At 69.1% G+C, this 57,671-nt stretch carries 49 protein-coding genes (2 of these 49 running past the window's edge); 25 read left to right on the forward strand and 24 right to left on the reverse strand.

The window, feature by feature from the left end:
• The 6 genes in view from EZM51_RS00850 to EZM51_RS00875 are tightly spaced (at most 20 nt apart) and all read right to left on the reverse strand, a layout consistent with a single transcriptional unit that may run on beyond the window.
• Positions 1-379 carry the start of a 2-hydroxyacyl-CoA dehydratase family protein gene (locus EZM51_RS00850; RefSeq protein ID WP_169053731.1) on the reverse strand. Its footprint begins 719 nt before the window's first position, so the window shows 379 of its 1,098 coding nt (coding positions 1-379); it begins with the start codon at positions 377-379; its stop codon lies beyond the left edge, outside the window.
• The gene (locus tag EZM51_RS00855; RefSeq protein WP_136706192.1) at positions 376-1,611 is read right to left on the reverse strand and encodes a CoA transferase; all 1,236 of its coding nucleotides are present in this window, start codon (positions 1,609-1,611) and stop codon (positions 376-378) included. The genes EZM51_RS00850 and EZM51_RS00855 overlap by 4 nt, the downstream gene beginning before the upstream one ends.
• The gene (locus EZM51_RS00860; RefSeq protein WP_136706193.1) at positions 1,608-2,741 is read right to left on the reverse strand and encodes a CapA family protein; all 1,134 of its coding nucleotides are present in this window, start codon (positions 2,739-2,741) and stop codon (positions 1,608-1,610) included. The genes EZM51_RS00855 and EZM51_RS00860 overlap by 4 nt, the downstream gene beginning before the upstream one ends.
• On the reverse strand, positions 2,738-3,565 hold the full coding sequence (locus tag EZM51_RS00865; RefSeq protein ID WP_248305389.1) for an amino acid ABC transporter ATP-binding protein: 828 nt from the start codon (positions 3,563-3,565) through the stop codon (positions 2,738-2,740). The genes EZM51_RS00860 and EZM51_RS00865 overlap by 4 nt, the downstream gene beginning before the upstream one ends.
• The gene (locus EZM51_RS00870; RefSeq protein WP_248305390.1) at positions 3,565-4,470 is read right to left on the reverse strand and encodes an amino acid ABC transporter permease; all 906 of its coding nucleotides are present in this window, start codon (positions 4,468-4,470) and stop codon (positions 3,565-3,567) included. The genes EZM51_RS00865 and EZM51_RS00870 overlap by 1 nt, the downstream gene beginning before the upstream one ends.
• A 20-nt stretch (positions 4,471-4,490) precedes the next feature.
• Complete coding sequence (locus EZM51_RS00875; protein ID WP_211195772.1) at positions 4,491-5,411, reverse strand: transporter substrate-binding domain-containing protein; 921 nt, start codon at positions 5,409-5,411, stop codon at positions 4,491-4,493.
• 213 nt (positions 5,412-5,624) lie between these two features.
• On the opposite strand from EZM51_RS00875, the gene EZM51_RS00880 reads away from it, so the two are divergent.
• The 3 genes from EZM51_RS00880 to EZM51_RS00890 all read left to right on the forward strand — a co-directional run bounded on the left by EZM51_RS00880 (position 5,625) and on the right by EZM51_RS00890 (position 9,100).
• Positions 5,625-6,959 carry an alpha/beta hydrolase gene (locus EZM51_RS00880; RefSeq protein WP_248305391.1) on the forward strand — a complete coding sequence of 445 codons (1,335 nt, stop codon included), beginning with the start codon at positions 5,625-5,627 and terminating at the stop codon, positions 6,957-6,959.
• 238 nt (positions 6,960-7,197) lie between these two features.
• Positions 7,198-8,187 carry an acyltransferase gene (locus EZM51_RS00885; protein WP_169053732.1) on the forward strand — a complete coding sequence of 330 codons (990 nt, stop codon included), beginning with the start codon at positions 7,198-7,200 and terminating at the stop codon, positions 8,185-8,187.
• A gap of 181 nt (positions 8,188-8,368) precedes the next feature.
• Entirely contained in the window at positions 8,369-9,100 is a 732-nt protein-coding gene (locus EZM51_RS00890) for an SGNH/GDSL hydrolase family protein (protein WP_169053733.1), read from the forward strand.
• A gap of 256 nt (positions 9,101-9,356) precedes the next feature.
• Here the strand turns inward: EZM51_RS00890 and EZM51_RS21185 are convergent, their stop codons facing one another.
• From EZM51_RS21185 to EZM51_RS00930, 7 genes are all read right to left on the reverse strand, one after another.
• On the reverse strand, positions 9,357-10,631 hold the full coding sequence (locus tag EZM51_RS21185; RefSeq protein ID WP_136706197.1) for an OmpA family protein: 1,275 nt from the start codon (positions 10,629-10,631) through the stop codon (positions 9,357-9,359).
• 330 nt (positions 10,632-10,961) lie between these two features.
• Positions 10,962-12,203: a HipA domain-containing protein gene (locus tag EZM51_RS00900; protein ID WP_136706198.1), complete on the reverse strand. Its 1,242-nt coding sequence runs from the start codon at positions 12,201-12,203 to the stop codon at positions 10,962-10,964.
• A complete protein-coding gene (locus tag EZM51_RS00905) occupies positions 12,196-12,489 on the reverse strand; it encodes a helix-turn-helix domain-containing protein (RefSeq protein WP_136706199.1) in 294 nt (97 codons plus the stop codon). The genes EZM51_RS00900 and EZM51_RS00905 overlap by 8 nt, the downstream gene beginning before the upstream one ends.
• 890 nt (positions 12,490-13,379) lie before the next feature.
• Positions 13,380-14,516: a hypothetical protein gene (locus EZM51_RS00915; protein WP_136706200.1), complete on the reverse strand. Its 1,137-nt coding sequence runs from the start codon at positions 14,514-14,516 to the stop codon at positions 13,380-13,382.
• Between the two features lie 278 nt (positions 14,517-14,794).
• A complete protein-coding gene (locus EZM51_RS00920; RefSeq protein ID WP_136706201.1) occupies positions 14,795-16,366 on the reverse strand; it encodes an HD domain-containing protein in 1,572 nt (523 codons plus the stop codon).
• Between the two features lie 855 nt (positions 16,367-17,221).
• Positions 17,222-18,307: a DUF262 domain-containing protein gene (locus EZM51_RS00925; protein ID WP_136706202.1), complete on the reverse strand. Its 1,086-nt coding sequence runs from the start codon at positions 18,305-18,307 to the stop codon at positions 17,222-17,224.
• Positions 18,308-18,321: 14 nt separating this feature from the next.
• Positions 18,322-19,605, reverse strand: coding sequence for a class I SAM-dependent methyltransferase (locus tag EZM51_RS00930; protein WP_136706203.1), 1,284 nt, complete (start codon positions 19,603-19,605; stop codon positions 18,322-18,324).
• 120 nt (positions 19,606-19,725) lie between these two features.
• Between EZM51_RS00930 and EZM51_RS00935 the strand changes: the two genes are divergently transcribed.
• From EZM51_RS00935 to EZM51_RS00955, 5 genes are all read left to right on the forward strand, one after another.
• Positions 19,726-22,368, forward strand: coding sequence for an ATP-dependent Clp protease ATP-binding subunit (locus EZM51_RS00935; RefSeq protein WP_136706204.1), 2,643 nt, complete (start codon positions 19,726-19,728; stop codon positions 22,366-22,368).
• Between the two features lie 202 nt (positions 22,369-22,570).
• On the forward strand, positions 22,571-23,221 hold the full coding sequence (locus EZM51_RS00940; RefSeq protein ID WP_136706205.1) for a carboxymuconolactone decarboxylase family protein: 651 nt from the start codon (positions 22,571-22,573) through the stop codon (positions 23,219-23,221).
• Complete coding sequence (locus tag EZM51_RS00945; protein ID WP_136706206.1) at positions 23,218-24,093, forward strand: RNA polymerase sigma-70 factor; 876 nt, start codon at positions 23,218-23,220, stop codon at positions 24,091-24,093. The genes EZM51_RS00940 and EZM51_RS00945 overlap by 4 nt, the downstream gene beginning before the upstream one ends.
• A gap of 85 nt (positions 24,094-24,178) precedes the next feature.
• Entirely contained in the window at positions 24,179-24,757 is a 579-nt protein-coding gene (locus EZM51_RS00950) for a helix-turn-helix domain-containing protein (protein WP_136706207.1), read from the forward strand.
• Between the two features lie 84 nt (positions 24,758-24,841).
• A complete protein-coding gene (locus EZM51_RS00955) occupies positions 24,842-25,720 on the forward strand; it encodes a hypothetical protein (RefSeq protein ID WP_136706208.1) in 879 nt (292 codons plus the stop codon).
• 59 nt (positions 25,721-25,779) lie between these two features.
• Here EZM51_RS00955 and EZM51_RS00960 read toward each other — a convergent pair whose 3' ends face one another.
• The 3 genes from EZM51_RS00960 to EZM51_RS00970 form a co-directional block, all read right to left on the reverse strand.
• A complete protein-coding gene (locus EZM51_RS00960; protein ID WP_248305392.1) occupies positions 25,780-26,067 on the reverse strand; it encodes a HigA family addiction module antitoxin in 288 nt (95 codons plus the stop codon).
• Between the two features lie 109 nt (positions 26,068-26,176).
• The gene (locus EZM51_RS20970; RefSeq protein WP_248305393.1) at positions 26,177-26,983 is read right to left on the reverse strand and encodes a hypothetical protein; all 807 of its coding nucleotides are present in this window, start codon (positions 26,981-26,983) and stop codon (positions 26,177-26,179) included.
• A 130-nt stretch (positions 26,984-27,113) separates the two neighbouring features.
• On the reverse strand, positions 27,114-28,115 hold the full coding sequence (locus EZM51_RS00970) for a LacI family DNA-binding transcriptional regulator (protein WP_136706209.1): 1,002 nt from the start codon (positions 28,113-28,115) through the stop codon (positions 27,114-27,116).
• A 229-nt stretch (positions 28,116-28,344) separates the two neighbouring features.
• Between EZM51_RS00970 and EZM51_RS00975 the strand changes: the two genes are divergently transcribed.
• The 5 genes from EZM51_RS00975 (at position 28,345) to EZM51_RS00995 (ending at position 33,418) form a co-directional block, all read left to right on the forward strand.
• A complete protein-coding gene (locus EZM51_RS00975; RefSeq protein WP_211195773.1) occupies positions 28,345-29,619 on the forward strand; it encodes an extracellular solute-binding protein in 1,275 nt (424 codons plus the stop codon).
• Positions 29,620-29,686: 67 nt separating this feature from the next.
• A complete protein-coding gene (locus tag EZM51_RS00980; RefSeq protein ID WP_248305394.1) occupies positions 29,687-30,649 on the forward strand; it encodes a sugar ABC transporter permease in 963 nt (320 codons plus the stop codon).
• The gene (locus EZM51_RS00985; protein ID WP_136706210.1) at positions 30,649-31,566 is read left to right on the forward strand and encodes a carbohydrate ABC transporter permease; all 918 of its coding nucleotides are present in this window, start codon (positions 30,649-30,651) and stop codon (positions 31,564-31,566) included. The genes EZM51_RS00980 and EZM51_RS00985 overlap by 1 nt, the downstream gene beginning before the upstream one ends.
• The gene (locus EZM51_RS00990; RefSeq protein ID WP_136706211.1) at positions 31,566-32,360 is read left to right on the forward strand and encodes a ThuA domain-containing protein; all 795 of its coding nucleotides are present in this window, start codon (positions 31,566-31,568) and stop codon (positions 32,358-32,360) included. The genes EZM51_RS00985 and EZM51_RS00990 overlap by 1 nt, the downstream gene beginning before the upstream one ends.
• Positions 32,357-33,418: a Gfo/Idh/MocA family oxidoreductase gene (locus tag EZM51_RS00995; protein WP_136706212.1), complete on the forward strand. Its 1,062-nt coding sequence runs from the start codon at positions 32,357-32,359 to the stop codon at positions 33,416-33,418. The genes EZM51_RS00990 and EZM51_RS00995 overlap by 4 nt, the downstream gene beginning before the upstream one ends.
• 1 nt (position 33,419) lies before the next feature.
• Here the strand turns inward: EZM51_RS00995 and EZM51_RS01000 are convergent, their stop codons facing one another.
• Complete coding sequence (locus tag EZM51_RS01000; RefSeq protein WP_136706213.1) at positions 33,420-35,651, reverse strand: alpha-galactosidase; 2,232 nt, start codon at positions 35,649-35,651, stop codon at positions 33,420-33,422.
• A 73-nt stretch (positions 35,652-35,724) separates the two neighbouring features.
• On the opposite strand from EZM51_RS01000, the gene EZM51_RS01005 reads away from it, so the two are divergent.
• The gene (locus EZM51_RS01005; protein WP_169053735.1) at positions 35,725-37,560 is read left to right on the forward strand and encodes a beta-L-arabinofuranosidase domain-containing protein; all 1,836 of its coding nucleotides are present in this window, start codon (positions 35,725-35,727) and stop codon (positions 37,558-37,560) included.
• On the opposite strand, the gene EZM51_RS01010 is transcribed toward EZM51_RS01005, so the two are convergent.
• On the reverse strand, positions 37,538-38,584 hold the full coding sequence (locus tag EZM51_RS01010; protein ID WP_136706215.1) for a LacI family DNA-binding transcriptional regulator: 1,047 nt from the start codon (positions 38,582-38,584) through the stop codon (positions 37,538-37,540). The genes EZM51_RS01005 and EZM51_RS01010 overlap by 23 nt on opposite strands.
• Positions 38,585-38,687: 103 nt before the next feature.
• On the opposite strand from EZM51_RS01010, the gene EZM51_RS01015 reads away from it, so the two are divergent.
• From EZM51_RS01015 to EZM51_RS01035, 5 genes are all read left to right on the forward strand, one after another.
• The gene (locus tag EZM51_RS01015) at positions 38,688-39,872 is read left to right on the forward strand and encodes a Gfo/Idh/MocA family oxidoreductase (RefSeq protein ID WP_136706216.1); all 1,185 of its coding nucleotides are present in this window, start codon (positions 38,688-38,690) and stop codon (positions 39,870-39,872) included.
• A complete protein-coding gene (locus EZM51_RS01020) occupies positions 39,869-40,576 on the forward strand; it encodes a ThuA domain-containing protein (protein ID WP_136706217.1) in 708 nt (235 codons plus the stop codon). Before EZM51_RS01015 ends, EZM51_RS01020 begins: the two co-directional genes overlap by 4 nt.
• Positions 40,549-41,637, forward strand: coding sequence for a Gfo/Idh/MocA family oxidoreductase (locus tag EZM51_RS01025; protein WP_136706218.1), 1,089 nt, complete (start codon positions 40,549-40,551; stop codon positions 41,635-41,637). The genes EZM51_RS01020 and EZM51_RS01025 overlap by 28 nt, the downstream gene beginning before the upstream one ends.
• The gene (locus tag EZM51_RS01030) at positions 41,634-43,151 is read left to right on the forward strand and encodes an alpha-L-arabinofuranosidase C-terminal domain-containing protein (protein WP_136706219.1); all 1,518 of its coding nucleotides are present in this window, start codon (positions 41,634-41,636) and stop codon (positions 43,149-43,151) included. The genes EZM51_RS01025 and EZM51_RS01030 overlap by 4 nt, the downstream gene beginning before the upstream one ends.
• 109 nt (positions 43,152-43,260) lie before the next feature.
• Positions 43,261-44,892: a beta-xylosidase gene (locus EZM51_RS01035; RefSeq protein ID WP_136706220.1), complete on the forward strand. Its 1,632-nt coding sequence runs from the start codon at positions 43,261-43,263 to the stop codon at positions 44,890-44,892.
• Positions 44,893-44,910: 18 nt separating this feature from the next.
• Here the strand turns inward: EZM51_RS01035 and EZM51_RS01040 are convergent, their stop codons facing one another.
• From EZM51_RS01040 to EZM51_RS01050, 3 genes are all read right to left on the reverse strand, one after another.
• Positions 44,911-47,277, reverse strand: a complete 2,367-nt coding sequence (locus EZM51_RS01040) for a glycoside hydrolase N-terminal domain-containing protein (RefSeq protein ID WP_169053736.1) — start codon at positions 47,275-47,277, stop codon at positions 44,911-44,913.
• A gap of 60 nt (positions 47,278-47,337) precedes the next feature.
• Positions 47,338-47,994 (reverse strand): class I SAM-dependent methyltransferase, encoded by a 657-nt coding sequence (locus EZM51_RS01045; RefSeq protein WP_136706222.1) that lies wholly within the window; start codon positions 47,992-47,994, stop codon positions 47,338-47,340.
• Between the two features lie 130 nt (positions 47,995-48,124).
• On the reverse strand, positions 48,125-50,875 hold the full coding sequence (locus tag EZM51_RS01050; RefSeq protein ID WP_248305395.1) for a LuxR family transcriptional regulator: 2,751 nt from the start codon (positions 50,873-50,875) through the stop codon (positions 48,125-48,127).
• 120 nt (positions 50,876-50,995) lie between these two features.
• On the opposite strand from EZM51_RS01050, the gene EZM51_RS01055 reads away from it, so the two are divergent.
• The 3 genes from EZM51_RS01055 to EZM51_RS01065 are packed head-to-tail and all read left to right on the forward strand — an operon-like array spanning position 50,996 to position 53,600.
• Positions 50,996-51,988: an alpha/beta hydrolase gene (locus EZM51_RS01055; RefSeq protein ID WP_136706223.1), complete on the forward strand. Its 993-nt coding sequence runs from the start codon at positions 50,996-50,998 to the stop codon at positions 51,986-51,988.
• 20 nt (positions 51,989-52,008) lie between these two features.
• Positions 52,009-52,743 (forward strand): alpha/beta hydrolase, encoded by a 735-nt coding sequence (locus EZM51_RS01060; RefSeq protein WP_136706790.1) that lies wholly within the window; start codon positions 52,009-52,011, stop codon positions 52,741-52,743.
• Positions 52,740-53,600 carry an NAD(P)H-binding protein gene (locus tag EZM51_RS01065; protein WP_136706224.1) on the forward strand — a complete coding sequence of 287 codons (861 nt, stop codon included), beginning with the start codon at positions 52,740-52,742 and terminating at the stop codon, positions 53,598-53,600. Before EZM51_RS01060 ends, EZM51_RS01065 begins: the two co-directional genes overlap by 4 nt.
• Positions 53,601-53,649: 49 nt before the next feature.
• Here the strand turns inward: EZM51_RS01065 and EZM51_RS01070 are convergent, their stop codons facing one another.
• Complete coding sequence (locus EZM51_RS01070; protein ID WP_136706226.1) at positions 53,650-54,042, reverse strand: nuclear transport factor 2 family protein; 393 nt, start codon at positions 54,040-54,042, stop codon at positions 53,650-53,652.
• A gap of 89 nt (positions 54,043-54,131) precedes the next feature.
• On the opposite strand from EZM51_RS01070, the gene EZM51_RS01075 reads away from it, so the two are divergent.
• Positions 54,132-54,509: a PIN domain-containing protein gene (locus tag EZM51_RS01075; protein ID WP_282568125.1), complete on the forward strand. Its 378-nt coding sequence runs from the start codon at positions 54,132-54,134 to the stop codon at positions 54,507-54,509.
• Between the two features lie 22 nt (positions 54,510-54,531).
• Positions 54,532-55,311, forward strand: a complete 780-nt coding sequence (locus EZM51_RS01080) for an MBL fold metallo-hydrolase (RefSeq protein WP_136706230.1) — start codon at positions 54,532-54,534, stop codon at positions 55,309-55,311.
• 61 nt (positions 55,312-55,372) lie between these two features.
• On the opposite strand, the gene EZM51_RS01085 is transcribed toward EZM51_RS01080, so the two are convergent.
• Positions 55,373-56,638, reverse strand: coding sequence for a glycosyltransferase (locus EZM51_RS01085; RefSeq protein WP_136706232.1), 1,266 nt, complete (start codon positions 56,636-56,638; stop codon positions 55,373-55,375).
• Positions 56,635-57,246 carry a TetR family transcriptional regulator gene (locus EZM51_RS01090; protein WP_136706234.1) on the reverse strand — a complete coding sequence of 204 codons (612 nt, stop codon included), beginning with the start codon at positions 57,244-57,246 and terminating at the stop codon, positions 56,635-56,637. Before EZM51_RS01090 ends, EZM51_RS01085 begins: the two co-directional genes overlap by 4 nt.
• A gap of 93 nt (positions 57,247-57,339) precedes the next feature.
• Between EZM51_RS01090 and EZM51_RS01095 the strand changes: the two genes are divergently transcribed.
• Positions 57,340-57,671 carry the 5' portion of a glyoxalase gene (locus EZM51_RS01095; RefSeq protein WP_136706236.1) on the forward strand. It continues 292 nt past the right edge of the window, so the window shows 332 of its 624 coding nt (coding positions 1-332); it begins with the start codon at positions 57,340-57,342; its stop codon lies off the right edge, out of view.

Below are 57,671 nucleotides of genomic sequence, written 5' to 3' on the forward strand. Positions count from 1 at the left end.
CGAACCGGTCGCGCGGGGCACCGCCGTCGCGCGGCGCGTCGAGCAGGTGCACGGGGAACGGCACCCGGCCTCGCTCCGACAGGATCCGGAGCACGTAGAAGATCCGGAGGTCTGCGGCCGAGTCGTTGCACACGACGAGCCCCGCGAGGTCGTCATGCGCCCCCGAGAGCACCTCGTCGAGGATCCGGGCCGCGACGGCATCGACCGCACCGAGGAGCTCTGCCGCCTCCGACGAGTACGGCTGCGACCAGCTCCCGAAGATGCGCACGGGTGTCGCGCCCGCGGCGAGCACCAGCTGACGAGGGACATCCGCACCGATCACCCCGACGCGCGGCGTCGCCGTGCGCGGTGCAGCCGGCCCAGGCACAGAGGCGCTCACAGCACCCCTTCCGCGCGCAGCTCCTCGATCCGCGCGTCGTCGAATCCCGCGGCGCGCAGCACGGCATCGGTGTGCTCACCGAGTCCGGGCGCGGGCTTGGCGAGCGTGACGTCGCTCCTCGAGAACACCATCGGCAGCCCCGAGCCGTACAGCCCGTCGAAGTGCCCGAACTTCGGATGCACCAGGGGCACGACCTCACCGCGCTGGGTGACCTGCGGATCCCGCACGGCCTCGGCCGTCGAGCGCACCGGCGCGGCCGGGGCGCCCTCGGCCTCGAGTGCCGCAAGCGCCTCCTCGCCTGAGCGCTCCGCCGCCCAGCCGGCGATGAGCCCGTGCAGGCGGTCGGCATTGAAGACGCGTGCGTCACGGGTGCCGAAGTCGTCGGTGGCGAGGAGGTCCTCACGGCCGATCGCACGCAGCACCCCGCTCGCGAACTGGTCGGTCGGAGCGCAGATCGCGATCCAGCCGTCGCTCGTGCGGAAGGTCCCGAACGGCGCGAGTCGCGGCACGTAGGCGCCGGTGCGCAGGGGGAAGCCGATGGATTCGAGCGCGTCGAACGGCTCGCATGCCACCAGGGAGGTGAGGGCGCCGAGCATCGACACGTCCACGTGCTGGCCTTCGCCGGTGCGATCCGCGTGCAGCACCGCGGCGAGCGTGCCGATGACGGCGAACAGCGGTGCGACGAGGTCGCCCACCGGCAGCCCGAACCGCACCGGGGGGTCACCGGGCTCGCCCGCGGTCATCATCACGCCGCTGAGCGCCTGGATGATGGTGTCCATCACCTTGCGATCGCTGTGACCGTCGGTCGCGCCGAAGCCGCTGATCGAGGTGTACACGAGCTTCTCGTTGAGGCCGCGCACGGAGTCGTAGTCGATTCCGAGTCGCTTGGTGACCCCCGAGCTGTAGTTCTCGACCACGATGTCGGCGTCGCGGATCAGGTCGAACAGCACCTCGCGGCTTTCGGGGTGCTTGAGGTTGAGGGTGATCGACTCCTTGCCTCGCCCACGGAGCATCATCGACACCGACATGTCGTCGGGGGAGGTGCGGCGAACGCTCAGGCCGTCCTCCGTGACGTACGGCGAGTTGTTCCGAGAGGAGTCGCCGCCGCGCGACGGGTTCTCGACCTTGATGACGCGCGCGCCCAGTCCGGCCAGCAGCAGCGTGGCGTAGGGCCCGGCGAGCGCCGTCGTCAGGTCGATGACGGTCTTGCCGGCCAATGGTGCGGTGCTCATATCTGGTTCTCCTCGTCGCGGATGATCAGGCGGTCGCCTTCCCACTCGAATTCGGTCGTCAACTCGGCGTCGCGGGTGATACCGCGGAGGTACTCCCCGACGCGCTCGCCGCCCTGCGCTCGAGGGAGCGGAACCGGGCGAGCATCGTCGTCGATCCAGCAGGGGATCACGGATGCCGCGACCGATCCGCGCTCATCGATCTCCAGCACGGCGATCGCGGTATTGCGGCTCTCGGGGTGGAACGGGTAGTCCGGCATCGCCGGATCGGGCTCGAACCCGAAGAGGGTTCGCCGCTCCCTGGCCCACGAGCGGCGCTCGGGGCTGTCGTCGTCGGAGCCCGACAGCGCGCGCGTCACCGTGGCGAAGTTGCCCAGGCCATGGAAGATCGGTCGGCCCCGGTACACCTCGACGCCCTTGCAGATGTGCGCGTGGTGGCCGATGACCGCCGTCGCGCCGGCGTCGATCGCCGCATGCGAGACCTCCCGCTCGTAGTCGGCGAGGTCGATCGGCCGGTGCACGAGTCCCTTGTGCAGCGCGACGATGACGGAGGTGTCGGATGCCGCGTGCCGGCCGATCTCCTCGGTGAGCCGGCGCAGGCTGCGTGGTTCGGTGAACGTGTAGATGCGCGGCGGGCCGCCGGGGTTCGCTCCCCGCGGTTCGTAATGGGTCACGACCTCGACGTAGGCGCATCCCGGCTTGTCGCTGCCGGCCCAGGATTCGCGCGGCCCGACGCAGTTGACGCTCAGCACGACGATCCTGCGGCCGTCGTGCTCGACCACGGCCGGCTCCCACGCCTCCTCGAGGTTCGCGCCAGCGCCGGTCACGGCCAACCCGCGAGCGAGGCAGTGCGCGCGGGTGTCGGCGATGCCCTCGCCCCCGAAGTCGAACACGTGGTTTCCCGCGAGCGTGAGCACGTCGAATCCCGCGGCCGCGACGCCGTCGAGCGCACTCGGCGGCGCCGGCAGCGCCGGGACATCCGTCGACATCGTGATGGTGGCATCGGTGTGCGGCACCTCGAGGTGACCGATCGCGACATCCGCCTGGGAGAGCACAGCCGAAACGGAGGTGAACAACTGCGTGCTGTCGGTGCGCTCGAGCACCAGGTCTCCCGTCGCGTAGACGACGGTCATCCGCTCACCTCGCGAGGGGATCGGCTGGACCTCGCGAGGAACGTCCGAAGCCGTTCGGATCGCGGATCCTCGAAGAAGTCCTCGGCAGGTCGGTCTTCGATGACGCGACCGGCCGCCATGAACACGCATCGGTCGGCGACGTTCCGCGCGAACTCCAGCTCGTGCGTCACGACGACCATGGTGCGCCCCGTCGAGGCGAGCTTCTTGATCGTCTGCAGCACCTCATCGACGAGCTCGGGGTCGAGTGAGCTGGTCGGCTCGTCGAAGAGCAGGATGCGCGGATCCACGGCCGCACTCCGCGCGATCGCGACGCGCTGTTGCTGGCCGCCCGAGAGGTGCCGGGGGTAGGCGTTCGCTTTGTCCTCCAGGCCCACCCGGCGGAGCAGCTCCATGGCGCGCTCACGCGCCTCGGCCGGGGTGGCCCCGTGCACGACCATGGGCGCCTCGGTGATGTTGCGCAGCACCGTCCAGTGGGGGAAGAGGTTGAACTGCTGGAACACCATGCTCATGCGGCGCTGCTGGCGCTTTCGCGCCGCGTCGGCGAGCGGGCGGAGGTGGCCGTGGCTCTGCTCGTAGCCGAGCAGCTCGCCGTCGAGGAACATCGCGCCGCCGTCGATGGATTCGAGCTGGTCGATGCATCGCACGAGCGTGGACTTGCCCGAACCCGACGGCCCGAGCACGGCGACGACCTCGCCCTCGTAGACCTTCAGGTCGACGCCGTCGAGCGCGACCTGGTCACCGAAGTGCTTGCGCAGGCCGGTGACCTCGAGCACGGGCGGCTTCTCGGTGTCGGGCAACGCGATCATTCCGGATGCCTCGTGCATCAGTTCGCCTCCTTCGCTCGGCGGGCGGGTCGTCGCATGCCGTCGCGGGCGGCCCCGCGGCCGAAGTGCTGCTCCACGCGTCGCTGGATGAGCGTGAGCACCGTGACGACGACGAGGTACCAGATGACGGCGACGATGAGCATCGGCACGACCTCGTAGGTGCGGTTGTATATCACCTGCACGGCGTGCAGGAGGTCGCCCATCGCGATCACGCTCACGAGCGACGTGCCCTTGAGCAGGGCGATCACCTGCGATCCCGTGGGCGGGATGATCACGCGCATGGCCTGGGGCAGCACGATGCGGCTGAAGGTGTGCCAGCGGCTGAAGCCCATGGCGGATGCCGCATCGTGCTGCCCCTGGTCGACCGACAGCATGCCGGCTCGGACGATCTCGGCCATGTACGCGGCCTCGTGGAGCGACAGGCCGATGATCGCGGCCGTGAGCGGCGTGATCAGGTCGTTCGTGCTCCAGCTGAAGAACTCGGGACCGAACGGCACGCCGACCGTGATCCGAGGCAGCAGGTAGGCGAGATTGAACCAGAAGATGAGCTGGACGAGCGGAGGGATGCCCCTGAAGACCCCGACGAAGGCGATGGATGCCGCCTTCACCGGCCAGAAGTCGGAGAGTTGACCGGCTGCGAGCATCGTGCCGAGGATCGAGCCGAGCACCATGCATACGACCGTGAGCACGAGGCTCATGCCCAGCCCGAGCAGCACGCTCGGGTTGAACAGGTACTCGGCCACGACGTCCCACTCGAAGCGCTCGTTGCTCACGAGGAACCAGATCACGCTCAGCACGACGATCAGGATCAGCGTGCCGCCGATGATGCGGGCGGGGCGGATCCGACGGCGTGCGGTTGCGACGTCGATGGCAGCGGTCGCCGGAACGACTGGTGCGTTGGTCATCAGGGGCGCCTCCGTCATGTTCAGCCTTCGGTCATCGGGTTCAGCAACGGCTCATCGACCGTGACATCCGTCAGATTCCATTCGGTCATGACCCGCTCGTACTCGCCGTTCTCGAAGATGCCCTCGAAGGCCGCGAGCATCGCCGGCGCGAGCTCGTTGCCCTTGGGCATGAACATCGCCAGCAGGTCGATTCCCGCACCCTGCTCCTCGGACTGCACGAGGTACTCGTACGTGTCGGGCTCCGCCGACTGGAGGTCGATCGCGGCGGTCTGCGTCGTGCCCGCGTAGTCGGCGCGGTCGGAGTTCAGCGCCAGGAAGGTCGCGTTCGTGTCCTCGAGTCCGATGAACTCGGGAGCGGGCAGGCCCTCTGCGGTGCACCACTCGGTGTATCGCGCGAGCTGGCTCTCGGTGACCGATCCGGTGACGCCGGCGACCCGAGCGCCGCAGAGTGCTTCGGGGTCGCCGAGCTCGTCTTCGCGATCGCTGAGGTAGAGGTACGACGTGCGCGTGGTCATCCACACCACCGCGTCGAAGTCGGCCTCGCGCTCCGCGGTCGTTCGAACGGGGCCGTTGAACGCGTCGTAGCGACCCGACAGCATGCCGGTGAGCATGGCGTCGAGGCCCGATGCCGTGCTGATCTCGAACGGGACGCCGAGCTGCTCCGCCAGTGCGGCCTGGATGTCGGGGTCGATGCCGGTGATGTCACCGTTCTCCTCGATCGTGCGGTACGGCGGGTGGGTGTCTCCGGCGATGGTGATCTTGCCGGCGTCCTTGATGGCCTCAGGGAGCAGGTCGTATGCCGGAGCGTCGGTGTTGACGCCGCTCTCGTCGACCGGGTCGGCGTCGCCCGTGGCGGCGTCGCCGGACGGCGACGAGCAGGCGGCGAGCAGCAGCGCGGCCACGCCGGCGACGGTCGCCATTCCGAACTTGCTGAGCTTCATATCGTTCTCCACATCATTGTGAGCGCAAGGGCACGGGGATCGTGCAACCAGAAAATATCATGCTGGATGATATTTTTCCCGGCAAGTCCGCGCAGCCGAATTTGCAGAAATGTTATCAACCGGGTTGATACTTTCGCTGAGCGGTGCCACAGTCGAATTGGCTCGCAACGGCCGCACGTAACGGATACGCACGTTCGAACAAGGGAGTTCTCCATGCCCGCACGTCACCGTCTCAGGGATGCGGCGATCGCCTCGGTCGCCGTCGCCGCATGCGTCGTCACGGCAACGCCCGCTGTTGCCGACGATGGTGTGGATCGCGTCATCGACGGCATCCTCGCCGATACCACCCCGTACCGCTTCGTCGTTCCCGATGATTGGGACGGCACCGTCTTCGTCGACCTCGATTTCGCCGCGGGCCCCGTGAACGCGGCGAAGCAGGCGCTCATCGACGACGGCGCCGCGTACGGCGGCACCACCCGGTCGGTCACCGGCTGGAACATCGGCGGCGCCATCGCCAACCAGATCGAGGCGCTCGACGCGTTCGCCGAGGTCGTCGGCGAACCTCGTCAGGCGATCGCGATGGGCAACTCGATGGGCGGCTTCATCGCCGCGGCCACGGGTGAACTGCATCCCGACCGCATTGACGGCGTCGTCGCCGCGTGCGGCGGGCTGTCGGGCACCGTGTCGCAATGGAACCAGAAGCTCGACACCGTGTTCGTGCTCTCCGAGCTGCTGGACCCCGCGGGCACGCTGCCCGTCGTCGACATTCCGGCCGACGTGCCGGGGGCCCAGAACGCTTGGATCTCCTTCCTCACCGAGGCGCAGCAGACCCCCGAGGGGCGTGCCCGTATCGCCCTGGCCTCCGCGATCGGGCAGCTTCCGGCGTGGTCGCGTGCGATTGCCGACCCCGATCCGGCTGACGCCGTGACGTACGAGCAGGCCTGGTTCGGAGCGCTCGCCGGCGATCCGCTCCCGTACATCGGGCAGGCGATGAGCAGCCGCCGCACGATCGGCCAGGTCTTCGGCGGCCTGACGTCGTGGAACACGGGGATCGACTACGCCGAGCAGCTCCAGAAGGCGTCACCGCAGGCGCGTCAGGTCGTCGCGGAACTGTACGAGGAGGCGGGGCTCTCGCTCGAGGCGGATCTCGCCACCGTCAACGCGGCCGAGCGAATCGACGCCGACCCCGAGGCGGTCGAGCGATTCGCTGCCGCGTACGAGTTCACCGGCGAGATCTCGGTTCCGACGGTCACGCTCAACGCCGTCGGCGACCAGATCTCGACCGTCGCGCAGCAGAGCGCATACGAAGAGCGAGTCACGAAGGCCGGGAACGCCTCGCTGCTGCGTCAGACGTACGTCGCCTCGGCGGGACACTGCAACTTCACCGCAGCCGAAACCGTCGCCGCAGCGAACCTGCTGCTCGAACGCCTCGAGACCGGACGGTGGGGCGACGGCTGGAACGCGACCCACCTGAATCGCACGGCCGAAGCGCTCGACCTTGGTGCCGCCCGGTTCATCACGTTCCACCCCGACCGGTTCAACCGGTGACGTTGATCCGACCGCGCGCCGGTCGACGTCGACGGCATAGCAGGTCGAGGTGGATAACAAGGGCGTGTGCCCCCGAGATACGACGCAACTCGACCCGTCGGCGAATGGCGGGCTTGCGTCGGCAGCGTGATTCCGAGATGACTTGGCACGTACGGTCGGCGCACAGCGTCTCGCCGTGGCGGCCGACTGGTATCTGATCCGACTCGCGACTCCGCCGCCACACGGTAGTGTTCGACCCGTGACCCAGCGCGTGGACCCGGGGTGGCCGGTTCAGTCGCGGCAGCATTGGATCGACGCCCTTCGAGGCGCGGCCGTGCTGCTCGTCGCTTTGTGGCATGCGTTCGAGATCCCCCATGCTGAGATGCCGGCCGGCGTCGAGTGGGTGTTCAACGTCCTGTCGGTCTATCGGGTGCCGATGTTGATGTTCCTGTCGGGTCTGCTGTTGGATCATTCGCTCCGGAAGCGCACGGGCATGTACGTCGGTGGCAAGCTGCGAGCTATCGCTTGGCCGCTTGTCGTGTGGTCCGCGATCCTGCTGCTGGTCGGTTGGCCGGCGGATGCCGCGAATCCGTGGTTCTGGCTCGGTGACGCGGCGCATCTCTGGTACCTCGGCGTGCTGCTCGCGTGTTACGCGATCGGGCTGCTCGTCAGATGGGTGCACCCCATCGTGATCTTCGCCGCCGGGTTCATTGCGATGGAGCTGATCCATACCGACATCGCGTTCGTGAACAACACCCTTTGGTTCGGTCTCTACTTCTTCGCGGGCGCAGCAGCGTCCCGGTGGCTCGACCGGTGGTTCCGGGTCCGCTGGTTCGTCCCTGGCGCGGCCTTGATCGCCGCGTCCGCGTGGGCGGTCTACTCCGCCACCGTGAACGGGTACGTTCCGATCGCGCACTGGCGTCCGCTCGTGCTGTCGCTGCTCGGCGTCGCCGCCGTGGTGTGGTTCGCGGGGCGGATGCCGCGGGTGCGATGGCTCGAGTGGGTCGGCGAACGCTCCATCGTGTTCTACGTCGCCCATGTTCCACTCATCTTCCTCACGGTCCGGCTGATCGGTGAGACGTTCCCGGCACCGCTGATGTTCGCCGTCGTGATCGCGGTCATGCTGAGCGGGTGCTACCTCCTCGCACGGTACCTCTCCGGCAGCGTGCTGTTCGTGTTCCCGCCGATTCGCGCCCGTCGCCGGCCGGAGCCCTACACCGACGAGAAGGTCCGCGCGACCGAGCGATAGCCACCCTTTGGTAATGGCTTCGCAGCCCGCATACCGCGCGATCGCGGATCTGCGACCGCCGGATATCGGTGAAACCCGTGGTACCCCTTCCGGGTCGGTGCCATCGCTCCTAGATTCGGAGCGGCGGTCCGGTCCGGGTCCGCATCGGGCGATGCATCCGAGTGAATGGCAGGGGTCCTGCATGTCGATGAACGCTGACCGTACGGGGAGGCGGCGGTCGCCTGCGCTCGCCGCAATCGTGATCGCGGCCACGGCGTGCCTCGTGTTCACGGGCTGCGCGCCCGGCACGTCGCCGTCGCCCGACTCAGCGTCGACGTCGAGTCCGGGCTCGACGGCCTCGGCGTCGGCGCGCCCGGCGTCATGCGACTCGTCAGCCGACGGGCCGGCCTTCGCGGTCGTCGGCGACTCGATCACCCACGCCGAGAGCCCCGACTTCGCCGCGGGAGAGATCGACCCGGTGTCCTGGGTCACGTACGTGTGTGAGGAAGGGTTCGCGTTCGCCGGCGGCTGGGCCGAGTGGGGTGCGACGACGGCGGCCATGGCGGAGTCGGTGACGCCAGTCGACGCTGAGACGCTCGTGCTGCTGGCGGGCACCAACGACTACGCCCTCGCCGTCCCGTTCGCCGAGACGACGGCGAACCTCGACCGGATCGTCCAGACCGTCGGGATCGCGGACGTCGTCGTGGTGTCGGTCCCGCCGATGGCCGCCTACCCGGAAGGGGCCCTCGAGCTCAACCAGTGCCTCGAGGAGCTGGCGAGCGCGCGCGGGTGGCGGTTCGTCGACGCGTCGGCCGGGCTTCGCGACGCCGACGGCAGGTACCAGGACGGGATGACCTCCGACGGCATCCACCCGTCAGAGGAGGGCTCGCGAGTGCTCGGCGAGGCGATCGCCGAAGCGCTGAGAGACGGATGACGCATGACCGAAGCCGAGCGCCTCGCCGCCATCGACCGCGCCCGTGCCGCATGAACCGCGCAGACCTCGAGACCGCGATCGCCGCTGACCCGCGACACGTCGGCTCACCCGACCATCCACGGCGCAGCCAAGTCGCGGATCGATCGGCGCTGCGTCCGGCGTGCATCTGGACGAGCCGATGACGGATGCCGCGGCCGTCAACGATCCCCGGGCCGTAGGCACCGCGCAAGCCCGACCGCTCCCGCGGGTCTGAAGATCACGGCGTCGGGAGCAGTTCGACGCGACGGTTGCGCCGGCGGCCCTCCGGCGTGTCATTGGTGTCGATCGGCTGCGACTCACCGCGCCCGGCCGCGTGGAGCCGGCCTGCGAGCGATCGATCCTCCGCAACGAGTGTGGCAATCACGGCACGCGCCCGTTGCTCCGAGAGCCGCTGGTTGTACTCGTCGGTCCCGACTGAATCCGTGTGCCCCACGACATTCGTCGAGGGGCTCACCCGCAGCGACGGCAGTGTGGCGACCAACGCGGACCGGGCCTCGGGCCGCACGACGGCCGAGTCGAAGTCGAACAACAGGTCACCCGACAGCGGAAGGGGTGGTGCCGGCGTCGGTGGCGGCGGAGGAGGTGGAGGCGCGGGCACCCATCTGTGCTGCACGCGCCAGTGCCACCACATGTACTGGGTCTCCTGACCGCTCAGCACCGCCCTGTCGGCGAACCTCCCGAACGACGCTCGGCTCATCTCGTTCTGCATCCAGATGTTCACCGTCGCGGTCCCGGCGGCCTCGTCGATCGCGTCGAGCGTCGCGCGCAGCACGAACGACCCGATCGCGCACGTATGCAGTTCCCACGTCTCGATCCGGGGGAGCAACTCACGCGGGAACGGAGGCACACCCGGGATCGGCAGCGGGGCGCGGCGCACGGCCTCCCCGGCGAGATACGGCACGAACGCATTGCGGCAGGTCACCGGGTCGGTGCCGGGAGGGCTCGGTACGGAGTTCATCGCTGCGGCCGGGTCATGGCCCGTCATGCCGGGGCGCCATCCCGGTGTCGTGCGGTGCCGGGCGGCCCAGTCCGCCGTGTTCTGCTCGAGGTGGGTCAGGAGCCACGCCTGTCCATCGATCACCGGCTGCCATCTGCGGACGAGGACCGTGTAGGGGTCGGACTCCTCCATGACCCAGACCCGCGGTGAGGAGAACGGCGAGAAGTACTCGTCGAGGATCGGGCCGACCGTCGTCCGCTGCACCACCAAGCCCGGGTTCCCGACAGCTCGGCTGCGCTGGATCGCGGCGGCACCGGCATCGGTGGTCTGGCGCTGGGCCGTCGGCGTGTCGAGCTCGACCTCCGCGGACGCATCCTCGGCGTCGCACGGGCAGGCACCGGGCGCATTCGAAGCGGTCCGCTGCACGCGGGTGACGGGAGTGCTGAGACGCGCGGCGACGTCGGCGGCCACCGCGGCGTTGCCCGCCGTGCGCTGCAACGCCAGGAGCGACGTGCGGGGGAGCGACGCGAACGGGGGCCGGCTTCGGTGCAGCACCGGTTGCTCGGGGACCGGCCGCGGCCCACGCATTGTGGTCGCACGGGTGCCGAGTGAGACGGATCCGGTCTCGGTCGACGGTCGGTCGGTTCGCAGCAGCATGGAAGGGCCTCGCAGGCGGTCACTTCACCGTCGCACTGCGCCTGGGCGTGGCGCCGGTATCCCGGGGCAGTCATCCGTGCGCGAGCACGAAACCTTTCGGGCAGCGACGCGCGCGCGGCTGAGCCATCCGGCGACGCGGCGCAGCGCCGCCTGGTCGCGTCGACAACCACCTCGATGCCCGGCCGCTGCATCTTGACGACTATCTCGGTGTGCTCCTCGTCGGCGTGATCAGGCGGCCGGCGTACCGACCCGTGCACCGGCGAGCAAGTTCGACACGAAGCCGCCGATCTCGCGTCGCAGACCCGGGTACGCCGACGGATGAGGCGTCGCCGATTCGATGACCTCAGCGATCCGCTCCAGCGTCGGTCGCACCACCCCGCCCGCCGCGGCCGACCACGATCCGAGCTGCGCCTCGAGGTCGTCGATCGTGAGGTCGGCGTGCCGGTACTCGCCGTTCACCGCGAACGCCATCCGCCCGACGTTCGGCTGGTGGCGCAGCGGCACGGTGTCGTAGGCGGGCGCGAGGGTCGCCGGCGCGTCGAACGGATGCAACAGCGCGAGGTTCTTGGCGTGCAGGTCGACATTGCCGATCGCGACGGCGAGCACGACCATCCGCGCCAGCCGCTCGACCGAGGCGGCGGAGCCCGCGTGCGACCGCACGAGCGCATGGAACCGGTCGAGCGACGCAGCCCCGCCCTGCTCCTGGTACTTCTGCGTGCGTGGGATGCCGAGCGCCTGGCACATATCCTCCTGGTGCACCCGCGCGGTCGGGGCATCCGCTGCCCGGTCGTACCGTTCGATGACGAGGGCGCGGATGTCGCCGAACTCCTGGATCCACGTGTCGTACTCGATGAGGCCGAGCGCGCGGGCGATGCGTGCGCCGTACTCTTCGTCGAAGATCATCGTCGGGTAGCGCGCAACCTCGGGCTTGAGAATGTGCGTCGAGGGGAAGCCGTCGTGCACCCGGTGCCATCCGTTGTCGATGCGTGCGAGCACGACCTTGGGCTGCACGCCGTTGAGCGACGTCTTGCCGGTAGCGCGGTCGTTGCCGAGGGGGAGTGCGGCGGGGCTCTGGAGCAGCCGGCGAATGCCGGCGTCGTCGATCGGACTCGTGAACGGCGTGCGCGGCTCGCCTGGTGCGGCCGGATCGTAGATCTGCAGGGCGCCCGCGACATCCCTGCCGTAGTGGGCGAGCAGCCCGAGCACGTCGTACTCGGGCAAGCGCGCCTGCGCGGCGAGATCGGCGAGCAGGTCGCCCTCGGGGAGCAGCTCGGCGAAGAAGTTGCGGCGCCGCGCGACGTGCGATCGGTTCCCGAACGGCACGAGCGGCACGGATGTCGACAGCTGGGTGCTGCCCAGCCCGAACCGTTCGATGGCAGGGCCGGATGCCTCGAAGTCGAAGCGTCGCCAGTCGGCGCCGGCCAGGCGGCCGACCTCCTCCCCGTACAGCTCGACGGTCAGCTCAGGCATCGCGCGGCTCCTCGATGTCGCGAGCATGGCCGCGGTCGCGGTCGCGGTCGCGGTCGCGGCTCGGCTCGTCGAGCTCGGCGTACAGTCGCACGCCCGTCGCGTCGAGCATCGCGAAAAGCCGCTCCGTGAGCTTGCCCGGCTTGCCGGCTTCCATCTCGGAGACCCAGCGCTGCGTGAGCCCGAGCTCGGCGGCGAACTCGCGCTGGCTCAGCCCGCGCGCGAGCCGCCCCTGTTGCAGCATCAAGCCGAGGGTCTCGGCGTTGGGGACGCGGCCGCGGTAGCTCATGAACGCTCCTGTCACTACGAATTCGTAGTCATGATATGCGACTACATTTTCGCAGTCAACAACGCCGACTACGTTTTCGTACTCACTGCGCGGCACGCGGGTCGCGCTGATCGAGCTGACGGGTCGCGGTGTCGTGTTGACGGATGCCGGTCGCCACCTGGTCGCGTCGTCTTGGAGTTCGAGAACCACCTCGAGCTCGTCCGCGCGGGCCTTGGAGTGGCGTTGGTGCCGCGCCTCGGCCGCTCGCCGCTGCCCGACGACCCCGTGGCGATTTCGTAGTCAATCGGACCGGCTAGCCTGACCAGGTGCTCGCTCTTCTCCTGGCCGCTGTGTTCGGTCTCAGCGTCGGAACCCTCCAAGCCTACGCGTATCTCCCTCGGCCGCAGCGCATCCCATCCGTCGCAGTCACCGTCGTGCTGGGCGTCGGAGTCGGATACGCCGCCTGGGGACCGGGCGGCGCAACGATCCCTGCGGTGGCGGCTTCCCGCACGATCGGACAAATCCGGGGAAAGGCACACCGCCGAAGCGACGGCCAGCCGAATCACGAGTCACGAACACGCAGGAGCGCCAGCACCAACCCTGCCAGCCAGCCCCAGGCCAGCCACTTCGAGACTTACAGCCGAATCAGACCGCCGCTACTTTAGCGAAGGCGGACTACCACCCGCGCAAGGTGTTCCGGAAGCTCGGCGTGACCCCGCGCAAGCGAACAGCGCGTCCCCCGCATGGGGCGGGAGCTCAAGCTGGATCCGCTTCGGGGGCCGGTGTTCTGAGCCACATGTCCGCATCATGTAGTGTGCGGCGAACGGCAGGAGCCGCCGGTATCGCGCGCGAAGTTCCCCACATCGGGCATCCTGCCTGCCAGATGATCACCGAATTGCAGACAAGGAGGCTTATGAATCGGCGCTGTGTTGCGCCGCTGAACCGGTGCTGCGATCGGCAGCGCGACGGCGAGAAATCGTATTGTCGATCATTGCGACACCCCGTAGATCCTTGATCTGCACCAGCAACTTTCGCGACTCTTTCAGCAACGAATCGACTTCCTCGAGATCGACTCGATTCGCCTCGCCACCCTCGATCTGGTCAACATAAATTGCCGCGAGCGTGTGCGCCGAGTGAGCAATGTGACGTATGTCTTCCAACTTTCGCCCCATCGCGAGACTGCGCTGTGCCAACGAGATGGCTTTGGTCCAGTTTCGTGCTCGGCGTTCTCTGCCCGCACCAACGTTAAGCAATCGAGCCAATTCGGAGCCCTGCAAGTCGTAGATGTCGGCCTCCAGGAGTGCCTCGTCCAAAGACTCTGCATAAGTAGCGTCATCACCCATGTCCCGAAAAAGAATTGCTCTCGCGGTAAGCGCGTCGACTCGCTCCTGGCCTGCCGGCGCCTCTTCCACGGCGGCAGCGATCGCTTCGATAGCCCTTTCGATCTGTTTGTCGTCGAAGTAGGCTTGCGCCAGTGGGCGGAGAACCGAAGGCCGCACCGATGGAAAGTCTTCCGCGAGGTGAAGCGCTTCCTCCAGGGCCGCTACGGCTGCAGCGAGATCTTCGGTCACACCGTCGTTCCTGTACTTTTCGCGCTGAGATCGCCCATAGGTCGTGAGCGTCATCACGAGGCCGCGAACATCATTCAGTTGGCGAAGGGCACCGATTGAGCGCTCCAAGTACCTTGTCGCGGCAAGAAGATCACCCTCGCTGTATCGACTCACTCCGAGAAGATGCGATGCGACACAAGTTGCTTTGTCCACCTCATCGGTTTCAAGCACACGCACAAAGTGCGGCACAGCACGGACCCGTTGCCCTCGAACCCATAGATCGAGTCCCGTCATGAACTCGCTAAGGCGGTCTTCTTCATTCAGGTAGGTTGACAGCACCCGCGCGGCAACTTTCGCAGCGTCAGATTCTCGACGCTCTAGATGCATCTGCACAGCATCTACCAGTTCAGCGACTCTCGAAGGATCGTCTTTCTGGGAGATGTACGAAAGCGTTCGAGCTGTGAGAGCGAGACCCTGCTCGCCCATGATCTTCGCCATCGTGGTTCGCCCTCGTAGAGCGAAGTCAGCGAATACGCCAAGCGCAGCGTTATACAGCGCGGGATTCTCTGCGTGGAGGAATCGACGGTACTCCGACCGGAGCGGCTCCACTACACGAGTGGCGCCAACTCGATCGACAGTCACTCCGGCCATCTTCAGCTGGCCGAGTACCTGGTTCGCGTCCCCTCCACCCGCTAGGCCGAGCAGCTCCGCTCCAACCGCGAGGTCGAACCAGGGTGCGGTGCTTAGGACGCGCACTTGGTCAAGAGTCACGGACATCAGACTTCCATCCCGTACTCTAAGCGGTGATGCTGAGCCAGCCGCTTGTAATCTGCGTAGTTCAGGCGCGCACGGGCTTCACCGCGCGCGTACTGCCATGGAACGAACGCTGCTAAGTAGTCCGCCACATCGTCAGCCATTAGCCCGCTCGCCGGAACTGCGGTATCGAAAGAATCGTCCCACATATCGAGATCGAGTGTAATCAGAATCGACAAGTTCTCAGAAGCTAATGCGATGGAACGGAGTGCTTTGATAAGCGTCAGGAACTCACTCTTGGGAAGCAAATCAGCAGACGAGAGAGCGAGTACGACGTGAGTGTCAGCCGATTCAATCAGCTCAGACAGGGCCGCGACGTCACTGCGCTCCGATTGGGGTGCTAGCTGGTCGACCCATGACCGAATAATGTCCGAGACGGTTGACGCTCCTCTCGATTCGTAAAGATAGGAGCATTCGACCACGACCGCGCCGTCGCGCCGGGCGCGCGTTAATGCTGCTTCCAACAAGTCCTCACGTCCATCAATGTCGATGAACTCGTACAGGCGTCCCTGAATCGCCGTGAACTCTCGGCGTGATATCGAACCTTCTAGTTCCTGCAATGCGAGATCGTGATTTATTAGTTCCGACCTGGCATTCTCCGCGTAGACGGTGTCCATCGACGACGGGTCCGCCAGTGTGGCAGGCTCCCAGCCTTCTACTATCTCGACCTTGATGTTCCGGGACAATTGCACGCGGCCGTTGAAGCCTCCAGTGAAAGCATCCTCCACGAGGGCGATTTGTCGTCGAAGTTTGTCGGTTATCCACTTTTGGATAGCTGATGTCAAACGGTCGTGTGCTCCGTCCGATTGGATCATCGTTATTGAAAGCGAGACCAGCCCGTCCGCGTGCGCCACACGACTGCCGAGGACTTGCTTATGCTTGAAGGCGTGGGCGTCCGCTACCGCGTTGATGGTGCCCCACGCCGGCGGAAGCGTTACAACTCGCTCGTAGTGGAGATCCATCTCGTCGGCCATGAGCAGGATGGAAGCGAGGAGTCCACCACGGACCTCCTGATTGCGAACCAGCGGGATGCGACGCAGGAGCTCAACGGTGTCTTCGTAGTAGGAAGTGCCGTGGGCGCGAGCAACCCATGAAATCATCTGAACGAGCGGGGAGTCATTCCGCGGTAGTCCGACTTCGATAAATCGCCCCTTGATTTCTATGGCGCTCTGATCGGGATGCGCGTGACGGACACGCTCAAAGTCTTTCGGCTGCATCGGACCAAGAGGAACCCCTGGGAGAGTCTGCATGCCGATGTCGTGAAGCCAGGCCGCCGCCCAGAGGATATAGCGCTCAAGAACGGTCAGGGCGTGAGGGGTGGGTAGATCTGGCACCGCCGCGATTTGCAGCGCGTACTCTGCTACCCGCCGGGAGTGTGCCGGCCCATGATCGGTGAACCAAGGCATTAGAACTTGCGTCCACCACTGGCCGACGAATCGCTGCACGGGCTCGATTGACTCAGCTAAGTCCGTCATACCAGCTTCGCGACAGTCTCGGGCGAGCCTGGCGATGAGATCGTCAGCACTATCAGACATAACGGAACTCTAGCGGGGATCGACCGGAGCGGGTCCCACGAAACGTCAGCTGTGCCGCTTTGCGAGATGCGGTCGAGCCGCAGGTGCTGGCCCGCCCGGCCCGTGGTCCGGTTGGGGTGGCGGGCGCGGCTACGTCCTGTCTCCACATCGGAGGGCACGCGTGAGAATCAGCAACCTGTCGACTATGTAGGCACAGCCCAGATGATTGGGATGCCTAGACCAGCAACTCCATCACTATCTTGATTTCCGAGAGCCAGTCGGCGAGAACAGACTGAGGCCTTCCAGGGGCGAAAGCTAAGCAAATGTCGACGGGATGGCGAGCGTCGCGGACGCCGTAAACCCGCGCAAGACGCAATGCTCTGTATGCAGTGTTCTCATTGCGATGTGCATAGAAGTTTCGAACGCTTGGCAAGTCGAGTAGCGCCCTCGACGAGAGGCTCAATGCGGCGTCGACACGCATCGCGTTTGATGCGCCAACTTCATTGAGCAGGATTGACAACGTGTTCGGATCAGACCAGTTTGGCTCCTCGCGATGGGTGAACGGTCCGGGCCTCCCGCGAAGATTCGGCTTGAACCGCCAGACGGCTTCGTTGATAGCGTCCTCATGTGTTCGAACTCTAGAAGCAACAGAGACTTTCCGCCCAGTTGAATCGCGCGCCCCGCCACAGGAGGACAGGTAAGTGGAACGACTGAACCCCGCCCAGGTGTTCTGGAGTTCCACGACTACATAGGCGATCCGCCGATCGAGGTCCCGATCGCTCTGTACGAACCCGGTAGGTATAAGCCCGCGCAAGTAATCGAGTCGTTTCCGTCCCGTCACAGCGAGCGTTGGCAACTCACTAACTGCGTGCATAGTCAGTTTGTGATGGCTTCGAGAAAGTATTCGAATCGCGTCTTCCGCTGGGCGCCCACATTCGTCCTGTCACGCGCGGCACTCACGAAGGCCCGCAGATCCTCCGGGAGGGCGGCTATTGCCGACGCGGCAGGTTCGCCGTCCTGTACTCGTTCCTCGACTTCTGTCACGGTCGAGCCGAGAACTGAAAGGTTGTAATTGGCGTTTCCCGGCTCAAACACTGCGACTGACCTTCGCTCAACATCTTCTGGAATTTCCCAAACACCAGAAGCCGCCGCATACGCCAATGTCAGCGAGTAGACGTTGTAAGAGCGCGTTAGCGCTGTGCTGAATATCTCGGGATTCAATAGGACCTGATCGAGGCTCGATCGAAGCAGGGCCGCGTACCTCTCTTCTCCATCGAATGTCTCGTCAAATTCGCGATATATGCGGTCCAGCATCGCCTTGGTCGTGGTCTTGAACCCATATATGAACGCATGCACGATCTCGGTGAGGAGCTTCGCGTCGTTCATTCGGTTGATCTGCTTCTCGTTGAAGACGCCAGCATTCTTGAAGGCGACGTCGTAGTCTCGGCTGACGCCATGTATGAACCACTTGAATGGTCCCTGATACGTCGCGTGGCGAGATTCCTCGGGATTCAATGGCATGGTAAACGAGTTCATCCGGCGAAATACCTCGCGAACCTCCTCGTCGCGCGCATTGACGAATATATCAAAGTTCAGACCATAGTTGAGGAATTGAGCCTGATCCTCGTCGGCAAGTTGCATGAATGTTCGGCCGGCATACTTGTCCGAGATATTCGCTCGGGAGAGTCGCAGCTTCCCCTCGTAAAAGTCGCGGATGGCGCGACTCCTCTGCTGTCCGTCGACTATCTCCTTATGCACATGACGGGAGACGAGATCGAGCTTCTGATGAAGGGACATCTTGGGGACGGGGTAGTCCATAAGGATTGTTTCGATTAGAAATGACCGAGCAGCTGGGGGCCACACTGTGTCGCTGCGCTGATAGTCCTTGTTGACTACATACTCCTTGCGGGCCAAGCCCTTGCAGAAGTCGGCAACGGTGATCGTCGTCGATTGCGTTCGCATCGTTGGATCCAGTTCTAACGTGAAGGGGTGACGAGGTTGAGGACCGACTCGATCGGTTTGGTGGTGCGAGCGACAGTGTGAGCGCGCTTATTGAGCTGAGCCATCGACCGTACGTTCACGAAGTCACGTTGCCCGGCCTTTCGCCATCCGAGGTGCTGAGCCATGTCTGTGAGGGCGGACGCTAGATCGATGTGGACATCTTTGAAGCGGCTATCCTGTACCACGAGGACTACATTGGTATCTGGTCTGCACACCCGCTGGATCTCTTTGAGTGATTCCTGCATGCCTTCGAAGTAGCGACGGAAGTTCGGCTCGTAGTAGGTGCTGGCCGCCCGCGAAGGATGATTCGTCACGCGATCAAGCAACGCCTCCGTGACAGCGCCCAAATTGCGGTCGAAGATAGACCGGCCCATAGTAGGAGTTCCGATCATGGAGTCGCGAAGCGCCCGGATCTCTAGACCGGTGGAACCAAGGACGGCGAGTTCGGCAAGATGTCCCACGACATAGTCCAGGCGAGTCAGGTATGGAGGCGAGGAAATCACGAGATCGTGGGAATCGTCGTCGAACGGCAGTGATCTAGAGTCGCCGGCTAGAAGCGAAGCGCGGTTTCGCACTCGGGTAGTTATTCGTCCAGAGGTCGCGACGTGCGTCTTCAACCGACGAACGGATTGAATGAAGGCCGAGGCGATTTCTTCCGTGTTGACAGAGATTGCGCCGGTGGACTGTTCGCCGCGCTTCAGCCACGTCGGATTGCGAGATTGGAATGTCTTGAGCTGCGCGGTGGTTGCTTCGAAAAGAGCCACATAGAAGAACGCGGCCAGGGAGCTCATTGCATTCGCCTTGTCGGACGCGGCCGAAACAGGCGCGATGAGCAACTCATCGATCCTGCTCGCCATAGCGCGGATAGTAGACGCGGTGGCTGGTGTGAACCATTGCGTCAGGGGTTCAGTCTCCATATTGTCTCGGCGGATGTTCAAGTAACGAAGCAGGTCGCTACAGATCGCATCGACGCTCGCGATCGTGTCGTCAGCCAGCAGCCGACCCTTCGCGATCACGACCATTGTGGGGTTCAGGTCCAAGCCCGACGCAGTGTGACCGTGGCTGGCCGCCACAGCAAGCGTTGTGCCAGAGCCCATCCACGGATCTAGTACCCGCTGGGTTGCGTCTAGCTGGCCGCAAACATCGTCGACGAACTCTGGCGCGTAGCCGGCATAGTAGCGGTACCAACGGCGGGCCTGTGTAGGCGCGAGCTTCGGCGACCGCACGAGATCGAGGTCGAGCTTCAACGTGCTGGGCATGCTCCGGATCCTATCGGCGTCGGAGACCCTCGATATGCATGTAGTGCCGATGTGGGAATACCTAGGTCCCCTCGGCGTTGAACTTGAGCGTACCCAACTCAAGTTCCCCAGGAGGACTAGGTGCCCGACAACTTCAACGAGGCAGGCGCGAGCTCATTCGACGAGTTCCTCGCCCGCTACCTCGCGGGTGAGCAGGCCAGGCAGGCGCGGTCGATCGACCTCAGCCGGTTCCTGACCTCGCGCACCCAGAGCATCCTGCAGCGCGCCGGACGCTTTGCGCTCGAGCGCGGGCAGACCGAGCTCGATGCGCTGCACATCCTGCGCGTCATCGTCGAGGACGACAGCGTCAAGCAGGCGATCGAGCGCGTCGGAGCGAGCCCCGAGCGCATCATCACGGCGACCGAGGCACGGCTGCCCGCGGCATCCACGACCCGCTTCGACGAGCTCAGCGAGCGCGTGAACGCGGCGACGATCACGCCGAGCGCGAGCCGCGCACTGTTCCACGCGTACCAGGTCGCGCGCTCGAGCGGGTCGACGTACATCGACCCCGAGCACCTGTTCTTCGCCCTGGTGCTGGGTCAGGATGCCCCGGCCGGCCAGGTCCTCGCGCGCGCCGGCGTCACCGCCGACGCGCTCGCGCAGGGGCTGGGGGAGCACATCGAGCAGACCGAGGGGCTTCGAGACGACGGCTCCCTTCGACAGGCTCAGGGAGCGGATGCGGCATCCGACACCCCGATGCTCGACAAGTTCGGACTCGACCTCACCCAGCGCGCCCGCGACGGCGAGCTCGACCCCGTGATCGGCCGCGCCGACGAGATCGAGCAGACCATCGAGATCCTCAGCCGCCGCACGAAGAACAACCCCGTGCTGATCGGCGAGGCGGGCGTCGGCAAGACCGCGATCGTCGAAGGCCTGGCCCGCGCGATCGTCGAGGAGAACGTGCCCGAGGCCCTGCTGGGCAAGCGCGTCGTCGCGCTCGACATGCCCGGCATGCTCGCCGGCACCCGCTACCGCGGCGACTTCGAGGAGCGCCTCACCAAGACCATGGAGGAGATCGCCGACCACAAGGGCGAGCTCATCGTGTTCATCGACGAGGTGCACACGGTCGTCGGCGCCGGCGGTGCCGGTGACGGCGGCATGGACGCGGGCAACATCCTGAAGCCCCGCCTCGCCCGCGGCGAGCTGCACGTCGTGGGTGCGACCACGCTCAAGGAGTACCGCACCATCGAGAAGGACCCGGCGCTCGAGCGCCGGTTCCAGCCGGTGAAGGTCGGCGAGCCGTCGATCGAGGACTCCGTGCTCATCCTGCAGGGCCTGCGCCCCGCGTACGAGGAGCACCACGGCGTCACCTACACCGACGAGGCCCTCCGCGCATCCGTCGAGCTCAGCGCCCGGTATCTCACCGACCGCGTGCTGCCCGACAAGGCCATCGACCTCATCGACCAGGCCGGCGCGCGCCTGCGCCTCAAGCTGGGCGTGAAGGTGGATGTCTCGGAGCTGATCGAGCGCCTCGCGACGCTCGAGGCCGACAAGAACGCGGCCGTGCGCGCCGAGCACTACGAGGAGGCGTCGCGCATCCGCGACGAGATCGAGAAGGTGCAGGAGCGGCTCGACGAGGCCACCGCCAAGCTGAGTCAGCAGAGCGCGGCCGCGCAGGGTCGCGTCGCGACATCCGGTTCGACGGATGCCGCAGCCGACGCAGCGTCGACGACCGTCGACGAGGCGCAGATCGCCGCGGTGATCTCGCGGGCCACCGGCATCCCGGTCAATCGGGTTACCGAGGGCGAGCGCGAGCGCCTCGCGAACCTCGAGGGTGAGCTGCACGCCCGGGTCATCGGGCAGGACGACGCCGTCACCGCCGTGGCGCGCTCGGTGCGCCGCAACCGCACCGGCATGGGCGACGCGAAGCGTCCGGTCGGATCGTTCCTGTTCCTCGGCCCGACCGGCGTCGGCAAGACCGAGCTGGCGCGGGCGCTGGCGTCGAGCCTGTTCGACGATGAGGGCGCGATCATCCGCTTCGACATGAGCGAGTTCGGCGAGCGGCACACCGTGTCGCGGCTCGTCGGTGCCCCTCCCGGCTATGTCGGTTACGACGAGGCCGGCCAGCTCACCGAACGCGTGCGGCGCAACCCGTACTCGATCGTGCTGTTCGACGAGATCGAGAAGGCGCACCCCGACGTGTTCAACCTGCTGCTGCAGGTGCTCGACGACGGACGCCTCACCGACGGCCAGGGTCGCACGGTCGACTTCCGCAACACGGTGGTCATCATGACCTCGAACCTCGGTTCGGAGTTCCTCGCGTCGCGGTCGGGTGCGCTCGGCTTCGTCGCGTCGACGGACGGCTCGGGCTTCTCGTCGCAGGATGACGTGCGCCAGCGCGTCATGGGCAAGGTGCGCGAGGCCATGCGGCCCGAGTTCCTGAACCGCATCGACGAGATCGTGCTGTTCCAGAAGCTCACCGCTTCGGAGATCTCTTCGATCGTCAGGCTCATGCTGGGTGCGACCGAGCGTCGGCTCGCGGCTCGCGAGATCGGCCTCGAGGTGACGGATGCCGCGGTGGCGCTCCTGGCGGAGCGCGGTTACGAGCCCGAGTACGGTGCTCGTCCGCTGCGTCGCCTGATCCAGCGCGAGATCGACGACCGCATCGCCGACCTGTTCGTCACGGGCGACCTCGGCGACGGCGAGGCGGTGAAGGTGGATGCCGCCGACGGCGCGTTCGTCGTGGCATCCGTGCCCCGCGCGACCGTGAATCTCGCGGCCTGACGCCGCCTGACCCGCCCGCTGGTCGAGGAGCACTGCCGCCGGCGGCGCGTATCGACACCACCACCCGAGTCCCGGGTACCTGCGAACCTCACCCGCAGGAACCCGGGACTCGGCGATGTCACACCCCTGCGGCGAGCGGTGTCTACATGTCGACGGCACGAACGGGGAACCGAACCCCGGCCGTCGACGGCAGGAGGACACGATGACAACGCAGACGCAGACGCAGACGCAGACCACGACCACGCCCCGCGTCCCGCCGACCGAGCTCACCGGCCTGTTCGGCACCGCGGTGAAGGTCGCCGCCCGACGCATGCTCGGCACGGTGCCCGACTCCATGGGGGTGCTCGCGAACCATCCCGCCCTGATGCGCGCCTCGATGGGCATCGGCCGCAAGATCGAGGCGCTGGACGAACTCGACCGCACGCTCGCCTCGTACGCCGTGATGGCGACGGCGGCGTACGTCGGCTGCAGCTGGTGCCTGGACTACAACTACTACAAGGCGCACCACGAGGGACTCGACGAGGCGAAGGCGCGACACGTGCCGAACTGGCGCGAGTCCTCGGTCTTCACGCCGCTCGAGCGCGACGTCATGGCCTACGCCGAGGCGATGAGCCGGACCCCGCCGGCGGTCACCGACGAGCTGTCGGCGAGGCTGCTCGACGCCCTCGGGCCGGCCGCGCTCATCGAGCTCACGGCCAAGGTCGCGTTCATGAACCTGAGCGCGCGCATGAACGTGGCGCTCGGCATCCACTCCGACGGGTTCGCCGACTCGTGCGAGCTGCCCCCGCTCGAGCAGCGAGCGACGACCTCGTCGACGGATGCCGCGGCATCCGTTCTAGGCTCGGACTCATGAGCGACGACCCGTTCGTCACCCATCGCAACCTGCTCTTCACGGTCGCGTACGAGATGCTCGGCTCGGCCGCCGATGCCGAGGACGTGTTGCAGGAGTCGTGGCTGCGGTGGTCGGCGGTCGACCAGGCGCAGGTCCGAGAGCCGCGCGCGTACCTCGTGCGCATCGTCACCCGGCAGGCGCTGAACCAGCTGCGCACGGTGTCGCGCCGCCGTGAGGACTACGTGGGCGAGTGGCTGCCCGAGCCGCTGCTCACGAGTCCGGATGTCGCCGACGACGTCGAGCTCGCCGAGAGCGTCTCGATCGCGATGTTGACCGTGCTCGAGACGCTCGGCCCCGCTGAGCGTGCGGTGTTCGTGCTGCGCGAGGTGTTCGACCTGCCCTACGACGAGATCGCCACCGCGGTGGACAAGACGCCGGCCGCGGTGCGGCAGATCGCGCACCGCGCGAAGGATCACGTCGCGGCGCGCCGCCCCCGGGTGGTCGTCGACCGCGCCGAGCAGGAGGCGGTCGTCGCCCGGTTCGTGGCAGCGGTGAACTCGGGCGACCTGCAGGGCCTCATGGACGTGCTCGCGCCCGACGTGGTCTCCGTCGCCGACGGCGGCGGCTTCGTGCGCGGCGCCGCGCGGCGCCCCATCGTCGGCGCCGACAAGATCGCCCGCGCGCTGCTGGGCGGGCTCGCCAAGCTCGGCCTGCCGTTCGAGGCCCGCCCGACATGGGTCAACGGGCACCCGGGCATCCGCGGCGAGATCGACGGCGCGCTCGCCGGCGCCATCAGCTTCGAGATCGAGGGCGGGCGGATCACCCGCATGTACTCGATCGCCAACCCGCACAAGCTCGGCCACCTCGACGAGGAGGCCGAACTGGCGCGGTAGCGGGCGTGGATGCCGCGGTCGGCGCGTTCGTTGCATCCGTACTGCGCGCCGCTGCATCAAGTTCAGCTAGAGCTATAATTGATGTATGTCCGACCTGATCCGCACGACCCGAGATGAGCTCGGCCTGACCGGCGCCGACCTCGCCGATCGGCTCGGCGTCACCGTGGGCGCGATCTCGCAGATGGAGCGGTCAGAGCGCGAAGGGGGCATCAAGCTCGAGACGCTCGATCGCGCCCTCGGCGCGATGGGTCGGCGGCTGACCATCGATGCGGTGCCCGCGACCGCCTACGCCGACTACACCCCGGCAGCCGTGACCGACCAGGTCAACGACGCTCTCGATGATCGCGACGGAAGCTATGCGTTGCGCCTCATCACCCATGCGGCGTCGGTGCTGCGAGAAGATGCCGACAAGCTGGGTGACGACGAGCTGCGCGACCGGCCGTCGCAGATCAAGGACCCGCGTTGGGAGCAGCTGTTCCGAGCGCTCTACGGTGATGCCATTCCCGAGTCCCGTCGGCCAGACTGGGCGACGCCGACGAAGCTCAATCGGCGCTGGTACGTCTCTCGATTCCCGCCGCTCCGGGAGAAGGCAAAGGTCTCCACGCCCCCGCGCCTTCGCGACTTGAACATCTACATCGACGCGAACTCGCTCTCAACGACGTAAACGCGATTCGACGCCGTCGTCGTGTGCGCGCGCTTCGGGGATGCCCCTGAGGCGCATGTCGGTGGGCGCGGGGATGCTGGGCGGATGAGCGAGGCACTCTCCGACGCCCATCACGAACCTGACCCCGGCGCTCCGAGCGACAGCGGCGCGACCGATCACCCGGCGTTCGATGCACGGGCGCGCGCCGTCGAGACGCTCGTGCTCGTGGCATCCGTCGCCGTCCTGCGACTGGTGGGCGTGCTGCTGCTCGTGGCCTCGTCGTACGGGCTGGGCTCGTTCGACGCGTGGTTCCCGCTTCTCGCCATGGTCGCCGACCCGAACCTGCTCGTGTGGATCGCGCTCACCGCAGCCGTGCAGTTCGGGCTGCGGTCGATGCGCCGGCCCGGGCGCTGGGCGCTCATCGTGCTCGCCGCGCCCGTGGCCGTGCTCATAGCCACGGCGGTGCGAAGCCTGCCCGGGCTTGCGGGGGCCGGCTTCGCCGGGGTACTGGGCAACGGCGTCGCCTGGATCGACGCGGGGATCCTCACGCTCGTCGTGCTGCTCGCCGTCGCGTTCTCGGCCGCCTTCCTCGGCCGGGAGCGTCGGAGGTCGGCGAGGATCGCGGGCGGGCTGCTCGCCCTGGGCGGGCTGCTCACGCTCGTGCTCGTCTGGCAGGCCTTCATGGCCTACTTCACCCTCTTCGGCTCGGAGCCGGTGATCACACCCGCGCAGGAAGACGTGTACCTGGTCACAGCCGCGCTCACGCTCGCCGCGTTCGTCGGCGCCGTCGTGTTCGCCGCGGTCAGCGGTCGCCGCGGGCTCATCATCACCTCGTGCATCGTCGGATGCCTCGGCCTCATCATCACGTTCGCCGTACCGGTTCCCGCCGATCGCTTCTTCCCCGAACCGACGCCCGAGCCCGTCGAGCGGGGCGGCGGCTCGACCTGCATGAGCCCTGGCGACCCGCACTGCATCGGCGGATAGAGGCGAAGGATGCAGTCGGCCCGAGCGGAGACGACGTCCGCTCGCACGATACCCGAGCGTCAGGCCGCGCCGACCAGCTTCGTGACCTCAGGGACCCCGCTCGTCCGTTCTGCCGCGAGGTCGAAGGCGATCTGCATCGCCAGCCAGGCGCGCGCAGCGCCGACGCCAGCCTCCTCAAGTCGGATCGCGAGGTTCGGGGTCACGCGCGCGTGCCCGTGCAATACGCGACTCAGGGTCACGCGGGAGACGCCGAGTCGGGAAGCCGCCTCGCCGACGCTCAGGCCGAGCTCGGCCAGCACATCCTCGCGGAGGATCTCACCGGGGTGTACCGGGGTTGCCATCACCATGGTCTTCTCCTCAGTGGTAGTCGCGATAGTCGACGAACTCGACATCCTCCGGCTGAGCAGCGTGCTGCTGTGCACGATACAAGCGCCGTGCGCTGCAGGCCACCCCTGACTACATGCTCGGCACCCGGAACAGCTCGGTGCGGGCGACGACCCGGTCGCGCTCGGCGGTGAGCTCTACCCGGCGAGGGTCGGCGAGGTACGCGTCGAGGAGCGGCCGGCTCGGAACGTGGTACAGCTGCACCTCGGTCGGATGCTCCCGCCCACGCTCGCTTCGCACCCGCTCGGTCACCTCGATGCCGTAGTCGGGCATCAGCGCGAGCACGCGATCCTCGTACGCGACGAGATCGTGCTCGAGTCCCGGTCGAGCCCAGAGCAGGCAGCAGAGGGTGAAGGCCTCCTCGTCGATGGATGCGCCGGATGCCTCGGGGCCGTCGCCGTCCGGCAGGGCGGGGGCCTCGCGGCCCTCCGGCCGCCACGACCAGCGTCCCCACCGCAGCACTCCCTCGACGCGCGTGTATCCCGCGCCGTGCACGAACGTCGCCACGAAGGCACTGACCAGCAGCACGGCTCCGGCGATCCAGCTGACGCCCCAGAACGTCGTCACGATTCCGGCGAACGCGGTGCCCATCGCGAGCGACCGGAAGACGGTGACTGCCCGCGACCTCGCCAGACGATGGCGGTACGACTCCTGCCGGTTCAGCAGGATGAGCCCGGCGAGCAACGGGATCGCGATCGCGAAGAGGATCACGCTCGCCAGCCCGAGCGGCGACGGCGCGGCATCCGTGACCAGCGGCTGCACGAGCACGATGCAGATGCCGACGAGGCCGCCGTACATCAGGTTGTTCTGCTTCAGCCATTCATCGGTCAGGCCGGGCTCGCGCCGAAGCGCCTGTTCGATGTACTCGTCTTCCCGCATCCACTGCCTCCGCTCACGAGCTCAGGGCGATTCTCGCAGCGGGCGGAACATCATGGCAGTGCATCTCAGGCCGGAGTCGGTGTCGTGCTCGTGCTGCTGCCCCGCCGGTCGCCCGCACCCAGCCCGCCCCCTACAGCGACTCGCGCCGCACCAGCGTCGTCGGCAGCACGTGGTCGTGCTCGACGGTCTCGCCGCGCGTGAGGCGGATGAGCGTGTCGGCCGCGACCCGGCCCATCTCCTCGAGCGGCTGCCGGATGGTCGTCAGGGGCGGGTCCGATGCGGCGGCGATGAGGACGTCGTCGAACCCGACGACCGAGACATCCGCCGGTACGCTGCGGCCCGACGCCTGCAGCACCCGGATCGCCCCGCTCGCCATCAGGTCGGATGACGCGAAGAGTCCGTCGAGGTCAGGTGATCGCTGCAGGAGCCGGGCCATCGCCGCCGACCCGCTGTCGACCGTGAAGTCGCCGTGCACCATCGGACCGGGCGCGATGTCGTGGCGCGCCAGTTCGTCCTGCCAGCCTCGGATCCGATCGCGCGCCGGCTCCATGTCGGGCGGTCCCGTGATGATGCCGATGCGGGTGCGCCCCGCCTCGACGAGCGCGCGAGCGGCGAGCACGCCGCCGCCGTAGTTGTCGGAATCCACGACGATCGCGTTGGGTGCGAGCTCCACGAGCGGGCGGCCGACCCACGCGATGGGAACCGGCGAGTCGACCAGCGCCTCCACCAGGTGGGTGATCTCGTGCTGGAGGATGACGATCGCGCCGTCGACGGCCCCCGAGCGCAGGAAGCGCGGCACGCGTCCCTGATCCTCGTGGTCGGCGGGCAGCAGCACGGGCTGCACGTCGCCGGCCGACAGGCCTTTCGCGGCGCCCTTCAGCACGGCGGTGAAGAACGTGCCGCTCAGGCTGTCGAGCTCGTTGAACGCGATCACGAGTCCGATGGCGCCGGCCCGCCCGCCGCGCAGCACGCGCGCGGCGAAGTTCGTCTCGTATCCGAGCCGCTCGGCCTCGCGCTCGACGGCGATCGCCATCTGGCGGTCGACGTTCGTCGCGCCCGAGAGCACCCGCGCCGCCGTGGCGCGAGAGACGCCCGCGGCCTGCGCGACATCCACGATCGTGGGACGGACCATGTCACTACCTTTCGAAACAAGGAGGCCAGTCTAGCTGCGGATGCCTCGAAGAACGATCTCTCCTGCATCGATTCACGAACCTCGGTGTCGAAGGCGACTTCAACCTCATGCTTGCCAACGTTGTGAATTCGGGACTACTGTATCGACACCAGAGATCGATCTCTGCAGTCGCAGCATCAGAGGCTGTCGACCACACACAGTAGGTTCCCCCCAGAGAAGTGGAGTTGTCGTGAACCGACGCATGCTCGCGATCCCGATCGCAGCAATCGGCGCCCTCGCACTGGCCCTGACCGGTTGCAGCTCAGGAGGCTCGGCCGCCGAAGGCGACCCGAACGCCGAGTTCGAGTTCTGGTCGTTCACCGGAATCGGCCAGCAGGAGTCCGTCGACCGGTACCTCGAGAAGAATCCCGATGCCAAGGTCAAGCTGAGCGAGGTGGGCAGCACCACCGAGACCGCGACGGCGCTGACCGCGGCCCTCGCGGGCGGCAAGGTGCCCGACCTGGTCATGATCCAGAACGATGACCTCCCCAAGTTCGTCGAGAACCCCGGGAACTTCATCGACCTGCGCACGCTCGGCGGCGATGACATCGGCGACCAGTACCTGGACTGGGCCATCGATGCCGCCACCGGCGAGGACGGCTCCATCATCGGCATCCCCACCGATGTCGGCGGCCTCAGCTTCGCCTACCGCGCCGACCTGTTCGAGGCGGCCGGCCTTCCGACCGACCCGGAGGACGTCGCCGAGATGTGGTCGACGTGGGACGGCTTCATCAAGATGGGCGAGGCCTACACCGCCGCGACGGGGCAACCGTTCGTCGACAACGTGGAGACCTCCGTGTTCTTCGCCGCGGTCAACCAGGTCACCGAGAAGTACTACTCGCCCGACGGCGAGCTCATCTTCGACAGCAACCCCGAGGTCGAAGAGGCGTTCCAGGTCGCGGTCGACACGTACGAGGCCGGCATCAGCGCGGGCATCGCGGCCTGGTCGTCGGGCTGGGCGCCCGGCAAGGCGAACGGCGCGTTCGCGGTGACCATCGCACCGTCCTGGATCCTTTCGGGCCTCAAGAACGACGCTCCCGACACCGCCGGAAATTGGCGCATCGCCTCGATTCCGGGCGTCGGCGGCAACTGGGGCGGCAGCGTGATCGCCATTCCCGCGCGTGCCGACAACCCCGAGGCGGCGTGGCAGTACATCGACACGATGCTCTCGCCCGAGGGGCAGACCGAGCACTTCGCCGACACCGGCACGATGCCCGCGGCGAAGGGGGCGCTCGAGAGCGAAGACGTGCTGAGCTACACCGACCCGTTCTTCGGCGATTCGGCCATCGGCAAGGTGATGAGCGAGTCGGTGCTGCAGTTCAACTCGTTCTACAACGGTCCCGACACGAGCGCGATCGGCGGCGCACTGCTGAACGCCCTCGTCGACATGGAGGCCGGCAACGTGCCGCCCGCGGACGCCTGGAAGACGGGCGTCGACAGCGCGAAGGCAGCGATCGGCGGCTGAGCCGCGACATCCACACCCGGGTGGCCCGACGCGAGCGCGTCGGGCCACCACCCGACGGAGGTACATCGTGTCAGTGACTGCGACCGCCACACCCATCGAGAAGCGCGCGCGGCATCCGCGACCGCAGCGTCGACGAATCCGGAGCTCGCTCGCCGAACGCATCGCCCCGTACGCGTACGTCGCGCCGTTCTTCGTCATCTTCGCGATCTTCGGGTTGTTCCCCCTGCTCTTCACGTTCTACGTCGCGCTGTTCGACTGGAACCCGATCGGGGAGCAGACGTTCGTCGGGTTCGCCAACTTCGAACGCCTCTTCGCGGACCCGCGGTTCTGGAACGCGTTCGTCAACACGTTCGGGATCTTCCTGATCTCGACGATCCCGCAGCTGCTGCTCGCCCTCGCGCTCGCGCACCTCCTGAACCATGCGCGCCTCAAGTGGGCCAACTTCTTCCGGATGTCGCTGCTGGTGCCCTACATCACCTCGGTCGCGGCGACGGCGCTCGTGTTCGGGCAGATCTTCGACAAGAACTTCGGCCTCCTCAACTGGGTGCTCGAGATCTTCGGACTCCCGTCGGTGAACCTGCTCGCCTCCCAGGTCGGTTCCTGGGTCGTGATCTCGGCGATGGTGATGTGGCGGTGGTTCGGCTATAACGCCCTGCTGTACCTCGCCGGCCTGCAGGCGATTCCGCGGGAGATGTACGAGGCGGCATCCGTCGACGGAGCATCGGGCTGGCAGCAGTTCATCCACCTCACCATCCCGTCGCTGCGCCCGATCATCATCTTCACCGTGATCATGTCGACCATCGGCGGCCTGCAGATCTTCACCGAGCCGCTCCTGGTCTCGCCCGAGACCGGCCTCACCTGCGGCGCGGGCCGGCAGTGCCAGACGCTGTCGCTCTTCCTCTACGAACAGGGCTTCGGCCAGTTCGAGTTCGGATACGGCTCGGCCATCGGCGTCGCCCTCTTCGTGATCGTCGTCGTGGCGGCGCTCATCAACTTCTTCCTTTCCACCCGCACCCGAGGAGCCCACTGATGTCCGCAGTCATCGACCAGGCGATCCCCGAGTCCGCGACCGAGGCCATCACGACGGCATCGTCGGGCAAGGCGCCCCGGCGCCGCGGAGGCGGACGCGCGGGGAGAGTGAGCTGGCCCGTCTACGTGCTGCTGATCCTCGCCGTGCTCATCTCGGTCTTCCCCCTGTACTACATGTTCGTCATCGCCTCGGTCGGGGCGACGGCCGTCACCTCGTCGCCGCCGCGGCTGTACCCCGGCTTCGACTTCTTCGAACTCGCCGCCAAGGTGTTCGAGACCGTGCCGTTCGTGCAGTCGCTGATCAACAGCGTCATCGTGTCGCTGTCGATCGCGGTCATCTCGGCGGTGCTGTGCGCCATGGCCGGATTCGCGTTCGCCAAGCTCCACTTCCCGGGCCGCAACGCGCTCTTCCTCATCGTCCTCCTGACGATGACCGTGCCCGCGCAGCTCAGCGTCATCCCGCAGTACCTGATCATCTCGTGGCTCGACTGGGTCGACACGCTGCAGGCCATCATCGTTCCGGGCCTCGCGAGCGCGTTCGGCATCTTCTGGATGCGGCAGCACATGGCCACGACCGTGAGCGACGAACTGATCCAGGCCGCTCGCATCGACGGCGCGAACAGCTGGCAGCTCTTCTGGGGCATCGCGTTCCCGGTGGTGCGGCCCGCCGCCTTCGTGCTGGGACTGATCACGTTCACCTCGGTGTGGAACGACTTCATGTGGCCGTTCATCGTGCTGAAGTCGCCCGAGCTCTTCACCGTGCAGATCGCCCTCAAGCAGTTGCAGGCCAACCGCACGATCGACGTCGCCCTCACCATGGGCGGCTCGTTCATGGCGACGCTGCCGCTCTTGATCGTGTTCTTCTTCGTCGGTCGGCGGATGGTCGCGGGCATCATGGATGGGGCGTTCAAGGGCTGATGGTTCGGGATGCCGCAGCCACCGCAGATCCCGTGCGCTCGCGTGTCCTGGTCTGGGGTGAGAACCACCACGAGAAGCACCACGAGTCCGTGCGTCGGATCTATCCCGACACGATGCACGAGACCATCGCGGCCGCGCTTCGCCGCGAACTCGGGCCCACCACCGAGGTGCGCACCGCCACCCTCGACGAGCCCGAGCACGGCCTGAGCGAGGCGGCGCTCGAGCAGACGGACGTGCTGTTCTGGTGGGGACACCTCCGGCATGACGCCGTGGAGGACGAGGTCGTCGAGCGGGTCCATCGACACGTGCTCGCCGGCATGGGCCTGGTCGCCCTGCACTCGGCGCACTTCTCGAAGATCTTCATCAGGCTCATGGGCACCTCCTGCACGTTGCGGTGGCGGCAGGGCGATGACCGCGAGGTGATCTGGACCGTGGCGCCCACGCACCCGATCGCCGAGGGCGTGCCGCAGCCGCTCGTGCTTCCCGCGCAGGAGATGTACGGCGAGCACTTCGACGTGCCGGCTCCCGACGAGCTGGTGTTCGTGTCGGGGTTCAGCGGCGGCGAGGTGTTCCGGTCGGGCATGACCTACTCCCGCGGGTACGGGCGGATCTTCTACTTCTCGCCCGGCGACCAGGACTACCCGGTGTACCACGATCGCGACATCCAGCGGATCCTCGCGAACGCGGCACGGTGGGCGCACCGGGATCGTCCCCGCCGTTCGCCGCGGATCGCCATGTATGCGGCGAACGACTTCGCCACCCCACGCGAGTGGGACGGCACCCCGATCTCATGAGGGACGTCATCGTCGTCGGCGCGGGTGCCATGGGACGCGCCTGGATGGACACGATCGCCCGGCGAAGCGACACCCGGGTCAGCGCCATCGTCGACGTGATGCCGGGCGCCGCGGAATCGGCGGCTGGCGAGCGGGGATGGGACATCCCGACCCTGAGCAGTCTCGATGCGGCGCTGCGACTCGGCGCCGACGTGGTGCTCAACGTCACCGTGCCCGAGGCGCACGTCGACGTGTCGTCGGCGGCGCTGCGGGCCGGCATCCCGGTGCTCAGCGAGAAGCCCGTGACGCCGACGGTGCACGAGGCGCTCGCGCTCGCGGCGTTGAGTCGCGCGACCGGCGTGCTGCTGGCCGCGAGCCAGTCGCGGCGACACTCGGCCGGCATCCGGGCCTTCAAGGACGCGCTCGCCGGATTGGGCGGGGCAGCGCAACTGCACACCCGGTTCTTCCAGAACCCCCGGTTCGGCGGATTCCGCGACCGGATGGAGCATCCGCTCCTCGTCGACATGGCGATCCACAGCTTCGACCAAGCGCGCTTCCTGCTCGATGCGGAGCCCGCGTCGGTCTACTGCGAGGCGTTCAACCCCGGGTGGAGCTGGTACCGGGGTGCCGCCGCGGCCGAGGCGGTGTTCCGCTTCGACGACGGCTCCCGGTTCTCGTATTCCGGCAGTTGGTGCGCCGACGGCCTGACGACGTCGTGGAACGGCGAGTGGCGCGGCTCCGCGGCGGCCGGCACGGCCACCTGGGATGGCGAGGGCGAGGTGCTCGCCCAGGGACGGAGCGGGCCGGTGGCATCCGCCGCGCTCGATGCGGAGCCGGAGGGGCTGGACGCCGCCCTCGACGAGTTCGTCGCCGCGCTCGACGGCGGGCCCGCCCCGTCTGGCGAGATCCACCGCAATGTCTGGAGCGTGGCGATGGTCGAGGCATCCGTGACCTCGGCTCGACGCGGCGCACTGGTCTCATTCGCCGAGGTGTTCGCCGAGGCGCGGCAGGCCGCGATCGCGCGCGCCGACGGCGAGGTCGCCGACCTGCTGCGCGCCGGCGACCTGCCGGTCGGCTGACCTACGCGTCCACCGCCTGCGCGTGCACGACCGCGGCGCGCTCGGGGAGGAATGCGAGCACGTCCACCCCGACGCGCCGCAGCAGGCTGCCCGAGACGACGGGCGCCACGGGCGCGGGCGCGGATGCGGCCGGCCCCGCGACATCCGACCCCGCGGCATCCGGCCCCGCGGCATCCCGCATCCAGGCCGGAACCAGCCAACCCGGGCCGAGCGAGGCCGGATCGGTCACCGAGAGGCGATAGCGACGCTCGTCGTCGAGGCCCGGCAGCCGAACGCGCGACGCGGTGTCGGCCGACGCCGACGGGGTGACGATCGTGTACAGCGCTTCGCTGCGGTCGTCGGCGACGACCCCGCGCAGCGTCGCGACGGCGGCATCGAAGTCTCCGCCGCCCACCACGCGTCCGTGCTGGATGAGGGGGCGGAACCGCTTGTAGTCGGCGACCCAACGCGCCAGCACGGCGCGGTCATCGTCGTTCAGCCCGCGGATGTCCCACTCGATGCCGAGGTGCCCGAGGAACGCGACGGCGCAGCGGACGTTCAAGTCGTGCGTGCGACCCGTGACGCTGGAGGTGGGCGAGGCGACGTGCGACCCCATCATCTCGGGCGGCACGAGCAGGCCGGTCCAGCGCAGGATGCGTGCGCGGTCGAGCGGATCGTGGTTGTCGGAGGGGTGCACCCGATCGGTGCGTTCGAGGATGCCGAGGTCGACGCGGCCGCCGCCCGAGGCGCAGCTCTCGACCTCGAGCTGCGGATGCCGCGTGCGGAGCTCGTCGAGGAGCCGGTAGACCGCCATGGTCTGGGCGTGCACCGCGGGCGCCCCGGTCGCGGGGTGACCGGCGGCGATGAGGTCGCGGTTGTGATCCCACTTCAGGTAGCCGAGGTCGTTCTGCGTGACGAGGTCGTCGAGGCGCTCGAGGATGTGCGCGAAGGCCTCGGGGTTCGTCAGGTCGAGCACCTGCTGGAACCGGAACGTCGCGGGCAGCTCGGGACGCGCCCGGAGGATCCAGTCGGGGTGGGCGCGCGCCAGGTCGGAGTCCTCGTTGATCATCTCGGGCTCGACCCAGAGGCCGAACTCCATGCCGAGCTCGCGCACCCGATCGGCGAGCGGACGCAGGCCCTCGGGCCAGACGTCCGGATCCGGTGTCCAATCGCCGAGCCCCGCACGGTCGTCGCGCCGCTTGAGGAACCAACCGTCGTCGAGCACGAACCGCTCCACGCCGAGTTCGGCGGCTCGCACCGCGAGCTCGTCGAGCGTCGCGCGGTCGTGGTCGAAGTACACCGCCTCCCACACGTTCAGGGTGACGGGGCGATCCCGGCGCGACGAGCGCGAGATCTCACGCAGGTGCCGATGGTACCGATGCGCGGCCGCGTCGAGGCCATCGCCGTAGCTGCCGTATACCCAGGGCGACTCGTAGGACTCACCGGAGGCGAGCCGGATCTCACCGGGCAGCAGGAGCTCACCACCTCGGAATGCGAGCGAGCCATCGGTGCGCTCCACGGCGTGCTCGTGATTGCCGCCGATGCCCACGTGCGCGAGCCACACCTCGCCGGCGTCGGCGGCGAATCCCGGCACGCCCACGGCGACCGTCGTGGTCGCGTCGAGTCCGGTGCGCCCCCTGCGGGACTCGCGGGCGTGAAGCCCGACGACGACGGGATGCCGCTGCGGGATCTTCTCGGTCGCCCACCGGCCCGCGAAATCGAGCATCTCGGTCGCGTGGGTGGGGATCGGCAGCGCGAGGCTCACGGATTCGACGTGCAGGGGCGCCGTGTCGGGGCTCGTGTTGCGCACGCTCGCTCGCGTTCGCAGCAGTCCGGAAGGTCGGAGATCGATCTCTAGGTTCAGCTCGATCTGAGCCCACTCGTCGCGTGCCGAGACGGTGATGAAACCCGGCCCGCCCTGCGTGGCGGAGCCCGGTTCGCACGCACGCCCGTCGAGCCGCACCGCCTGCACGCGGAATCGCGACGCCCACGCCGACCCTCCGCGATGCGCGCTCACGCCCGGTCGACCGCTCCAGCCGAAGACGTGCTCGGGAAGGATGCTCGGCCGATACGGCACGTCGGAGACCCCGTCGATACCGGGCCGTTCGCGCATCTCGACGAAGACGGCGAGGTCGTCGTCCGATGTCGTGACGCGGGCTCCCCAGTGCACGATGGCCGGCAGCGCGTCGCCGTGCTGGGCCACGATGAGCGAGACATCGTCGGTCGCGAGATGGATGGTCGTGTGTGGTCGCATTCGTCCATCTTGGCCGGTCGAGGGCGTCCGAGTACAGTGAGAGATCGTTCTCACGATGAAGGAGTCCATGCCGATGACGCTCACACCGCTGACCGCCGCATCCGTTCGGCTGACGCCCGGTCCCTTCGAGTCGCGGCGCCGCCGGAACCGGGAGTACCTCGTGTCGCTGCAGGAGCGGAACCTGCTGCAGAACCACCTCATCGAGGCGGGGATCGGCGACCAGAGCTGGCACCTCCATCCATCGCAGTCGTCGGCGGCCGACCGCGGCCTCGACCGGCACTGGGGGTGGGAGACGCCCGGTTCCCTGCTGCGCGGCCATTTCCTCGGTCACTGGATGTCGGCCGCGGCCCGGGAGGTCGCCGTCACCGGTGACGCACACCTGCGCGCCAAGCTCGACGCCGTGCTCGACGGCCTCGAGCGGTGCCAGCAGGAGGGCGATGGCGAGTGGGTGTTCTCCGTTCCATTCGGGTTCCTGCGACGTCTCGCCGAGGGGCACGAGGTCTGGGCGCCGCAGTACGTGATCCACAAGACGCTCATGGGCCTCGTCGACGCCTACCGCGACCTCGGCGACGAGCGCGCGCTGCGGATCGCGCACCACGCCTCGGCGGCGCTCCTTCGCTGGGCGCGGGAGTTCGACACTGATGCGTTCGAGGCGATCCTCGAGGTCGAGACCGGCGGGATGCTCGAGGTCTGGGCCGAGCTCCTCGACGCCACCGCCGCCGGGATGTACGCCGAGCTGCTGGAGCGCTACTTCCACCGCACGCTCTTCGACGGGCTGCTCGCCGGGCGCGACATGCTCACCAACCTGCACGCGAACACGACGATCCCCGAGGTGCTCGGGGCGGCGCGTGCCTACGAGGTCACGGGCGATCCGCGGTGGCGTGCCATCGTCGAGGCCTACTGGGAGTGGGCCGTGACGCGGCGCGGCACCTTCTGCACGGGCGGCCAGACCTCCGGCGAGATCTGGACCCCGCCGTTCGCCTTCGCAAGCCGTCGCGGGGAGAAGACCCAGGAGCACTGCACGGTCTACAACATGATCCGGCTCGCGGACGTGCTGTTCCGCTGGACGGGGCGCCCCGAGTACCTCGACTACATCGAACGCAACCTCTACAACGGGATCCTGGCGCAGCAGCACCCCGAGACGGGGATGGTGGCCTACTTCCTGCCGCTCGAAGGCGGCGCGGTCAAGCGGTGGGGCACGCCCACCGAGGACTTCTGGTGCTGTCACGGCACCCTCGTGCAGGCGCACACCCGTCATTCGTCGTTGGTGTTCTACCGGGGTGAAGACGGCGCGATCACCATCGCGCAGTACCTCTCGGCTCGCGCCGAGTTCGCCGACGCCGCTGGGGCAGCCGACATCGAGATCGAGCTGCTCGGCGACGCCGGCCACGTGGGTCCCGATGCCAATGCGGGGGAGGCGGGCGACCTCCACCGGCCGAGTGCCTGGCACGTGCGCGTCACCCTGCAGACGCCCGACTCCTCGCCCCGGCGAGTGCGACTCCGGGTTCCCGAGTGGGTGCAGGGCGCGCCACTCATCACGACGTCGGCCCCGACGCATCCGGCCGAGGGATTCCTCGAGGTCGACCACCCCGGCGGCCGCACCGAGATCGAGGTCGCGTTCCCGTTCGCGGTGCGGGCCGTGCCGATCCCCGACGAGCCCTCCACCGTGGCCTTCGTCGAGGGGCCGGTCGTGCTGGCCGGGCTGTGCGATCGCGAGGTCGCGCTCGAGGGGGATGTGGCGGATCCACGCTCGATGCTGGCGGTCGACAACGAGCGGCAGTGGAACCGGTGGCTCACGCGGTACCGCACCGTCGGGCAGGCGCACGCCATTCGGCTGATCCCTCTGCATGAGGTGACGGATGCGTCGTACAGCGTGTACTTCCCGATCACACCGGTGCGACCGCGCTGAGGTCGGGGCGGGTGGAGCCGCGGGCCACGAGCCGGGTCGGCAGTTCGGTGATCGACGGGGTGAGCGGTTCGCCCTGTGCGTACGCGGCGAGGGCGTGGATCGCGGATGCCGCCATCTCACGGATCGGCTGCCGCACCGTCGTCAGCGGGGGTCGGAGCCACCGCGCACCACGTACGTCGTCGAAGCCGACGACCATCATGTCCCGCGGAATCACGAGGCCCGCGTCGGCGGCCGAGCGGTACGTGCCGGCCGCCATCTCGTCGGAGCAGGCGAAGAGCCCCACGGGCCCATCGCCCTCGTGGCTTCGCAACGCCGCCAGGGCCGCGTTGCAGGCCCGGCGCGCTCCGGCGGCACTCCAATCGGCCTGCGCGCGAATCAGGGGAGCGTCGGGCAGCAGTCGTCGCACCGTCGACTCGAAGCCCTCCACGCGCGCCCGACCGTACCGGTACGACGGTGCTCCGCCGATCACGATGAACCGTCGCGCGCCCTGGGCGACGAGGTGCTCCGCGGCGTCGATCCCGCCGGCCCGGTCGGTGGTGCGCACGCTCGGGATCGGCAGCGAGGAGTCGGCCCAGGGGTCGAGGAGCACGACCGGGATGTCCGCGTCGCGAAGGACCGCCAACTGCGCGGCGGTCGGGACCATGAGCCCGAGCACGACGCCGGCGGATCCTCGCGACCGGATGCGCACGGGCCAGTCGTCGCCGGGCGTCTCGCGCTCGGCGGTGAGCACGAGGTCGTAGTTCAGGCGCGCCGCCGCGGTGCGTGCGCCGGCCGTCACCTCGTCGGTGTACGGGTCGTGGAAGTGGCCCAGCACGAGATCGAAGAGCAGCGAGGTGCCCGAGCGCGGCCTGCCTCGGCGTTCGCCCGATCGGGAGTGCCCCAGGCGCTCGGCGGCGGCGAGGACGCGGGCGCGGGTCTCGGCCGACAGGTCGCCTCGGCCCCGCATCGCTCGGGACGCCGTCGAGATGCTGACGCCGGCGGCGGCGGCCACGTCGGCCAAGGTGGCTCGGGGTGAGGCGGTCATCCCGCTATTTTGCGCAAATTCCTGTCCGAATGCCACGAACTTTGGCATCGTGAGCACCCGAGTGCGGGCCGACGACGGCCGCCTCGGGTGAAGGGACGAGTCAGTGACGACGACGATGCGGATCGCGCTCATCGGCACCGGGTTCATGGGCCGGATGCACGCCCACGCCTGGCGTACCGCCCCCAGGTTCTTCGAACTCCCGGTCACGCCGGTGCTGTCGGTGATCGCCGGCCGCGACGCCGATCGAACGGCCGCGGCTGCGGCTCGCCTCGGGTTCGCCGAATCGACGACCGACTGGCGACGCGCGATCGAGCGCGACGACATCGACGTCGTCGACATCTGCACGCCCGGCGACACGCACGCCGAGATCGCCCTCGCCGCCCTCGCGGCGGGCAAGCACGTGATGTGCGAGAAGCCGCTCGCGAATGACGTGGCCACGGCCGATCGCATGGCCGCAGCCGCGGACGACGCGCTGGCACGGGGCGCGGTGAGCATGTGCGGGTTCAGCTATCGGCGCACCCCGGCCCTGGCCCTCGCACGTCGCCTCCTGGCGGAGGGCGCGCTCGGCGAGATCCGCCACGTACGCGCCCAGTACCTCCAGGACTGGCTCAGCGACGCCGAGGCGCCGTTCACCTGGCGTCTCGACAGGACCCGGGCCGGCACGGGAACGCTCGGCGACATCGGGGCGCACAGCATCGACACGGCGCAATGGCTCACCGGCGACGCCATCGTCGGCGTCTCGGCCGTGCTGCGCACCTTCGTCGGGTCACGGCCGGTGCTGGACGAACAGGTCGGCCTCGGCGGACGAGCACGACAGGGGGCACCACGCGAGCGGGTGACCGTCGACGATGCCGCCGCGTTCACGGCCGGCTTCGCCGGGGGAGCGCTCGGCGTCTTCGAGGCGACTCGCATGGCGACCGGGCATCGCAACTCCAATCGCATCGAGATCAACGGCGAGCGCGGCTCCGTGGCCTTCGACTTCCGGGCCATGAACGAACTCGAGTTCTACGACGCCGCCGATCCGGCCGGGCGCCAGGGCTTCCGGCGCATCCAGGCGAACGAACCGGAGCACCCGTACGCCGGAGCGTGGTGGCCCCCCGGGCACGGACTCGGCTACGAGCACCTCTTCACCCACCAGGCCGTCGACTTCCTGCGGGCGATCGCCGGCGACGGCGACGTCGCACCGACGTTCCGCGACGCCGCGCGCGTGCAACGCGTGCTCGCGGCCGTCGAGCAGAGCGCCGCCCGCGACAGCGTGTACGTGCGCGTCGACGGAGCAGCCTCATGACCGCGCGCCGGGCACTGGTCGTGCGCGGGGGATGGCACGGGCATCGGCCGGTCCAGGCCACGGAGATCTTCATTCCCTTCCTCGAGCGCAACGGCTTCGAGGTGCGTATCGAGGAGTCGAACGAGGTCTACGCCGACGCCGACGCCATGGCGGCGACCGATCTCATCGTGCAGAGCGTGACGATGTCGGAGATCTCGCCCGAGGCGTTCCGCGGTCTGCGGACGGCCGTCGAACGCGGCGTGGGCCTGGCCGGGTGGCACGGCGGCATCGCCGATTCGTACCGCGGCAACTCCGACTACCTGCACCTCATCGGCGGGCAGTTCGCGACGCATCCGTCGAAGCATCCCGACCAGTGCGCCGGCGACGAGTCCGACAACTTCCTCTGCTACACGGTGGACCTGACCGACCTCGGCCGCTCCCACGAGGTCATGGCCGGCCTCGAGGACTTCACGCTCAAGACGGAGCAGTACTGGGTGCTGCACGACGACCTCATCGACGTGCTGGCGACCACGACCCACCCGGTGCAGCCGTACCACCCCTGGCATCGGTCGGTCACGTCGCCGGCGGTGTGGACGAGGCGGTGGGGTGAGGGGCGCATCTTCGTGGCGACACCCGGCCACAGTCTCGACGTGCTGCGCGATATCAACGTGCGCACCATCATCCAGAGGGGAATGCTGTGGGCGAGCCGCACGGAATCGGCATAGTCGGACTCGGCGTCATCTCGACCGCGTACCTCACCGTCCTGCAGCGGCATCCCGGTGTACGGATCGTCGCGACCGCCGACCTCGATCATGCGCGCGCGGCCGCGGTCGCCGCGTCGATCCCGGGATGCCGCGCGCTCACGGTCGACGAGCTCGTCGCGGACCCCGCGGTCCAGACGGTGCTGAACCTCACCATCCCTGCCGCGCATGCCGAGGTCGCGCTCGCCGCGCTCGCGCACGGCAAGCACGTCTACGGCGAGAAGCCGCTCGCCGCGACCTTCGCCCAGGCGCGGCGGATGCTCGCCGCGGCCGACGGGTCGTGGGTCGGCGGCGCCCCCGACACCGTGCTCGGCACGGGCGTGCAGACCGCCCGCGACGCGATCGACGGCGGCCGCATCGGTCGCCCGCTCTCGGCGGTGGCGACCTGGGTCTCGCCCGGCCACGAGTCCTGGCATCCGCATCCCGACTTCTACTATCGCGACGGCGGGGGCCCGTTGTTCGACATGGGCCCGTACTACCTGACCTCGCTCGTGCACCTGCTCGGGCCGGTCGCGCGGGTGAGCGGGGCGTCGTCGCGGCCGCGTTCGACGCGACGGATCGGCTCCGGTCCCCGCGTGGGCGAGGTCATTCCGGTCGAGGTGGACACGCACGTCACCGGCGTGCTCGAACACGCCGGCGGCGCCCTGTCGACCGTGACCTTCAGCTTCGACGCCGTCGCGACGGCGGCGGCCCCCATCGAGGTGCACGGCGAGGCGGGCACCCTGGCGGTGCCCGACCCCAACCTGTTCGACGGCGAGGTGCGACTGCGGCGTCTCGATGACGGAGAGTGGACGGCGCTGCCGCCCAGTGCGGGCTACGAGCACGCCGGCCGTGGGATCGGCATCATCGACTTCCTGCGGGACGGCGGCCGGCGCGCGCACGGCGAGATCGCGCTGCACGTGCTCGAGATCATGACCGCGCTCCTCGACTCCGCTCGCGCCGGCGTTCGCATCACCCTCGAGACGACGGCCGAACGGCCTCCGCTCGTGCCCTTCACCCCCTACGAGCATTGGAGCCGGCAATGACCGCCACGGCGCACGCCGTCATCGACCTGGATGTGACGGGCCACACCATATCCCGTCACGTGTACGGGCATTTCGCCGAGCACCTCGGGCGGTGCATCTACGACGGGTTCTGGGTGGGCGAGGACTCGCCGATCCCGAACGAGCGCGGCATCCGGCTCGACATCGTGGACGCGTTGCGGAACCTCGACATCCCCAACCTGCGGTGGCCGGGCGGATGCTTCGCCGACACGTACCACTGGCGTGACGGTGTCGGTCCGCGCGAGTCGCGGCCGAAGATCGCCAACACCAACTGGGGCGACGTGGTCGAGAGCAACCACTTCGGCACCCACGAGTTCATGGAACTCTGCGAGCTGCTCGGCGCCGACGCGTACGTCAACGGCAACGTCGGCAGCGGCACCGTGCAGGAGATGGCCGACTGGGTCGAGTACCTCACGCGCGACGACGACAGCCCCATGGCCCGGCTACGTCGTGAGCACGGTCGCGACGAGCCGTGGAAGGTGCCGTTCTGGGGCCTCGGCAACGAGGCGTGGGGGTGCGGCGGCAACATGTCGGCCGAGCACTACGCCGAGGAGGCCCGCCGTTACGCCACCTTCTGCCGCGACCACGGCGGCAACCGGCTCACCCGCATCGCCGCCGGTGCGAACGAGGACGACCTGGACTGGACCCGGGTGCTGATGAAGTCGTTGACCGAATGCCTCGGCTGCCGGCTCTACGGAACCCCGGTGTACCAGGCGGTCTCGTTCCACTACTACACGCACTCGGGATCGGGCATCAACACCGAGGCGGCCACCGAGTTCACGGCGACGCAGTTCTACCAGACCATGGCCTACGCCGCCGACCTCGACCGGGTCATCCGCGGTCACGTCGCGGTGATGGACTCCTACGACCCGGCGGGCCGCATCGGTCTCGTCTGCGACGAGTGGGGCACGTGGTGGAACGTCGAGGAGGGGACCAACCCCGGGTTCCTGTTCCAGCAGAACACCGTGCGCGACGCGCTCGTCGCGGGGCTGCACTTCGACATCTTCCACCGGCACGCGCGCCGGCTCACGATGGCCAACATCGCCCAGACCGTGAACGTGCTGCAGGCGATGGTGCTCACCGACGGCGATCGGCTCGTGCTCACGCCCACCTACCACGTGTTCGAGATGAACAAGCGCCACCAGGATGCCTCGCTGCTGGCCACGCACGTGATCGATGCGCCGTCGATCGACGTCGACGGCGAGGCCCTGCCGCTGCTGTCGATGTCGGCGTCGACGAAGGACGGCGGTGCGCTGCTGTCGCTGACGCACCTGTCGGCGGACGAGCACCTCGAGGTCACGGTCGACCTGCGCGGGCGCGAGGCGCGGGTGCGTCAAGCGCGCGTGCTCGGCGGCGATGCGACGAACGCGTTCAACGATCCGGATGACCCGTCCCGCGTCGCTCCGCAGCCGCTCGCGACCGGACTCGCCGACGGGATCCTGACGGTGCGGATGCCCCCGCACTCGTTCGCCACCATCGAACTCGACGTGGGCTGAGCCCACGGCCCGGGGCACGCACCGCCTCTGGGTGCACCCCGGCTGCGGTGGGGCCCACTGCCCTTCGTCGCGCCCTCGACGACCACCGAACCCTCGCGAATGGATGAACATGACGACGATCACCCGCAATACGAACGTGACGGTCGACGGGCACGCGGCAGAGGACCGCGAACTGCGGCACGTGTGGAACCGCTGCGTCGGCGCTGGGCGCGCCAACGAGGCGCTCCGCGCCGACTGGCAGGCCCACTTCGCCGAGGCGGTCAGCACCCTCGGGGTGCGTTCGGTGAGGTTCCACGGACTCTTCCACGACGACATGTTCGTCTACCGGACGCGCGGTGGCAGCGGCTTCGGCCCCGACGGCGAACTCGCCGGGCATGCGTACACGTTCAGCTACGTCGACAAGGTGTTCGACTTCGTGCTCGAGAGCGGTGCACGCCCGTTCGTGGAGCTCGGGTTCATGCCCCGTGACCTCGCGACCGACACGGAGACGGTGTTCTGGTGGGGCGCCCACGCGAGCCCGCCGAAGGACCTGCGCCGCTGGGTCGAGTTGGTCACGGTCACGATCGAGCACTGGATCGATCGCTACGGCATCGACGAGGTCGCGCAATGGCCGTTCGAGGTGTGGAACGAGCCCAACCTCGTGCCGCACTTCTGGACCGGCACCAGGACGCAGTACTTCGAGCTCTACGAGGCCACGGTGACGGCGATCAAGGCGATCGACGCGCGGCTGAAGGTCGGCGGACCCTCGACGAGCGTGTTCGTCCCCGACGCCCGCTACGACGGCGAGACCGAGGATCGCGAGGCGCAGTTCCCGACGGCTGCCGCGGAGGACGTCGACGCCCTCGACTGGCGGCCGGTCTGGATCGAGGAGTTCCTGGAGTGGTGTGCGGAGCGGTCCCTCCCGGTCGACTTCGTCACGACGCACGTGTATCCCACCGACTACGCATTCGGGGTCGGCGGCGACGCCAGGCTCATCAGCCGCTACGCCGACGCCACGTTCGACGACCTCACCCTCCTGCGCCGGCTCATCGCCGAGAGCCCGTATCCCGGCGCCGACGTGCACATCACCGAGTGGTCCACCACCCCGTCGAGCCGCGACAGCATCCACGACACGGTCTACGCTGCGACCTACATCACGCGCGCCTACCTGCAGTGCGCCGACCTGGCGGAGTCGATCTCGTACTGGACGTTCACCGACGTCTTCGAAGAGGGCGGAGCCGGCATCGGTCCGTTCCACGGCGGGTTCGGCATCGTGAACGAGCAGGGCATCCACAAGCCGACCTTCCACGCCTTCGCCGCCCTGGCGCGCCTCGGCGACCGGGTCGTGCGCTCGACGCCCGAGGGGGTCATCACCCAGGACGCCGAGTCCGCGAAGCTCTCGGCCGTGTTCTTCAACTACCCCGCCGAGATGGGTGCGCGTTCGGTGGGATCGCGCGACTCCTACGCCGACACCCGCGACTTGCGGAGTGCGGGCCCCGCCCGGCGGATCCGGCATGCGATCGCCGGGCTCGAACCCGGAGCCGTCTTCCTCGTCTCGGTGCTCGACCTCGCCCACGGCGACGTGGCGGAGGAGTGGTACCGGATGGGTTCACCGCAGAACCTCACACCCGCCCAGACCGCGCACCTGCGGGAGGTCGCCGACGGACTCCGACGGTTCTCGCTCGTGGCATCGGCGGAGGGGACGCTCGACCTCGACCTCGAACTGCAGCCGTGGGCGGTGGCGTCGATCGTCCAGGCGTGACCGCCACCGTGGGAGCCCTCAGGCCTCCACGGAACGCGAGCCGTCCCACTCCGATCGCAAGGTGACGGGATGCTCCGCCACCACGATCGTGTCGTCGCTCGCCGGTCGGCCATCGATGACGAAAGGATGCGGCGAGCGGACGCGCACCCGGCCGTCGGGTCGGAGCCAGCGGGCTTCCGGCAGACGGTGCAGCGTCAGCTCGCAGCCGTCGTCGTCCCACGCGAGCCGATCGACGACGATGCCGCCCCGGGCCCGCAGGCCGCTGATGGAGCCGCGGCGCCACTCCCGGGGGAGCGCGGGCAGGATCGAGAGCGTGTCGACGGTCGAGTTCAGGAGCATCGCCGCGACGACCGCCGGGAGGCCTCCGCTCGCGTCGAGATTGAAGATGCTGCCGGCGTCGTGCGTCGTCGTCAGTGAAGGGCGCCAATGGTCGATGGCGAGCCATTCGACGCACGTGAGCGCCGAACGGGCGTCGCCGAGGGCGGCGGCGGCCAGCCCGAGCTGGACGAGTCCGAACGCCATCTCCATGCGGCCCGGGGGTGCGCTCGGAGCCTCGGCGCGCCACGCGATCTTGGCCGCGATGGTCGCGGCCGCGGCGTCGCGCAGCGCGGCGGCATCGTGGGTCGCGCCCTCGAAGGCGGCGTCGGGCTCATACCACAGCGGGTACAGCTGGGACGCGTGCCGGTGCCCGAGGTTCTCCGGCCACCGCGGCGAGATCCACTCGGCGAGCGTGCCGTCGTCGGCCCGACGGTAGGCCGGAAGGCTCGCGGCGAGCCGCCGCCAGCGCTCGTCCAACGAGTGGTCGCCACGAGCCGCGGCGAGCACACGCGCGGCACGCGCCGCATCGCGGTGGATCGCGACGTCGATCGTGCTGTCGGCGACCAACGGCGAACCGCCGGGCACGGGCGCGTTCTCGGGCGAGTAGTCGGGCACGAAGGAGCGGCCGTCCTCGGTGGCGACCGTCGCCGTTTCGCCGAAGCGCAGGACCCCCTCGACGAGCTGCCAGAGCCGATCGTCGACGATCGAACGATCACCCGTCGTGGCGACCAGGTCGGCGGCGAAGCGCAACACCCAGCCGCCGCATCCGACCCAGAAGAGATGCGGGAACTGCTCGTGGAAGTGATTCGCGAGGCCGTGCGTCGACATGCGCGAGGGCAGCAGCATCCCGTCGGCGCCGAAGATGCGGCGGGCGTTCTCGCGGTAATCGTCGAGGAACGGCAGCACCAGGTTCAGCAGCGACCCGGCGAGCTCGGGTGTGCCCGTGGCGATCAGGCCGGCGATGCCGCCGTTCTGGAGGTTGCCGTTCATCGTGTAGTCGGCCGACCACGCCGGCTTCCAACTGCCCTGCCACACCCCCTGCAACGTCGGCGGCAGCTCGCCCGTCGAGGCGATGGCGTGAGCGCGGCCCGAGAGGTACGCCGCCTCGACCACGCCCCGGCGTGCTCCGGCGTCGCCGGAGCGAGCGGCGTCCCACAGTTCCTCGGTGGTCGGGAACCCGGTGCCCTCGAGATCGAGCACCGAGGCTCGCACGAGGGCGCCGTGGGTAGCGGACTGGCGGGCGCGCAGCGACGCCCAGTCGGCGTCTCGGTTCGGCCGCGGCGGGGCCGGCGGGTGAGCACCCGCCCCGACCGCCAGATCGATGCCGATGACCTCCCGCGCTCCCGCCGCCACGGCCATCCGTGAGCGCAGCCGGCTTCCGTCAGCCGATCGGGTCCACGGGAGCGAACCGCGGACGGTGACGGTCGAGGTCATCGCGGTATCCGCCGTGTGCGTGGTCACCCGCCCGGCGTCGCCCTCGATCTCGCATGTGGCTCGGACCGACCCGGAGTAATCGGGGGCGCCCGTCTCGAGCGCATGGGTCGCATCACCCGTCAGTCCCAGGGTGAGCTCGAAGACGGTTCCGGTCTCCGACTCCATGGCGACGTGGACCGACTCGGAGTCCCGCGGCGCGAGCGCGCGCACCGTGTGACGCCCGCCCGAGGCATCCGCCCATGAGACGGCGACCTCGCCGTGCTCGGGGTCGATCGACCGCCGCGCATCCGATGACCCACCCGGGGTCGCGATGCTCAGCGTCGCACAGATGCCGAGGGGATCCGTCCAGATGAGGTCGCCGTCGTAGCCCGATCGCCGAGTCGCCTCGGTCACGAGGTCGCTCGCACGTGAACTGTCGCCCGCCAGGATCGCCTCGCGGATCAGGGGCAGCGCCGGCGCGATATCGGGGGCCGGCGGACGGGGATTGGCGGGAATGAAGAAGCGCTCGTGCGACAGCGAGATCCGCAGGTCGTCGGGCGGGCCGAACAGGATCCCGCCGACCCGTCCGCTGCCGGTGATGAGGCCCTCCTCCCACGTCGGGGCAGGGGTCGTGGTGTGGAACACGGGGAGCACCAGACCATCTTGGCGGCGATCGGCCCGGCTCCGGGCCAGGATCACCCGAGCGCCGCCAGCTCACCGCACGCGACGAGCGAGCAGCGTGGCGTCCTGCACCTCCATCGTCTCGCCGTCGCGCGTGACGGTACGCGGTCGCTCTTCGACCGCGAGCGCCTCGAACTCCTCGGGCAGCCCCGGTAGCAGCTCTTCGGCGAGGAACATCGCCGTGCGATGGCTCGCCGTCATCTGGTGCGCGAACATCCCCGTCGGGGCATGCCCGACCACGAGCAGGTGCCCGCCGGGCGCGACGGCCTGCGACAGCCGGCGGGTCACGTCGACCATCCGGCCGTCGGGCGCATGCAGGTAGTGCGTGGTGACGAGGTCGTACGACCGGCCGTCGGCAGCGAAGGTTCGCGCGTCGACCTGCCACCAGTCGACGCGGTCGGCGACTCCGGCCTCCTCGGCGTGGCGGGCGGCGCGGGCGAGCCCGTTCGCCGAGAAGTCGGCGCCGGTCACCCGCCACCCCTGTCGGGCCAGCCAGATCACGTCGCCTCCCTCACCGCAGCCCACGTCGAGGGCCGTTCCCGGGGTCAGCGCCGATGCCTCGGCGACGAGCTGCGGATTCGGGTTGCCGCTCCACATGTCCTCCGTGCCGGCGTACCGGTCATCCCAGCTCTCGGGCTCGAAGATCGCCGCCGCGTCGGCGTCGGTGGGCTCGTGTTCGTGTCGACTCATCGGGGTCTTCCTTCCGCTGCTCCAGAGCGTACGGACCCGGCCGCCGTTCGGCACGTCCGGTTGCCGTTTCGGCAAGCGCACGACCTCGGCGCCACGACGTGAGGGGGCGCAGCGACCGGCGACCGCCGACTCAGGCGACCGAGGGCCGCGGATGCCGCGACAGCGCGCCCGCGAGCTGATGCCGCGACGTCACCCGAAGCTTCGCGAACACCTTGTGCAGGTGGTATTCCACGGTGCGGGCGCTGAGGAACAGGCGGCCGGCGATCTCGGGATTCGACAGGCCCTGGCCCGCGAGCCGGGCGATCTGCGCCTCCTGCGGCGTGAGGTCGTGACCCGTCGCCGCAACTCGTTTGCGTGCCGTGCCGCCACTCGCGCGAAGTTCCCGCGCGGCACGTTCGGCGAACGCGTCGGCACCCGACTTCGTGAACATGCGGTGTGCGGTGGCGAGGTGCTCTCGAGCGTCGCCGTTCCGGCGCTCCCGGCGAAGCCACTCCCCGTAGACCAGGTGGGCGCGCGCGAGGTCGAGCTTCATGCGCGTGCGTCCGAGACGCTCGATCGCCTCGCGGTAATCGTGCTCCGCCTCGTCGGCATCGCCGAGCAGTGCCCGTGATCGCGCCTCGACACCCACCGCCCAATCCGTGCCGCCGGTGCGGGTCGATTCGGTCAGCGCGGTGAGGGCGGATGCCGCGACATCCGCCTGCCCGGCACGCGCTGCCGCCTCGACGAGCTCGACGAGACCCCACGTGCCCGCCGCGTCGAGGGGCTGATGGAACTCCGCCGACCGCGTGGCGGCGTCGAGGGCCTGCTCGTACTGGCCCGTGCTGTTGCCGAGCAGCGCCTCGGCCCAGTGGATCATCGCCATCGCGCTGCCCTCCCCGCGCCGCCGGGCATCGTCGAGGTTCGCGGCGACGAGTGCCTGCAACTGGGGCCCGTCGCCCCGCCATGCCGCGAGCCCGAACGCCCCGAACGGCACCAGCAGCGTGCCCGTCACCTCGGTCAGCGCGGCGACTTCGTCGACGAGCACCGCGGCGCCCGAGAGATCGCCGGCGAACAGGCGGTGGAAGATGTTCGGGATCAGGGCGAGGGGCAGATCACCGATCGCACCCGACGCCCGGACCGCACTCACGTGGTACTCCGAGAACCGCTGCCACCGTTCGTCGTCCCACAGCCATGTGGCGGCGACGGCTGCGAACGCGTTGTCGGCGAGCCACTTCGTCGGCGACCCGACGTCGTCGGCGTACACGTCGAGGGCACGGTGCAGCCACGCCGAGCGGTCGTCGCCGGAGGGCTGGGCGAGCCCGCGAAGGAGCAGCTCCGATCCCGTCGGCGAGGCCGTCGAGCGAGCCGACGTGCTCGCGCGTTCCGCGATGTCGACGGGCCCGACCGCGCCGGACCCCGGTCCGGCGAACAGCGCCGCACCGAGCGCCTCGAGGTACGTGGACCGGGCAGTATCAGGATCCAGCGGTGCGAGCCGGTTCGCGGCGTCGAGCAGCATTCCCACCGCGGCCGTACCCCGGCTCGTGGCGAACGCGATACGGGCGCGTTGCACGTCGGCGAGGTGGTGGTCGCGCGCATCGAGCGGCCCCGCCTGCGCCGTGGCGAGCAGCGACAGCGCCGACGCGAACTCGCCGGCCGCGAGCTCCGCGCTCGCCGCCGCCAGCGCGCGGCGCGCCCGCGCTGCCGGGTCGAGCGTGAGCTCCGACGCCTGACGGAGAAGGGTCGCAGCCGCCGCGGGTGCCCCTCGGTCCCGGGCGCGGGCGGCCGACTGCTCGAGTTCGAGGGCGACCCCGTCGTCGGGACCGGTCGCGGAGCGTGCCGAGTGCCAGGCGTGACGGTCGGGGTCCGCCTTGGCATCCGTCGCTTCGGCGAGCGCGCGATGCACGCGGCGAAGGTCGTCGGGCGTCGCCGCCCGGTACACCGACGATCGCACGAGCGGGTGCCGGAACCGCACGCCGGCGCCCGGTTCGCACAGTCCCTCACGCACCGCCGGAGCCGTCGCGGCCGTCGCGTCGGACCCGAGACCGAGGTTCCGCGCGGCTCGGGCGACCGGAATCGGATCGCCGAACGGCTCGGCCGCGGCCACGAGCAGCAGCAGTCTCGTCTCCTCGGGCAACGACCGGACGCGATCGCGGAAGCCCGCTTCCATCTCGCTCGCGAGTGCGTAGCCCGCGGGCAGCACGAGGCCGCTCGTGAGCTCCTGCGTCGACAGCGCCCGGGGCAGTTCGAGGATGGCGAGCGGATTGCCGCGCGTCTCGGCGAGCAGCCGGTCGCGCAGCCGGTCGTCGATCGGCACGTGCAGCACCGTGGACAGCAGCGCCGAGGCATCCGGTGGAGTGAGACCGGTGATCGTGAGCTCGGGCAGCCCGGCCAGGTCGGGCGCACGAATACCCGACCGCACCGCGAAGACGAGCGCCACCGCCTCGGCCTCCAGTCGTCGCGCGGCGAAGGCGAGTGCCTGCGCCGACGCGCCATCGAGCCACTGGGCGTCATCGACGAGGCAGATGAGCGGGCGCTCGCTCGCCGCTTCGGCCAGGAGGTTCAGCGCGGCCAGTGCGACGAGGAACCGATTCGGCGGATCGCCCGACCGCAGGCCGAACGCCGTCTCGAGCGCCTCGCGCTGCGGCTCAGGGAGGTTCGTCGTGAACTCCATGACCGGACTGAACAGCTGGTGCAGGGCGGCGAACGCGAGGTCGATCTCGGACTGCACACCGGTGAGGCGCAGGATGCGGCAGCCCGTCGCCTCGGCGGCGAGGTACTCGAGCAGCTCCGACTTGCCCACGCCCGCCTCGCCACGGATGACGAGCGTGTGGCTCAGGCCGTCTCGGACGTCGGTGACGATCCGGTCGATCCTGTCGCGTTCCGCGAGCCTGCCGAGCAGCACGGAGCCGATCCTACCCGGGTGGCCCGCCACGCCCAGGCCCGACATCGACGGTCGACTGGTGACCGGGCCCGGGGAGTTCACGGATTCGAACGCGGGGTCGCCCGTGCCACGCTCGCCAGCATGAGAACACACATCTTGGAGACGGCGGCGCAGGGCATCGCGGATGCCACGTCCGCACCACCGTTCCTCTACGAGCTCGGCCCCGAGGGCGCCCGCAAGGTGCTCGACGACATCCAGGCCGCACCGATCGTCAAGCCCGACGTCCACGAACGCTGGATCACGGTGCCGGCCGAGGTGGGCGACGTGCGGGTGCGCATCGTGACGCCGGTCGGAGCATCCGGCGTCCTCCCGACCGTGCTGTACGTGTACGGCGGCGGCTGGATCCTCGGCAACGCGGGCACGCACGACCGGTTGGTGCGGGAGCTCGCCGTGGGCGCCGACGCGGCCGTGGTGTTCGTCGAGTACGACCGCTCGCCCGAGGCGCAGTATCCCGTCGCGATCGAGCAGGCCTACGCAACCGCGCGGTGGATCACTCGGAACGGGGCCGACGAAGGGCTCGACGCCACCCGGCTCGCGGTGGCCGGCGACTCGGTCGGCGGGAACATGGCCGCGGCCCTGGCGATCCTCGCCAAGCAGCGCGGTGACGTCACGTTCGTGCACCAGTCGCTCTACTACCCGGTCACGGATGCCGCGCAGGACACCGCCAGCTACCGCGAGTTCGCCGACGGCCCGTTCCTGACCGCCAAGGCGATGGCCTGGTTCTGGGACGCGTACCTGCCCGACACCGCGAAGCGTGCCGAGATCACGGTGTCGCCGTTGCGGGCGAGCCTCGAGGACCTTGCGGGGCTGCCCGAGGCGTTCGTGATCGTCGACGAGAACGACGTGCTCCGCGACGAGGGCGAGGCCTACGCGCGCAGACTCACCGAAGCGGGCGTGCGCACCACGAGCGTGCGGTACAACGGCATCATCCACGACTTCCTGATGCTCAACCCGCTCCGCGCGACCGCCGCGACGACGGCCGCGATGGAGCAGGCCATCCACGTGCTCCGGACCGCCTTCGTGTCCGGTGACCGCTCCGGCGACCGCATCCTCGCGGACGCGGAGATCAACTGAGAGGGATGGAAACCCGCATCATGACCGACCCCGCCAAGCCCACCGTCGTCCTCGTGCACGGCGCATTCGCAGAATCAGCGAGCTGGAACGACGTCATCGCGCGTCTGCACGCGCGGAATCTCACCGCTGTCGCCGTCGCCAACCCGCTCCGCAGCGTGGCCGGAGACGCCGCGTACCTGCGTGACGTCGTCGCCGCGATCGACGGCCCGGTCGTGCTCGTCGGCCACTCCTATGGCGGCATGGTGATCACCGAAGCCGCCGCCGACAACGCCAAGGTGGCGGCGCTCGTGTACGTCGCCGGCTTCGCACCCGACCACGGCGAGAGTGCGGCCGACCTCTCGGGCAAGTTCCCCGGGAGCACGCTCGGCGACACGCTGATCGCCTACCCGGTCGGCACCGGCGGCAACGAGGTCGCGATCCGCCAGGACGCGTTCCACCAGCGGTTCGTCGCCGACGTGCCCGCCGAGACGGCCGCGCTCATGGCGGCCACCCAGCGGCCCGTCACCGAGGTGGGCCTCACCGAGGGGCTGCCGGCGGATGTCCCGGCCTGGAAGCAGCTCCCGTCGTGGTTCGTGTTCGGCGACCAGGACCACAACATCCCCGTCGCCGCGCACCGCTTCATGGCCGAACGGGCCGGCTCCCGCGGCACACGCGACCTCGCCGGCGTCTCGCACGCGCTCAGCGTCTCGGCACCCGACGAGGTGACGGCCGCCATCCTCGACGCGGTCGAGGGCGTGTCGGCGATCGCGGCATGACCGGCCCCGCACGTCGCGTGCTCCTGATCGGCGGCACCGGCAAGGTCGGCACCCGCCTCGCTCGGGTGCTCCGCCGCGACGGCCACACCGTGCGGGTCGCGAGCCGGAGCGGAGGTGCGGTGCGATTCGACTGGCGAGACCCCGACACCTACGACTCGGCGCTTGCCGAGATCGACGCGGTGTTCATCGTCGGTCCGGGCTCGGCGACCGACTGGTCACCACTGCTGCGCGACCTGCTCGACCGTGCCGCCTCGGCGGGCGTTCGGCGTGCGGTGCTGCTGTCGGCACGAGGTGTGCAGTTCCTGCCGGGCGGAGCGGTCGACCGCGCCGAACGCGTGCTGCGCGATGGCCCCGTCCCCTGGAGCATCCTTCGGCCGTCGCACTTCGCCCAGAACTTCACCGAGGCGATGTTCGTCCCCGTCGACGGCGAAGTGCATGCTCCGGTCGGTGGCGGTGCCGAGCCGTTCGTCGATGTCGAGGACGTCGCCGAGGTCGCCGCGAGCCTGCTCACGGATCCGGGCTTCGAGAACGAGGTGATCGAGGTCTCGGGGCCCGACGCCATCGACTTCGAGCGTGCCATGGCCCTGATCGGGGACGCAGCCGGACGCCGGTTCGTCTTCGTCGACGAGTCACCCGAGCAGCATGTCGAACGGCTCCGAGGCTCCGGCACGCCCGAGGGGTACATCACGTGGCGAATGGCGATGCTCGGCGGCATCCGGAGCGGTGAGGACGCCTACGTCAGCGACGGCGTGCAGCGCGTGCTGGGCAGGCAGGCGACGCCGTTCGAAGCCTGGGTGCGGCGCGAGGCCGGTGTGCTGCGCGAGTCACCGGACGCGGACTCGCTCTCGAGACGATGACCCGGGGTTGACCGACTCCGAATCCGCGACGCGCGGTACCGCCGCGCCGTCAGATGGAGTCGGCGTGGCGGTGCACGACCCGCCACTCGCCGCGCTCGCGACGATAGACCTGCGTGGCGCGCAGCGTGAAGGTGCGCGGCGTACCGTCCATCGACGCCGAGATGCGCTCGTAGCCCACGGTGTAGGCCATGTCGCCCCGCACGTCGAACGAGATCAGCTCGAGCGAGTAATCGGTGCAGTGCGAGAAGCTCGAGGCGAGCACCTCGAAGGCCTCGACCAGGTCGTCGCGGCTCGTGGCGTTGCGCCACGCGCCGAGCACGCTCACGGGCTCCTCGCGCGTCCAGATCGCCCGTCTCGGGCGGTCGTCGCCGTCGAATTGGGCTCGTTCGGCCGGCACGAGCGCGGCGTCCACCCAGGCCAGGAAATCCTCACGCTCAGTCATGGGTTCAGCATGCCCGCACCGGCGCGGCAGCGCGAGCGGAACGCGCGGATCCGTGGCATCCCCATCGATGCCGCCCGCAAAACATCGTCATCTTCGCCCTCCGCAACCGCACGTCGCTCCTGCGAGACCGTCTCAACGACCACTTCGGCCGCATGGCGGTCTCGGCGATCACCATCGCCGAACTGCACTACGGCATCGACCCCTCCAGTGCCCCCGCACGCAATCGCCGGGCGACCGAGGAGTTCCTGGCCCTCGTCGACGTGCAACCGCTGACGGCCGCCGGGGCCGAACACGCCGGCGAGATCCGTGCGATGCTCGCGGCGGCGGGCCGGCCGATCGGCGCCTACGACGTGCTCATCGCCGGGCACGCCCGCGCGGCCGGGATGACCGTCGTCACGAACAACGTGCGGGCATTCGAGCGCGTGCCCGGCCTGCTCATCGAGGACTGGAGCGAACCGCCGACCTGACCCCCGCGCTAGCCTCGACACCATGGGCGGCACCGACCCGAAGCGTGCGTTCCGCGTCGATCGCGTCAGCGATCGCCTGCACTTCGTGCACACCGAGCACGTGAACTGGGTCGTGTACTCGGGGCCCGACGGCGTCACCCTGATCGACTCCGGGTACGCCGGTCAACGCGACCTGCTCGCCGCCTCGCTCGACGCGATCGGATGCCGCCCCGACGACGTGTCGGCGGTGCTCGTCACCCACGGGCACGCCGACCACCTCGGCGGCGCGGTCTGGCTCGCCGAGCGATTCGGCACGCCCGTGCACGCCCACGCGACCGAGGTGCCGAACGTGCAGCGCACCCTCGTGCAGCAGGCCGGCCCCGTCGATGTGCTGCGCAACGCGTGGCGCCCGGGCGTAGTGCCGTGGGTCACGGCGATCCTGCCGTTGCTCGAGGGTCGCCCGCATCCGGCCGTTGCGACCGTGGCGCCGCTGCCCGAGCGCGGCGGCCGGGTCGATGTGCCGGGGATGCCGCGGGCCATCCACGTCGGTGGACACACGACGGGGCATACCGCGTTCTCGTTCGAGGAGGAGGGGGTGCTCGTCGTCGGTGACGCGTTCGTGACCCGGCACCGCACCTCGCCGCTGGCCGGGCCGCACCTCCTGCCGTCGATGTTCCACCACGACCTGGCCAGGGCGCGGGACTCGCTCGTGCGCCTGCGGAACACCCCGGCACGGGTGGTGCTCCCCGGTCACGGCGAGGCGTGGATCGGTCCGGCGGATGCGGCCGTCGACGTGGCATCGGAGACCGGCGCGCCCTGGTGACCTCCGCCGAGGGGCAGCCGGTCAGGCGGGCGTGGCCTGGCGCGTGGGCCGCACTCCCCGATCAGCGCGGGCTGGGCTGCGACGCGCCGAGTCGCTCGAGCACCTGCAACGCCGCGCCCGTACCGTCGTCGTGCGACATCCGCTGTGCTGCGGACGTCACGGCGGCCTCGTAGGCGGGCGCCTCCTCGAACGCCGCAGCCACGCGCGCCGCGGTGAGGCGCCGCTGCGGGATCGCGGCCGGCCCGAGCCCCTGCCGGTGCAGCAGTGCACCCCAGAACGGCTGGTCGGCGATGAACGGCACGATCACCGACACCGTGCCCGCCGCCACCGCGGCCTGCACGGTGCCGATGCCGCCGTGGTGCACGGCCGCGACGGCGTGCGGCAACACGGCGGCGTGATCGACGGACCGGGTGACGAGCACGTCGTCGCCGCGGAGGTCGTCGGGCACCGCGATGCCGCCGAGTCCGGTTGCGACGAGGAGCCGGATGCCGCGAGCCCGCGCCGCCTCGACGAGGGCGCGTCCGCGCGCGGCCGGGTCGCCCGCCGCCATCGAGCCGAATCCGGCGTACGCGAACGGGCCGGCGTGCACGAACGCGTCGACGGCCTGGTCGGGAGCCGGGGGAGTGGCCGAGGCATCCGTCGGCCCCGAGGCATCCGTCGGCCCCGAGGCATCCGTCACCGGCGCGCGCCACGCGCCCGTGAGCACCACCGACTCGGGCCAGTCGTGCGGGCGCGACAGGATCGCGGGGCTGATCGGCAGCAGGGTGGCCGCCGGCGCCGACGAACGGCGCGGCCGCGTCACGCCCATCACCTCGGCCGCCTCGCCGACCTCGCGACCGAACATCGCCCCCGCGGCCGACGCCGCGCGATACGTGAGCGGGTTCAGCGGGCCCAGGCTGCGCGTCACCGTGCCGGCCGCGGGGAATTCGCGCGTCGGCGTCGTGGCCGGCACCATCTCGGCGAGCACGTGCGGAATGCCGAGCGCGTCGGCGATCAGCGGCACCGACAGCACCTTGGGGTGCCACACGATCACGTCGGGCCGGAACTCGAGCGCCGCGTGCGCCGCGCCCACGATCACGCCGCGCATCACCGGCCGCACCGCATCGCGCAGGTTGCGCATCGCCGCGAGCGGCGACACTCCCTGCGATTCGATCAGCGCCGAGAAGTCGACGCCGAGGCTGCGCACGTCGATGCCGGTCAGGTCGACGCCCGATCGGTCGGGTGCGGCCAGGCGTACGTCATGACCGGATGCCGCGGCCCGACGTGCCAGCGCCGCGAACGGTTCGACGTCGCCGCGTGAGCCGGCGGTGGCGATCAGGATTCTCATCGCGCCTCCTCGGTGGCGAGCCCGGCGGCGGCGAGGAGCCGGTCGTCGGTGGCGAGTCCGTGCGTGTAGAGCTCGGCGAGCGGCGCGGCGATGCGCTGCAGCGCCGCCTCGGAGTCGCCGCCGGCCCACGTCGTGAGCGGCCCGAGCATGAGGAACGGCGCGACGCCGAGCATCACGAGCGCGGCGGCCTGCGCCTCGGGGTCGCGAGCGGGCCGGAGCCACCCGGACGCCGATCCGTCGGCGATCGTGGCGCGCGCCACCTCGAGGAGCCGTTCGAACAGGGCGTCGGATGCCGCGCCGCCGTCGCCGAGCATGCGTGCGAGGTAGGGGCCGAAGGTGCCGAGCACCTCGCCGAGCACGTCGGACGGCGTGCCCGGGGCATCCTGCTTCTCGGCGATGAATCGCACGACGCGGGCGTCGCACTCCTCGCGCAGCGCCTGCTTCGTGCCGAAGTGGTGGGTGACGAGCGCGGTGCTCACGCCCGCGTGGGCCGCGATGTCGCGCATCGTGGCGGCCTCGTAGCCGTGCGCGGCGAATCGCTCGAGCGCGCTCGCGACGATGCGTGCGCGCGCGGTGAGGTCGCCGGCTGAGATCGGGACTGTACGCATGTACAGTATTCTGGCAGATCGTACAGGTTCTGTGCAACCGATCGGTCAGGAATCGAGAAGTGCGCGCCGGCACGCGTGCATAGCGTCGGAGGCATGAACACCACCGACACCATCACCCTCAGCTCCATCGACTTCATCACGCTCGAGGTGGCCGACGTCGAGGCGGCCCGCCGCTTCTACGTCGACGCCTTCGGGATCACGTCCCAGCTGCGATTCAGGGCAGCGGATGCCGCGACCAGCGGCTTCCGCGGGTTCACGCTCTCGCTCATCGTGTCGCAGCCGTCCACCGTCCAGTCGCTGTTCGACTCCGCGGTCGCCGCCGGCGCGACGGTGCTGAAGCCGGTCGACAAGTCCATGTGGGGCACCGGCTGCAGCGTGCAGGCACCCGACGGGGCGATCTGGAAGATCGCGACCTCGGCGAAGAA

Source organism: Agromyces sp. H66 (genome assembly GCF_004959775.1).
GTDB lineage: Bacteria > Actinomycetota > Actinomycetes > Actinomycetales > Microbacteriaceae > Agromyces.

What these genes read in the sequence shown, in the direction of transcription:
- EZM51_RS00855 (WP_136706192.1), bottom strand. Translation starts at nt 1,611, where the DNA reads ATGAGCACCGCACCATTGGCCGGCAAGACCGTCATCGACCTGACGACG.
- EZM51_RS00860 (WP_136706193.1), bottom strand. Translation starts at nt 2,741, where the DNA reads ATGACCGTCGTCTACGCGACGGGAGACCTGGTGCTCGAGCGCACCGAC.
- EZM51_RS00865 (WP_248305389.1), bottom strand. Translation starts at nt 3,565, where the DNA reads ATGCACGAGGCATCCGGAATGATCGCGTTGCCCGACACCGAGAAGCCG.
- EZM51_RS00870 (WP_248305390.1), bottom strand. Translation starts at nt 4,470, where the DNA reads ATGACCAACGCACCAGTCGTTCCGGCGACCGCTGCCATCGACGTCGCA.
- EZM51_RS00875 (WP_211195772.1), bottom strand. Translation starts at nt 5,411, where the DNA reads ATGAAGCTCAGCAAGTTCGGAATGGCGACCGTCGCCGGCGTGGCCGCG.
- EZM51_RS00880 (WP_248305391.1), top strand. Translation starts at nt 5,625, where the DNA reads ATGCCCGCACGTCACCGTCTCAGGGATGCGGCGATCGCCTCGGTCGCC.
- EZM51_RS00890 (WP_169053733.1), top strand. Translation starts at nt 8,369, where the DNA reads ATGTCGATGAACGCTGACCGTACGGGGAGGCGGCGGTCGCCTGCGCTC.
- EZM51_RS00900 (WP_136706198.1), bottom strand. Translation starts at nt 12,203, where the DNA reads ATGCCTGAGCTGACCGTCGAGCTGTACGGGGAGGAGGTCGGCCGCCTG.
- EZM51_RS00905 (WP_136706199.1), bottom strand. Translation starts at nt 12,489, where the DNA reads ATGAGCTACCGCGGCCGCGTCCCCAACGCCGAGACCCTCGGCTTGATG.
- EZM51_RS00915 (WP_136706200.1), bottom strand. Translation starts at nt 14,516, where the DNA reads ATGGCGAAGATCATGGGCGAGCAGGGTCTCGCTCTCACAGCTCGAACG.
- EZM51_RS00920 (WP_136706201.1), bottom strand. Translation starts at nt 16,366, where the DNA reads ATGTCTGATAGTGCTGACGATCTCATCGCCAGGCTCGCCCGAGACTGT.
- EZM51_RS00925 (WP_136706202.1), bottom strand. Translation starts at nt 18,307, where the DNA reads ATGCGAACGCAATCGACGACGATCACCGTTGCCGACTTCTGCAAGGGC.
- EZM51_RS00930 (WP_136706203.1), bottom strand. Translation starts at nt 19,605, where the DNA reads ATGCCCAGCACGTTGAAGCTCGACCTCGATCTCGTGCGGTCGCCGAAG.
- EZM51_RS00940 (WP_136706205.1), top strand. Translation starts at nt 22,571, where the DNA reads ATGACAACGCAGACGCAGACGCAGACGCAGACCACGACCACGCCCCGC.
- EZM51_RS00945 (WP_136706206.1), top strand. Translation starts at nt 23,218, where the DNA reads ATGAGCGACGACCCGTTCGTCACCCATCGCAACCTGCTCTTCACGGTC.
- EZM51_RS00950 (WP_136706207.1), top strand. Translation starts at nt 24,179, where the DNA reads ATGTCCGACCTGATCCGCACGACCCGAGATGAGCTCGGCCTGACCGGC.
- EZM51_RS00955 (WP_136706208.1), top strand. Translation starts at nt 24,842, where the DNA reads ATGAGCGAGGCACTCTCCGACGCCCATCACGAACCTGACCCCGGCGCT.
- EZM51_RS00960 (WP_248305392.1), bottom strand. Translation starts at nt 26,067, where the DNA reads ATGGTGATGGCAACCCCGGTACACCCCGGTGAGATCCTCCGCGAGGAT.
- EZM51_RS20970 (WP_248305393.1), bottom strand. Translation starts at nt 26,983, where the DNA reads ATGCGGGAAGACGAGTACATCGAACAGGCGCTTCGGCGCGAGCCCGGC.
- EZM51_RS00970 (WP_136706209.1), bottom strand. Translation starts at nt 28,115, where the DNA reads ATGGTCCGTCCCACGATCGTGGATGTCGCGCAGGCCGCGGGCGTCTCT.
- EZM51_RS00985 (WP_136706210.1), top strand. Translation starts at nt 30,649, where the DNA reads ATGTCCGCAGTCATCGACCAGGCGATCCCCGAGTCCGCGACCGAGGCC.
- EZM51_RS00990 (WP_136706211.1), top strand. Translation starts at nt 31,566, where the DNA reads ATGGTTCGGGATGCCGCAGCCACCGCAGATCCCGTGCGCTCGCGTGTC.
- EZM51_RS00995 (WP_136706212.1), top strand. Translation starts at nt 32,357, where the DNA reads ATGAGGGACGTCATCGTCGTCGGCGCGGGTGCCATGGGACGCGCCTGG.
- EZM51_RS01000 (WP_136706213.1), bottom strand. Translation starts at nt 35,651, where the DNA reads ATGCGACCACACACGACCATCCATCTCGCGACCGACGATGTCTCGCTC.
- EZM51_RS01005 (WP_169053735.1), top strand. Translation starts at nt 35,725, where the DNA reads ATGACGCTCACACCGCTGACCGCCGCATCCGTTCGGCTGACGCCCGGT.
- EZM51_RS01010 (WP_136706215.1), bottom strand. Translation starts at nt 38,584, where the DNA reads ATGACCGCCTCACCCCGAGCCACCTTGGCCGACGTGGCCGCCGCCGCC.
- EZM51_RS01020 (WP_136706217.1), top strand. Translation starts at nt 39,869, where the DNA reads ATGACCGCGCGCCGGGCACTGGTCGTGCGCGGGGGATGGCACGGGCAT.
- EZM51_RS01030 (WP_136706219.1), top strand. Translation starts at nt 41,634, where the DNA reads ATGACCGCCACGGCGCACGCCGTCATCGACCTGGATGTGACGGGCCAC.
- EZM51_RS01035 (WP_136706220.1), top strand. Translation starts at nt 43,261, where the DNA reads ATGACGACGATCACCCGCAATACGAACGTGACGGTCGACGGGCACGCG.
- EZM51_RS01045 (WP_136706222.1), bottom strand. Translation starts at nt 47,994, where the DNA reads ATGAGTCGACACGAACACGAGCCCACCGACGCCGACGCGGCGGCGATC.
- EZM51_RS01055 (WP_136706223.1), top strand. Translation starts at nt 50,996, where the DNA reads ATGAGAACACACATCTTGGAGACGGCGGCGCAGGGCATCGCGGATGCC.
- EZM51_RS01060 (WP_136706790.1), top strand. Translation starts at nt 52,009, where the DNA reads ATGACCGACCCCGCCAAGCCCACCGTCGTCCTCGTGCACGGCGCATTC.
- EZM51_RS01065 (WP_136706224.1), top strand. Translation starts at nt 52,740, where the DNA reads ATGACCGGCCCCGCACGTCGCGTGCTCCTGATCGGCGGCACCGGCAAG.
- EZM51_RS01070 (WP_136706226.1), bottom strand. Translation starts at nt 54,042, where the DNA reads ATGACTGAGCGTGAGGATTTCCTGGCCTGGGTGGACGCCGCGCTCGTG.
- EZM51_RS01080 (WP_136706230.1), top strand. Translation starts at nt 54,532, where the DNA reads ATGGGCGGCACCGACCCGAAGCGTGCGTTCCGCGTCGATCGCGTCAGC.
- EZM51_RS01085 (WP_136706232.1), bottom strand. Translation starts at nt 56,638, where the DNA reads ATGAGAATCCTGATCGCCACCGCCGGCTCACGCGGCGACGTCGAACCG.
- EZM51_RS01090 (WP_136706234.1), bottom strand. Translation starts at nt 57,246, where the DNA reads ATGCGTACAGTCCCGATCTCAGCCGGCGACCTCACCGCGCGCGCACGC.